The 57109-nt window shown below is 69.6% G+C and carries 52 protein-coding genes, 2 tRNA genes and 1 pseudogene (1 of these 55 cut by a window edge); 11 read left to right on the forward strand and 44 right to left on the reverse strand.

Annotated features, from left to right (window positions below):
• Positions 1–441 precede the first annotated feature (441 nt).
• From nusB to rpsD, 14 genes are all read right to left on the reverse strand, one after another.
• On the reverse strand, positions 442–873 hold the full coding sequence (nusB, locus tag ACNPQM_RS26420) for a transcription antitermination factor NusB (RefSeq protein ID WP_358860744.1): 432 nt from the start codon (positions 871–873) through the stop codon (positions 442–444).
• Positions 874–875: 2 nt separating this feature from the next.
• Positions 876–1442, reverse strand: coding sequence for an elongation factor P (gene efp / locus ACNPQM_RS26425; RefSeq protein WP_358860745.1), 567 nt, complete (start codon positions 1440–1442; stop codon positions 876–878).
• A 49-nt stretch (positions 1443–1491) separates the two neighbouring features.
• Positions 1492–2601, reverse strand: a complete 1110-nt coding sequence (locus tag ACNPQM_RS26430) for an aminopeptidase P family protein (RefSeq protein WP_358860746.1) — start codon at positions 2599–2601, stop codon at positions 1492–1494.
• A gap of 67 nt (positions 2602–2668) precedes the next feature.
• A complete protein-coding gene (locus tag ACNPQM_RS26435) occupies positions 2669–3490 on the reverse strand; it encodes a Pro-rich N-terminal domain-containing protein (RefSeq protein ID WP_358860747.1) in 822 nt (273 codons plus the stop codon).
• A gap of 128 nt (positions 3491–3618) precedes the next feature.
• Positions 3619–4059, reverse strand: a complete 441-nt coding sequence (aroQ, locus tag ACNPQM_RS26440; protein WP_266987952.1) for a type II 3-dehydroquinate dehydratase — start codon at positions 4057–4059, stop codon at positions 3619–3621.
• Positions 4056–5702: a 3-dehydroquinate synthase gene (aroB, locus tag ACNPQM_RS26445; RefSeq protein ID WP_418085988.1), complete on the reverse strand. Its 1647-nt coding sequence runs from the start codon at positions 5700–5702 to the stop codon at positions 4056–4058. The genes aroQ and aroB overlap by 4 nt, the downstream gene beginning before the upstream one ends.
• On the reverse strand, positions 5699–6883 hold the full coding sequence (gene aroC, locus ACNPQM_RS26450; protein ID WP_037695345.1) for a chorismate synthase: 1185 nt from the start codon (positions 6881–6883) through the stop codon (positions 5699–5701). The genes aroB and aroC overlap by 4 nt, the downstream gene beginning before the upstream one ends.
• Positions 6884–7771: 888 nt before the next feature.
• Positions 7772–8608 (reverse strand): shikimate dehydrogenase, encoded by an 837-nt coding sequence (locus ACNPQM_RS26455; protein WP_418085989.1) that lies wholly within the window; start codon positions 8606–8608, stop codon positions 7772–7774.
• Positions 8595–10373, reverse strand: coding sequence for an endolytic transglycosylase MltG (gene mltG / locus ACNPQM_RS26460; protein WP_418085990.1), 1779 nt, complete (start codon positions 10371–10373; stop codon positions 8595–8597). The genes ACNPQM_RS26455 and mltG overlap by 14 nt, the downstream gene beginning before the upstream one ends.
• 95 nt (positions 10374–10468) lie before the next feature.
• Positions 10469–10954 (reverse strand): Holliday junction resolvase RuvX, encoded by a 486-nt coding sequence (gene ruvX, locus ACNPQM_RS26465; protein ID WP_064744960.1) that lies wholly within the window; start codon positions 10952–10954, stop codon positions 10469–10471.
• Positions 10951–13620, reverse strand: a complete 2670-nt coding sequence (gene alaS, locus ACNPQM_RS26470; RefSeq protein ID WP_358860753.1) for an alanine--tRNA ligase — start codon at positions 13618–13620, stop codon at positions 10951–10953. The genes ruvX and alaS overlap by 4 nt, the downstream gene beginning before the upstream one ends.
• Positions 13620–13973 carry a DUF6167 family protein gene (locus ACNPQM_RS26475; protein WP_418085991.1) on the reverse strand — a complete coding sequence of 118 codons (354 nt, stop codon included), beginning with the start codon at positions 13971–13973 and terminating at the stop codon, positions 13620–13622. Before ACNPQM_RS26475 ends, alaS begins: the two co-directional genes overlap by 1 nt.
• A gap of 7 nt (positions 13974–13980) precedes the next feature.
• On the reverse strand, positions 13981–14430 hold the full coding sequence (locus ACNPQM_RS26480; RefSeq protein ID WP_358860755.1) for a DUF948 domain-containing protein: 450 nt from the start codon (positions 14428–14430) through the stop codon (positions 13981–13983).
• A 450-nt stretch (positions 14431–14880) separates the two neighbouring features.
• Positions 14881–15495 (reverse strand): 30S ribosomal protein S4, encoded by a 615-nt coding sequence (gene rpsD, locus ACNPQM_RS26485; protein WP_358860756.1) that lies wholly within the window; start codon positions 15493–15495, stop codon positions 14881–14883.
• 262 nt (positions 15496–15757) lie between these two features.
• On the opposite strand from rpsD, the gene ACNPQM_RS26490 reads away from it, so the two are divergent.
• Positions 15758–15886 (forward strand): hypothetical protein, encoded by a 129-nt coding sequence (locus tag ACNPQM_RS26490; protein WP_418085992.1) that lies wholly within the window; start codon positions 15758–15760, stop codon positions 15884–15886.
• A gap of 260 nt (positions 15887–16146) precedes the next feature.
• On the opposite strand, the gene ACNPQM_RS26495 is transcribed toward ACNPQM_RS26490, so the two are convergent.
• Together ACNPQM_RS26495 and ACNPQM_RS26500 are read right to left on the reverse strand one after the other, a co-directional pair.
• Positions 16147–17520, reverse strand: coding sequence for a replication-associated recombination protein A (locus ACNPQM_RS26495; protein ID WP_418085993.1), 1374 nt, complete (start codon positions 17518–17520; stop codon positions 16147–16149).
• Between the two features lie 66 nt (positions 17521–17586).
• Positions 17587–18222 carry a vitamin K epoxide reductase family protein gene (locus ACNPQM_RS26500; RefSeq protein WP_358860758.1) on the reverse strand — a complete coding sequence of 212 codons (636 nt, stop codon included), beginning with the start codon at positions 18220–18222 and terminating at the stop codon, positions 17587–17589.
• A gap of 275 nt (positions 18223–18497) precedes the next feature.
• On the opposite strand from ACNPQM_RS26500, the gene ACNPQM_RS26505 reads away from it, so the two are divergent.
• Positions 18498–18938 (forward strand): hypothetical protein, encoded by a 441-nt coding sequence (locus tag ACNPQM_RS26505; RefSeq protein ID WP_418085994.1) that lies wholly within the window; start codon positions 18498–18500, stop codon positions 18936–18938.
• Here ACNPQM_RS26505 and hisS read toward each other — a convergent pair.
• Entirely contained in the window at positions 18859–20121 is a 1263-nt protein-coding gene (gene hisS, locus ACNPQM_RS26510) for a histidine--tRNA ligase (RefSeq protein WP_366132970.1), read from the reverse strand. The two genes, ACNPQM_RS26505 and hisS, sit on opposite strands and share 80 nt — an antisense overlap.
• Before the next feature lie 13 nt (positions 20122–20134).
• Complete coding sequence (locus ACNPQM_RS26515; protein ID WP_266987922.1) at positions 20135–20821, reverse strand: MBL fold metallo-hydrolase; 687 nt, start codon at positions 20819–20821, stop codon at positions 20135–20137.
• 157 nt (positions 20822–20978) lie between these two features.
• On the opposite strand from ACNPQM_RS26515, the gene ACNPQM_RS26520 reads away from it, so the two are divergent.
• Together ACNPQM_RS26520 and ACNPQM_RS26525 are read left to right on the forward strand one after the other, a co-directional pair.
• Positions 20979–21770 carry a peptidylprolyl isomerase gene (locus ACNPQM_RS26520; RefSeq protein ID WP_418085995.1) on the forward strand — a complete coding sequence of 264 codons (792 nt, stop codon included), beginning with the start codon at positions 20979–20981 and terminating at the stop codon, positions 21768–21770.
• Positions 21771–21972: 202 nt separating this feature from the next.
• Positions 21973–23202, forward strand: coding sequence for a DUF349 domain-containing protein (locus tag ACNPQM_RS26525; RefSeq protein ID WP_418085996.1), 1230 nt, complete (start codon positions 21973–21975; stop codon positions 23200–23202).
• A gap of 195 nt (positions 23203–23397) precedes the next feature.
• Here ACNPQM_RS26525 and ACNPQM_RS26530 read toward each other — a convergent pair whose 3' ends face one another.
• The 15 genes from ACNPQM_RS26530 to pgsA form a co-directional block, all read right to left on the reverse strand.
• Complete coding sequence (locus ACNPQM_RS26530; protein WP_418085997.1) at positions 23398–25971, reverse strand: RelA/SpoT family protein; 2574 nt, start codon at positions 25969–25971, stop codon at positions 23398–23400.
• Positions 25972–26257: 286 nt separating this feature from the next.
• Positions 26258–26809, reverse strand: coding sequence for an adenine phosphoribosyltransferase (locus ACNPQM_RS26535; protein ID WP_266987914.1), 552 nt, complete (start codon positions 26807–26809; stop codon positions 26258–26260).
• Positions 26806–27918 carry a protein translocase subunit SecF gene (gene secF / locus ACNPQM_RS26540; protein WP_418085998.1) on the reverse strand — a complete coding sequence of 371 codons (1113 nt, stop codon included), beginning with the start codon at positions 27916–27918 and terminating at the stop codon, positions 26806–26808. Before secF ends, ACNPQM_RS26535 begins: the two co-directional genes overlap by 4 nt.
• A gap of 1 nt (position 27919) precedes the next feature.
• Positions 27920–29656, reverse strand: a complete 1737-nt coding sequence (gene secD / locus ACNPQM_RS26545) for a protein translocase subunit SecD (RefSeq protein ID WP_418085999.1) — start codon at positions 29654–29656, stop codon at positions 27920–27922.
• A gap of 146 nt (positions 29657–29802) precedes the next feature.
• Complete coding sequence (gene yajC, locus ACNPQM_RS26550) at positions 29803–30297, reverse strand: preprotein translocase subunit YajC (protein WP_418086000.1); 495 nt, start codon at positions 30295–30297, stop codon at positions 29803–29805.
• 164 nt (positions 30298–30461) lie between these two features.
• Complete coding sequence (gene ruvB, locus ACNPQM_RS26555; RefSeq protein WP_358860766.1) at positions 30462–31523, reverse strand: Holliday junction branch migration DNA helicase RuvB; 1062 nt, start codon at positions 31521–31523, stop codon at positions 30462–30464.
• 83 nt (positions 31524–31606) lie between these two features.
• The gene (gene ruvA / locus ACNPQM_RS26560) at positions 31607–32233 is read right to left on the reverse strand and encodes a Holliday junction branch migration protein RuvA (RefSeq protein WP_418086001.1); all 627 of its coding nucleotides are present in this window, start codon (positions 32231–32233) and stop codon (positions 31607–31609) included.
• On the reverse strand, positions 32230–32796 hold the full coding sequence (gene ruvC, locus ACNPQM_RS26565; protein ID WP_418086002.1) for a crossover junction endodeoxyribonuclease RuvC: 567 nt from the start codon (positions 32794–32796) through the stop codon (positions 32230–32232). The genes ruvA and ruvC overlap by 4 nt, the downstream gene beginning before the upstream one ends.
• 198 nt (positions 32797–32994) lie before the next feature.
• Entirely contained in the window at positions 32995–33747 is a 753-nt protein-coding gene (locus tag ACNPQM_RS26570; RefSeq protein ID WP_358860769.1) for a YebC/PmpR family DNA-binding transcriptional regulator, read from the reverse strand.
• Positions 33748–33809: 62 nt separating this feature from the next.
• Positions 33810–34403 carry a pyridoxal 5'-phosphate synthase glutaminase subunit PdxT gene (gene pdxT / locus ACNPQM_RS26575; RefSeq protein ID WP_358860770.1) on the reverse strand — a complete coding sequence of 198 codons (594 nt, stop codon included), beginning with the start codon at positions 34401–34403 and terminating at the stop codon, positions 33810–33812.
• 6 nt (positions 34404–34409) lie between these two features.
• Positions 34410–35330 carry a pyridoxal 5'-phosphate synthase lyase subunit PdxS gene (gene pdxS / locus ACNPQM_RS26580; RefSeq protein ID WP_266987900.1) on the reverse strand — a complete coding sequence of 307 codons (921 nt, stop codon included), beginning with the start codon at positions 35328–35330 and terminating at the stop codon, positions 34410–34412.
• 183 nt (positions 35331–35513) lie between these two features.
• Positions 35514–36059 (reverse strand): hypothetical protein, encoded by a 546-nt coding sequence (locus ACNPQM_RS26585; protein WP_358860771.1) that lies wholly within the window; start codon positions 36057–36059, stop codon positions 35514–35516.
• Between the two features lie 50 nt (positions 36060–36109).
• Complete coding sequence (locus ACNPQM_RS26590) at positions 36110–37270, reverse strand: glycosyltransferase family 4 protein (RefSeq protein ID WP_418086003.1); 1161 nt, start codon at positions 37268–37270, stop codon at positions 36110–36112.
• Positions 37267–38202, reverse strand: coding sequence for a phosphatidylinositol mannoside acyltransferase (locus ACNPQM_RS26595; RefSeq protein ID WP_418086004.1), 936 nt, complete (start codon positions 38200–38202; stop codon positions 37267–37269). Before ACNPQM_RS26595 ends, ACNPQM_RS26590 begins: the two co-directional genes overlap by 4 nt.
• Positions 38199–38867, reverse strand: coding sequence for a phosphatidylinositol phosphate synthase (pgsA, locus tag ACNPQM_RS26600; RefSeq protein WP_358860774.1), 669 nt, complete (start codon positions 38865–38867; stop codon positions 38199–38201). Before pgsA ends, ACNPQM_RS26595 begins: the two co-directional genes overlap by 4 nt.
• Before the next feature lie 265 nt (positions 38868–39132).
• On the opposite strand from pgsA, the gene ACNPQM_RS26605 reads away from it, so the two are divergent.
• Positions 39133–41358, forward strand: a complete 2226-nt coding sequence (locus ACNPQM_RS26605; protein WP_418086005.1) for an elongation factor G-like protein EF-G2 — start codon at positions 39133–39135, stop codon at positions 41356–41358.
• Positions 41359–41505: 147 nt separating this feature from the next.
• A complete protein-coding gene (locus ACNPQM_RS26610) occupies positions 41506–43176 on the forward strand; it encodes a hypothetical protein (RefSeq protein WP_418086006.1) in 1671 nt (556 codons plus the stop codon).
• A gap of 305 nt (positions 43177–43481) precedes the next feature.
• On the opposite strand, the gene ACNPQM_RS26615 is transcribed toward ACNPQM_RS26610, so the two are convergent.
• Positions 43482–44042: an HIT family protein gene (locus tag ACNPQM_RS26615; protein ID WP_366132952.1), complete on the reverse strand. Its 561-nt coding sequence runs from the start codon at positions 44040–44042 to the stop codon at positions 43482–43484.
• 66 nt (positions 44043–44108) lie between these two features.
• On the opposite strand from ACNPQM_RS26615, the gene ACNPQM_RS26620 reads away from it, so the two are divergent.
• Positions 44109–44789 carry a potassium channel family protein gene (locus ACNPQM_RS26620; protein ID WP_358860778.1) on the forward strand — a complete coding sequence of 227 codons (681 nt, stop codon included), beginning with the start codon at positions 44109–44111 and terminating at the stop codon, positions 44787–44789.
• Between the two features lie 28 nt (positions 44790–44817).
• On the opposite strand, the gene thrS is transcribed toward ACNPQM_RS26620, so the two are convergent.
• The 3 genes from thrS to ACNPQM_RS26635 all read right to left on the reverse strand — a co-directional run bounded on the left by thrS (position 44818) and on the right by ACNPQM_RS26635 (position 48770).
• Positions 44818–46794 carry a threonine--tRNA ligase gene (thrS, locus tag ACNPQM_RS26625; protein WP_358860779.1) on the reverse strand — a complete coding sequence of 659 codons (1977 nt, stop codon included), beginning with the start codon at positions 46792–46794 and terminating at the stop codon, positions 44818–44820.
• 138 nt (positions 46795–46932) lie between these two features.
• Positions 46933–48204, reverse strand: a complete 1272-nt coding sequence (locus tag ACNPQM_RS26630; RefSeq protein WP_418086007.1) for a hypothetical protein — start codon at positions 48202–48204, stop codon at positions 46933–46935.
• Positions 48204–48770, reverse strand: coding sequence for a DUF4365 domain-containing protein (locus tag ACNPQM_RS26635; RefSeq protein WP_418086008.1), 567 nt, complete (start codon positions 48768–48770; stop codon positions 48204–48206). Before ACNPQM_RS26635 ends, ACNPQM_RS26630 begins: the two co-directional genes overlap by 1 nt.
• Before the next feature lie 194 nt (positions 48771–48964).
• On the opposite strand from ACNPQM_RS26635, the gene ACNPQM_RS26640 reads away from it, so the two are divergent.
• Positions 48965–49690: a 3'-5' exonuclease gene (locus tag ACNPQM_RS26640; RefSeq protein WP_358860781.1), complete on the forward strand. Its 726-nt coding sequence runs from the start codon at positions 48965–48967 to the stop codon at positions 49688–49690.
• A 78-nt stretch (positions 49691–49768) separates the two neighbouring features.
• Here ACNPQM_RS26640 and ACNPQM_RS26645 read toward each other — a convergent pair.
• Positions 49769–49840 (reverse strand) — tRNA-Val (locus ACNPQM_RS26645).
• Positions 49841–49879: 39 nt separating this feature from the next.
• Positions 49880–50326 carry an SRPBCC family protein gene (locus ACNPQM_RS26650; RefSeq protein WP_358860782.1) on the reverse strand — a complete coding sequence of 149 codons (447 nt, stop codon included), beginning with the start codon at positions 50324–50326 and terminating at the stop codon, positions 49880–49882.
• Positions 50327–50411: 85 nt separating this feature from the next.
• Between ACNPQM_RS26650 and ACNPQM_RS26655 the strand changes: the two genes are divergently transcribed.
• Positions 50412–52919 carry an SCO7613 C-terminal domain-containing membrane protein gene (locus ACNPQM_RS26655; RefSeq protein WP_418086009.1) on the forward strand — a complete coding sequence of 836 codons (2508 nt, stop codon included), beginning with the start codon at positions 50412–50414 and terminating at the stop codon, positions 52917–52919.
• Positions 52920–52965: 46 nt separating this feature from the next.
• Here the strand turns inward: ACNPQM_RS26655 and ACNPQM_RS26660 are convergent, their stop codons facing one another.
• The 3 genes from ACNPQM_RS26660 to ACNPQM_RS26670 form a co-directional block, all read right to left on the reverse strand.
• A complete protein-coding gene (locus ACNPQM_RS26660; protein ID WP_418086010.1) occupies positions 52966–53214 on the reverse strand; it encodes a hypothetical protein in 249 nt (82 codons plus the stop codon).
• A gap of 536 nt (positions 53215–53750) precedes the next feature.
• Positions 53751–53822, reverse strand: a tRNA-Val gene (locus ACNPQM_RS26665).
• 54 nt (positions 53823–53876) lie between these two features.
• Positions 53877–54368 (reverse strand): TIGR02611 family protein, encoded by a 492-nt coding sequence (locus tag ACNPQM_RS26670; protein ID WP_418086011.1) that lies wholly within the window; start codon positions 54366–54368, stop codon positions 53877–53879.
• Positions 54369–54557: 189 nt separating this feature from the next.
• Between ACNPQM_RS26670 and ACNPQM_RS26675 the strand changes: the two genes are divergently transcribed.
• Together ACNPQM_RS26675 and ACNPQM_RS26680 are read left to right on the forward strand one after the other, a co-directional pair.
• Positions 54558–54971, forward strand: a complete 414-nt coding sequence (locus ACNPQM_RS26675) for an SsgA family sporulation/cell division regulator (RefSeq protein WP_003959770.1) — start codon at positions 54558–54560, stop codon at positions 54969–54971.
• Between the two features lie 348 nt (positions 54972–55319).
• Complete coding sequence (locus ACNPQM_RS26680; protein ID WP_418086012.1) at positions 55320–55892, forward strand: CGNR zinc finger domain-containing protein; 573 nt, start codon at positions 55320–55322, stop codon at positions 55890–55892.
• Positions 55893–55919: 27 nt separating this feature from the next.
• Here the strand turns inward: ACNPQM_RS26680 and ACNPQM_RS26685 are convergent, their stop codons facing one another.
• Together ACNPQM_RS26685 and ACNPQM_RS26690 are read right to left on the reverse strand one after the other, a co-directional pair.
• Positions 55920–56075, reverse strand: coding sequence for a hypothetical protein (locus tag ACNPQM_RS26685; RefSeq protein WP_358863114.1), 156 nt, complete (start codon positions 56073–56075; stop codon positions 55920–55922).
• A 646-nt stretch (positions 56076–56721) separates the two neighbouring features.
• Positions 56722–57109: pseudogene (locus tag ACNPQM_RS26690) on the reverse strand (substrate-binding domain-containing protein); its annotated part runs 81 nt beyond the window's last position; the annotation flags it as partial.

The following is a 57109-nucleotide window of genomic DNA, read 5'->3' on the forward strand; positions in this document are numbered from 1 at the left end:
CGGACGAACCCGGCACCTACGCCAGCCCCTGCGGGGACTCCCCTGCACGGCCCCACCCCCGTATCGTCCGCGTCCGCGACCCGGCGGCCGTGACAAGAAGGCACACCGGGCCGCTGACGCGAGACGGCCGGTCCGGGGCCGTGCAGGGGAGTCCCCGCAGGACGACGAACACAGACCCGGGCTCCCCTCGCATACCCGCCGAACGTTCGTCGCCCGAGGAGACACCCCGGAGGGGCCCCGGACCACCACCCAACGGGCAGGCGCGACGGTGCCACCAGGGGCCAGGCGGACACCCAAGCCCGTCCGGCGCTTGAGGACAAAATCCCCGCCCCGGACCGGGGCGCCGCACCACACAACGGACCCGCCCCGCCCAGGGGCCCCGCACGCCGAAGGGCCCACGGTCAGCTGACCGTGGGCCCTTCGTGGGCTGAGCGCCGCAGCCTACGCCTCGCGGCGAAGGTTCGGCTTGAGGTCCTTGAACCGGGCGAGCAACCCGTTCACAAAGGACGGGGAGTCATCCGTGGAGAACTCCTTGGCAAGCTGGACCGCCTCGTCGATGACTACCGCGTCCGGCGTCCCGTCCACCCAGATGAGCTCGTACGCACCGAGCCGCAGGATGTTCCGGTCGACGACCGGCATGCGGTCGATCTCCCAGTCCACGGCGTAGGTGATGATGAGGTCGTCGATCCGGTCCGCGTACTGCGCGTACCCCTCGACGAGCTCCATCGTGTACTCGGTGACCGGCGGCTGACGAGGGTCGGACCGCGAGAGCCGAACCCAGTCCGCGAGGACCGTCTGCACGGACTCACCGCGCTGGTCGGCCTCGAAGAGGATCTGGAAGGCGCGCTTGCGGGCCGTGTTCCGGGCAGCCACGGTTAGCTGTTCACCCGGCCGAGGTAGTCGCCCGTGCGGGTGTCGACCTTGATCTTCTCACCGGTGGTGATGAAGAGCGGAACGCCGATCTCGTAACCGGTCTCCAGCGTGGCGGGCTTGGTGCCACCGGTGGAACGGTCGCCCTGGACGCCCGGGTCGGTGTGCTGGATCGTCAGCTCGACGGCGGCCGGCAGCTCGACGTAGAGCACCTCGCCCTCGTGCTGGGCCACGGAGGCGGTGAAGCCCTCGATGAGGAAGTTGGCGGCGTTGCCGACAGCCTTGCGGTCGACCATGAGCTGGTCGTACGTGTCCATGTCCATGAAGACGAAGTACTCGCCGTCCATGTACGAGAACTGCATGTCGCGGCGGTCAATGGTGGCCGTCTCGACCTTCACGCCGGCGTTGAACGTCTTGTCGACGACCTTGCCGGAGAGCACGTTCTTGAGCTTGGTGCGCACGAAAGCCGGGCCCTTGCCGGGCTTGACGTGCTGGAACTCGACGACGGACCAGAGCTGGCCCCCGTCGAGCTTGAGCACCATGCCGTTCTTGAGGTCGTTCGTGGAAGCCACGGTTGCGGAATCTCCTGGACTGAAGCTGGTGGACGGCCAAGGATGCGCGCTAGAGCGCGAGCAGCTCCTTGGTCGTAATGGTGAGTAGCTCGGGTCCGCCGTCCGCCTCGGGGCGCACGACGAGCGTGTCATCGATCCGGACCCCGCCCCGGCCCGGGAGGTGGACTCCCGGTTCGACGGTGACCGGCACACAAGCGTCCAGTTTACCCATGGCCGCCGGTGTCAGCTGCGGGTCCTCGTCGATTTCGAGTCCCACACCGTGCCCGGTCCAGGGTGCGAGACCCTCTCCGTGGCCTGCGGAGTCCAGGAGATGCCGGGCCGCGCGGTCCACATCGCGGTACGCCGTGCCCGGCACGAGAGCCTCACGTCCGGCCCGCTGAGCGGCGAAAACCAGGTCGTACAGATCGATCTGCCAGGCGGCGGGCGCGGTCCCGATGACGAACGTGCGGCCGATCTCGCACCGGTAGCCGCGATAGTTGGCGCCGAGACAGACGGAGAGGAAATCTCCCTCCTCCACACGCCGGTCCGAGGGCCGGTGGCGGCCCTGACCCGAGTTGGGTCCGGTGGCGACCGAGGTGGCGAAGGCAGGGCCGTCGGCGCCGTGGTCCACCAGTCGCCGTTCCAGTTCCAGGGCGAGGTGCCGTTCGGTGCGGCCGACCAGAATCGATTCGAGAAGTTCACCGAGCGCCTGGTCGGTGATCTCGGCGGCGATCCGCAGGCAGGCGATCTCCTCCTCGTCCTTGACGAGGCGCAGCTGCTCGACCGTGGCGCCGAGATCGGTCAGCCGGAGCCGCGGGGCCACCGAGCCCATGGCCCGGTGACGGGAGACCGTCAGATCGTGTTCCTCGACGGCGAGCGATTCCGCGCCGGAGGTGGTGGCCAGGTCGGCTGCGGCGACCGCCGGGTCGTCGCCGCCGGAGGTCGGCAACAGGGCCAGCCGCAGCTGGTCGTCGGTGTGCTCGTGGTCGGGCTCGCCGGTCGGCGCGCGGGGGCACAGCAGAACGTCCTCGTCGGGGCCCAGCAGCAGCACGGCACCCGGGGGCGCTCCGCCCGCGAGATAGCGGACGTTGGCGGGGCGGGAGACCAGGGCGGCCGCGGATCCGACGGCGGCGCACCGGTCGCGGAGCAGCCCGCGGCGGACGGCGTACACCTCTGACATGCCACGAGCCTACGAGCGGGGGCGCCGGGCCGCCCGGTCAGCGCATCCGACCGGGGGCGGCCGGCCGTCACCAGGCCGGCGGGCTGGCGATCGAGCGGGCGAGTACGTCGTCGAGGACCCGGGCCGTGGTCTCCACGTCGTACGTCGAGTTGTCGATGATCGGCAGCCCTGAGCCGTACCAGCCCGCCATCCGGCCGTGGATCCGGGCAACCTCCTCGTCCGACAGGCGGCGGTTGCCACTGCGGGCGGCGTTGCGCTCCAGCACGATCTCCAGGCCGGGCAGGAGCACCACGGGCAGAAGCCCCGGGCCCACATGGCGCTTCCAGCCGCCCAGGCCCACGACGGGGCGGTCGGGGAAGACCGCGTCGTCGAGGATGCAGGAGATCCCGTTGGCCAGGAAATTACGGGCGGCGAAGCCGCAGGTGCGGCGGGCCAGGCGGTACTGGGCCTCCGAGTGGTCGTTCCACCCGGTCTGCGGGTCGGCGAAGCCGGAGCGGACCCATTCGCGGACGTCGTCGAGGCTGACGTGGGCGGTGGGAACGCGGCGGCGGCTGGCCCACAGTTTCGCCACGGTCGTCTTGCCCGCGCCCGCGGGGCCGATCAGGAGGACGGCGAGCGTCGCCGTGCCCGTGCCGGGATCGGCGGGTGGTGCGGGCAGCGGCACGGGGCCGCCGGGCGGCAGCTGGATGTGCCCGGTGGTCTCCCGGGAGACGGGGGCTGGGGCATGGTGCGGGGCGGGGCCCGTCCAGCCGGGGCCCCGGGGCGCGGGAGGGGGCGGCGGCCCCGGCGGACCGGGGTGGCCGGGGTGCTGGGCCTGGTGCGTCCAGCCGACAGGTCCGTTTCCGGATCCTTGGGGCGGCGGCAGCGGGGCCCCCACTGCGTGCTGCATCCGGTGCCACTCCGTCTCGTACAGGCAACTGGCGCTGGTGGAACGGCAACCGTACCGTCCCCGGTCGCCGCAGAGGCAACGGTCGGGGACGGTACGGAGTGCCCCGTCGGCCGGTGATCCGGCCGGTCTCAGTCCGTCAGTTCGTCGGCGAGAGCGCGCAGGGCGAGCCGGTAGGAGCCGATACCGAAGCCGGCGACGGTCCCCGTGGCGACCGGCGCGACAACCGAGGTGTGGCGGAATTCCTCCCGTGCGTACGGGTTCGAGATGTGCACTTCGATGAGCGGGGCGGTGCGCTGAGCGGCCGCGTCCCGCATTCCGTACGAGTAATGGGTGAAGGCTCCCGGGTTGAGAACGACCGGAATCGACCCGTCTGCGGCCTCGTGCAGCCAGCGGATCAGCTCGCCCTCGTCGTTGGTCTCCCGGACGTCGACGTCGAAGCCGAGTTCCTTGCCGAGCGTCCGGCAGGTCTCGACGAGTCCGGCGTACGACGTCGCGCCGTAGACATCGGGCTCACGGGAGCCGAGCCGGCCGAGGTTCGGTCCGTTGAGCACGAAGACCCGGCGGGTCACGCCGACACCTCCCCGTACGCGGCGAGCAGCACCGCCGGGTCGGGTCCTTCCAGGACGGTGGGCTTGCCCAGGCCGTCGAGGACGATGAAGCGCAGCAGGTCGCCGCGGGACTTCTTGTCGATCTTCATGTTCTCCAACAGCCTGGGCCACTGGTCGCCGCGGTAGGTGAGCGGCAGTCCGACGGACTCCAGGACTGCGCGGTGCCGGTCGGCCGTGGCGTCGTCCAGGCGCCCGGCCAGCCGGCCCAGCTCGGCGGCGAAGACCATGCCGACGGAGACGGCCGCGCCGTGGCGCCACTTGTAGCGCTCGTTCTTCTCGATGGCGTGGGCGAGGGTGTGCCCGTAGTTGAGGATCTCGCGCAGCCCGGACTCCTTGAGGTCGCTGGAGACGACCTCGGCCTTGACCCGGATGGAGCGCTCGATCAGCTCGGCGGTGTGCGGTCCGGCGGGCGTACGGGCGCCCTCCGGGTCCGACTCGATCAGGTCGAGGATCGCGGGGTCGGCGATGAAGCCGGCCTTGATGACCTCGGCCATGCCGCTGACGTAGTCGTGCACGGGCAGCGAGTCGAGGGCGGCGAGGTCGCAGAGCACCCCGGCCGGCGGGTGGAAGGCGCCGACGAGGTTCTTGCCCTCGGCGGTGTTGATGCCGGTCTTGCCGCCGACAGCCGCGTCGACCATGGCGAGCACGGTCGTCGGTACGGCGATCCAGCGCACCCCGCGCAGCCACGTCGCCGCGACGAACCCGGCCACGTCGGTGGTGGCGCCGCCGCCGACTCCGACGATGACGTCGGTGCGGGTGAATCCGGTCTGGCCGAGCGCCTTCCAGCAGTACGCCGCGACCTCGGCGGTCTTGGCCTCCTCGGCGTTCGGCAGCTGGATGGCGATGGCCTCGTACCCCTGGTCGGCGAGGTCCTGCCGGACTGCCTCTCCGGTCTCGGCGAGCGCCTCGGGGTGCAGGACCGCGACCCGCCGGGCGCGGTCGCCGATCAGCGAGGGCAGCTCACCGAGCAGCTGCCGGCCGACCAGCACCTCGTACGGGTCGGTGCCCGCAGTCCCGGCGATCTGGATGCGTGTGGGTCCCTGGTCCGTCATGCGTGTGTTCTCCCGGCCGGGCCCCGCGGGGTCGCCCGCGCGCTCCGGCAGTTCCAGTGCGTCGAGGACCGCCTGGGCGACCTCTTCGGGCGTGCGCTCGTCGGTGGCCACGGTCGCCCGGGCCACCTCGTCGTAGAGGTGGCGGCGTGCCTCCATCAGCTCGCGCCACTGCCGGCGCGGGTTGACGGCGAGCAGCGGGCGCGCGGTGTTCAGCCCGACCCGCCTGACGGCCTCCTCCACGTCCATCGAGAGATAGACGACGGCGTGGCCGGCGAGCAGGGCGCGGGTCGTGGCGTCGAGCACGGCGCCGCCGCCGAGCGCGAGGACGCCGGTGTGCTCGGCGACGGCGGTGCGTACCGCCTGCCGCTCCAGCTCGCGGAAGTGCTCCTCGCCCTCGTCGTAGAAGATCTCCGAGATCGGCTTGCCCGCCGTGGCCACGACATCCGCGTCGGTGTCCCGGTAGGTGGTGCCGAGCCGGTCGGCGAGCAGCTCACCGACCGTGGACTTGCCGACGCCCATCGGGCCGACGAGGACGATCAGCGGGCCGCTCATCGGATCTGGAGGTGGTCGAGGTACGACTGCACGTTGCGGTGGGTCTCGGGGACGCTGTCCCCGCCGAACTTCTCCGCCACCGCGTCGGCCAGGACCAGCGCGACCATCGCCTCGGCGACGATACCGGCGGCCGGCACCGCGCAGACATCGGAGCGCTGGTGGTGTGCCTTGGCCGGCTCACCGGTGACGACGTCGACGGTGGCGAGCGCGCGGGGCACGGTGGCGATGGGCTTCATCGCGGCACGGACCCGGAGCAGCTCGCCGGTGGTCAGACCGCCCTCGGTACCGCCGGAGCGGCCGGAGGCGCGCTTGATGCCGTCCTCGGTGACGAGGATCTCGTCGTGCGCCTTCGAGCCGGGGACCCGGGCCAGGTCGAAGCCGTCGCCGACCTCGACACCCTTGATCGCCTGAATGCCCATCAGTGCGGCGGCGAGGCGCGCGTCGAGGCGGCGGTCCCAGTGCACGTGCGAGCCGAGGCCGACCGGCACTCCGTACGCGAGCACCTCGACGACACCGCCCAGGGTGTCGCCGTCCTTGTGGGCCTGATCGATCTCGGCGACCATTTCCTTGCTCGCGGCGGCGTCGAGGCAGCGCACCGGGTCGGCGTCGAGCTTCTCGACGTCGGCAGGCGTGGGGTAGACGCCGTACGGCGCCTTGGCCGCGGCCAGCTCGACGACGTGGCTGACGATCTCGATGCCCGCGGTCTCCTTGAGGTACGAGCGCGCGACGGCGCCGAGCGCCACCCGGGCCGCGGTCTCCCGGGCGCTGGCGCGTTCCAGGATCGGCCGGGCCTCGTCGAAGCCGTACTTCTGCATGCCCGCGAGGTCGGCGTGGCCGGGCCGGGGGCGGGTCAGCGGGGCGTTACGGGCCAGGGTGGCGAGCTCGTCGGGGTCGACCGGGTCGGCCGACATGACCTGCTCCCACTTGGGCCATTCGGTGTTGCCCACCATCACGGCGACCGGGGACCCCATGGTCAGACCGTGGCGTACTCCACCCAGGAAGGTGACCTCGTCCTTCTCGAACTTCATCCGTGCGCCGCGGCCATATCCGAGCCGCCGCCGGGCGAGTGCGTCCGCCACCATCTCCGTGGTGATCGGGACGCCGGCGGGAAGACCCTCCAGCGTCGCCACCAGTGCGGGGCCGTGCGACTCCCCCGCGGTCAGCCAGCGCAACCTGCTCAACGGTGCTCCTCATACTCGCGCCTGGAACTGCAACGGCGCGACCGGGTGCGCGGCCCTGGCCCGCCGCCTTCGATCCTCCCATGGCCGGGGGCGTGAACCGGTCGCCGGTCCAGTAGGCGGACGATCGCAAAGCGGTCACGGTGAAGCAACCGAGACACCCAAAGCGTTAAAGATTAACAGATATGGAAAATTGAGAGCATAGAACGATATTTAACACAAAGCGCATTGGGAAATTCACCATCCATCAACCTGATAAATCAGATAGGATCAGCGACAGCCATCGCGAATCGGTGGAAAATTTCAGAGATGAGGAATTCATGCTGACAGCAGCCCGAAGAGCCGCCACAGTTGGAGCCGCCACAGCACTGTTCAGTTCAATACTCCTCGGGAGCCCAGCCCACGCCGCAAGTCTCGCAGACACGGCTGTCTCAATTTGCGGGTCAGGCTATTACGTCCAAAGATCCCATCAACTGTCCAGCAGTGAGACGCAGGGTGTCACCTCCTTCCAGCTCTACAACTCCGCCTCCAAGCGGAACTGCGCAGTCACCTTGAAGCACCCCAATGGGTCGTCTTTCTACGGAGGCCAGACCACTCTGGGCGCCGGGATCCGCGCCGAGGGCGGATCCTGGGTCAAGGACGAAGGCTCATACGGCTATTACGCCGGCCCAGTTTACGTCAATGCCGCCGCAAAATGCGTTCAATTTTGGGGCAAAACATTCCAGAGTGGCGCATCTAGCGGCTGGTACGAAACATACACAAGTCCACTTGGAAACTGCGGCTGAACGGCACCAGTAAAATTTCAATAACTCATGAATTCGCCTTGGCCGGAGTCGGTCAGGGCGAATTCAGTAGAGGCGCAGACAAAGCAAAGCACCGCGGACCTTCGATTTATCGGGATGAAAGCGCCGCCTCCCCTGCGGCACGCATAACGGCAAGCGGAAGCAGTGGGAGGTGTGTCATCTGCTCTACTTGAAGGGCAGCCTGGTGCACCAGCAGGTCGAGGCCACCGATCACGGCACCACCATTTGCCGACCAACCTGCCGCCAGGACAGTCGGCCACGGGTCGTAGAGCACGTCGAAGAGGACACCTAGCCGTCCGGGGATCGCAGTCGCGAGCGCGTCCGTGGCGCCAGCAGGTGTCGTCGCGATAACCAGTGGTGCCTGGAAAGCCTCAGCCGCGTCCGACCAATCAGCGGTGCGCATTTGGACACCAATCCGTTCCCCCCAGCCGCGCATCTCGTCGCCGCGTTCCCGGCTGCGTACGTAGGCAGTGACCGGACCCGTGCAAATCGCACCGAGGGCGGCAACGGCCGACGAGGCGGTGGCTCCGGCGCCGAGAACGGCGGCGGACTCCACCTTTTCCACACCTCGCTCGCGTAGAGCCGCAATCATGCCGGGGATGTCGGTGTTGTCGCCGACACGACGGCCGTCTTCGGTGAACACGACCGTGTTCACAGCTTCGACCGAGGAGGCGGTCTCACTGATGGAGTCCAGCAGCGGGATGATCGCACGCTTCAGCGGCATGGTCAGCGAGAGTCCGGCCCAGGAAGAGTCCAGGCCCTCGATGAAGCCGGGCAGCGCCTGCTCGTCGATCTCGAACCGGTCGTAGGTCCAGTCGGTGAGACCGAGCTCGGCGTACGCGGCCCGGTGCAAGACCGGGGAGAGCGAGTGCGCGATAGGTGAGCCGAGAACGGCCGCCCGTCGGCGCCCGTCAGTTGAGGGCATCAAACTTTTCCTTGAGCTTCAGGAATTCGTTGTAGTTCTTGGCAAACTCGGTCTTGCTGTTGCCGTCGGTCGCCACGAAGTAGATCCAGCCGTCCGTGGTCGGATGAAGCACGGCTGCCAATGCCTCGGCTCCTGGATTGCCGATCGGGCCAGGGGTGAGGCCCGTTCGCGTGTACGTGTTGTACGGATCGTGGTCCTGCTTTATCTCCTTCTCAGTGATCTTGATCTTGCTCTGACCCTTGAGATAGTTGTACGACGAGTCGAACTGAAGGTAGCGATTGGTCTCGGTGTTCGTCGCCTTGAGGCGGTTGTAGACGACTTCGGCCATCTTTCGGAAGTCGTCGTGCGTTTTACCTTCGGCCTGGACCAGGCTGGCCGTCGTGAGCAGTTCCCAGGCATTGTCCAGGTTGTGCTTCTTGGCGTTGGCCTCGAGATCGAGTTTGTCGTACTCGGAGTTGGCCCGCTCGACCATCTTCTTCAGGACGTCCTCCGGCTTCATCCCCTTGACCACGGGGTAGGCCGCAGGGAAGAGGAAGCCCTCCAGCGGATCCTTGAGTTCCGGGTGGTTCTTGGCCCATTGCGGGAGCCCCAGGCTGCCCGCTTGTTTCTTGGCGATGCCGTCGGTGGTGCCGTCCTTGAGGCCCAGCCTCTTGTCGATCTTCGCGTAGACCACGCTGTTGCGCGTGCCCTCCGGGATGATGAGCAGATTCTGGCTCTTCGGGTCGAGCATCATCTTCACGGCCTCGGCCGCGGACATCTGCCTGTTGAGGAGATAGACACCCGCCTGGATCGAGTTCCCCTTGGGGTTTGCGGCCTGCGCCGCGATGAAGGCATCGACGCTCTTGACGACGCCCTTCGACTTCAGGATGCTGCCGATCTCGTTGCCGAGCGCGTTTTTCGGGATCTCCACCTCGACGCTGCCGGAGCCCTGACCCGAGTAGTCGGGGGCCGCGCCGAATTTGTTCTGCCAGTACGTGTAGCCGACGTAGCCCGCCCCGCCGACACCTCCGGCGAGGACCACGGCGACGACGAGGCAGGCGCAACCGCTGCGGTTCTTCTTCTTGCCCTTGCCGCGGCGTTCGCCGCCGCCTCGGCCGTCCCTGCGACTGTCGCGCGGATCGTCGTCGTACTCGTCGTCGTCACGGGGGTCCGGGCCGTCACGGTCGTCGTCGGCGCCCGTGAAGAAGGGGTGCGTCTCCTCCTGGGGCACGTCCGGGTCCCAGTCGGGATTCTGCGGCGGGGCCTGTTCGGGAGCGGCCTCTCGTCGGCCCGGGGGCTGCGGCGGCGGGTACGCATGGGGCGTGCCGTAGTTGTCGTGCGATTCGCCGTAGCCGTTCGTTCCGTTTCCGTACGGATCGTTCGGAGGGGTGCCGTACGGCATCGCGGCCTGCTGGCCGGTGTCCCAGCCGCCGTTGTACTGCGGCTGCTGCGGATGCTGCGCGTACGGGTCGTGCTGCGGCCGCTGTGGCTGCTGCGCGTACGGGTCGTGCTGCGGCCGCTGTGGCTGCTGCGCGTACGGGTCGTGCTGCGGCTGCTGCTGTGGCTGCTGCGCGTACGGGTCCTGCGCGTACGGGTCCTGCGGAGCGCCGTACTGCTGGTGCTGCGGATAGGCCTGCTGCGGCGGCTGCTGGGCGTAGGGATCCTGCGGACCACCGTACTGGTTCTGGCCGTGGGCAGCCTGCTGGCCTCTCCATCCCTGGTCCCCGAACAAAGGGTCCTCGGGATGCCACGGTTCGGAGCCGGGGCCCCGGCCATACTCAGTCATCGATCCCCTAGAGCCGCGAGACGACGTTCCGCCTCTTTGCTGTGCGGTGTTTGTTCGAACACCGCCGCATCGCGCGGAACGTTACCGTATCGCGATCAGACAACCACTTCGACGCCCTCGCCCGGAGCTTTACCCGATGCTCGTTCGGACTCCAGAGCGTTCTGAAGGATCACCACAGCGGCAGCCTGATCGATGACAGACCGGCCCTTCTTGGACTTCACGCCTGAGGCGCGCAGTCCTTGACTCGCCGTTACTGTGGTCATCCTCTCGTCAACCAATCGCACTGGAATGGGTGCGACCGAGCGGGCAACCTCCTGGGCGAAGAGCCGGACCTTGGCCGCCGCGGGACCTTCACCGCCACCCAGAGACCTCGGCAGGCCGATGATGATCTCGATCGGCTCGTACTCCTCGACGATCTGTCCCAGCCGCCGGTGGGCGGCCGGGACGTCACGTCCCGGCACGGTCTCCACCGGCGTGGCGAGGATCCCGTCGGGGTCGCACGAGGCGACCCCGATCCGGGCGTCCCCGACGTCGATCGCGAGACGACGTCCGCGGCGCATCTGCGTCACTCCCGCCGTCACGCTGTCTCGGTGACGAGGCGTTCGACTGCGGCGATGGCCTCGCCGATGGCGGCCGGGTTCTGGCCGCCGCCCTGGGCGACGTCCGGCTTGCCGCCGCCTCCGCCGCCGAGGGTCTTGGCGGCCGTGCGGACCAGGTCACCGGCCTTGAGTCCGCGCTCGCGGGCGGCCTCGTTGGTGGCGATGACGGTCAGCGGGCGGCCATTGGCCGTGGTGAACAGGGCCACGACGGCAGCGCGGCCGCCCTGGATACGCCCGCGGACGTCGAGGACCAGCTTGCGCAGGTCGTCGGCCGAGGTGCCGTCCGGTACCTGACCGGTGACGACGGCGACACCGCGAACGTCCTTGGCGGACTCGACGAGCCCGGCGGCGGCCTGCAGGACCTTCTCCGCGCGGAACTTCTCGATCTCCTTCTCGGCGTCCTTCAGCTTGCCGAGCATGGCGGAGACCTTCTCCGGAAGCTCCTCGGGGCGGCCCTTGACCAGCTCCTGGAGCTGGGCGACGACCGTGTGCTCCTTGGCGAGGAAGTTGTACGCGTCGACGCCCACCAGGGCCTCGATGCGGCGCACACCGGAACCGATGGACGATTCGCCGAGCAGCTTCACCAGACCCAGCTGCGCGGTGTTGTGGACGTGCGTACCGCCGCACAGCTCCTTGGAGAAGTCACCGATGGTGACCACGCGGACCCGCTCGCCGTACTTCTCGCCGAACTCGGCGATGGCGCCCTGCTTCTTGGCCTCGTCGATGGACATGACTTCGGCCTGGACGTCGAGCTCCCGCGAGAGGACCTCGTTGATCTTCTGCTCGACGTCGGTGAGGACCGTGCCGGGGACGGCGGCGGGCGAACCGAAGTCGAAGCGGAAGCGGCCCGGCGAGTTCTCCGAACCGGCCTGGGCGGCCGTCGGGCCCAGCGCGTCGCGCAGCGCCTGGTGCGTGAGGTGCGTGGCGCTGTGGGCGCGGGCGATGGCGCGGCGGCGGGTGTTGTCGATGGCGGCGTAGGCGGAGGCGCCGACCGTCACCTCACCGACCTGGACCGTGCCCTTGTGGACGGAGACGCCCGGGACGGGCTGCTGGACGTCGCGCACCTGGATGACGGCGCCGGTGTCGAGCCGGATCCGGCCCTGGTCGGCGAGCTGGCCACCGCCCTCGGCGTAGAACGGGGTGCGGTCGAGGACGACCTCGACGTCGTCGCCCTCCGTGGCGGCGGGCGAGGGCACACCGTCGACCAGGAGGCCGACGATGGTCGACTCGCCCTCGGTCGACGTGTACCCGGTGAACTCGGTGGTGCCGGAGTGGTCGGCCACCTCGCGGTAGGCGGACAGGTCGGCGTGGCCGGTCTTCTTGGCCTTGGCATCGGCCTTGGCGCGGTCCCGCTGTTCCTTCATCAGGCGGCGGAAGCCGTCCTCGTCCACGGCGAGGCCCTGCTCGGCGGCCATCTCCAGGGTGAGGTCGATCGGGAAGCCCCAGGTGTCGTGGAGCAGGAACGCCTTGTCGCCGGCGAGGACCTTGCCACCGGCGGCCTTGGTCTCGGTGACGGCGGTGTCGAGGATGTTGGTGCCGCCCTTGAGGGCCTTCAGGAAGGCGGCCTCTTCAGCGAGGGCGACGGTCTCGATGCGCTTGCGGTCGGTGATCAGCTCCGGGTACTGCTGGCCCATCGACGCGATGACCGTGTCGACGAGCTCGGCGACGACCGGGCCGGTGGCGCCGAGGAGGCGCATGTTGCGAATGGCGCGGCGCATGATGCGGCGCAGCACGTAACCGCGGCCCTCATTGCCGGGGCTGACGCCGTCGCCGATGAGCATGACGGACGTACGCATGTGGTCGGTGACGACCCGGAGGGAGACGTCCGAGGTGTGGTTGTCGCCGTAGCGCACCCCGGTCAGCTCGGTGGCCTTCTCGATGACGGCCATCGAGGTGTCGATCTCATACAGGTTCTGCACGTCCTGCAGGATCATCGCGAGGCGCTCGAGGCCGAGGCCGGTGTCGATGTTCTTCGACGGCAGGTCGCCGAGGATCGGGAAGTCCTCCTTGCCGTCGCCCGCGCCCCGCTCGTACTGCATGAAGACCAGGTTCCAGATCTCCACGTACCGCTCGTCGTTGACGGCCGGGCCGCCCTCGACGCCGAACTCGGGGCCGCGGTCGTAGTTGATCTCGGAGCAGGGGCCGCACGGGCCGGGGACGCCCATGGACCAGAAGTTGTCCTTCTTGCCCAGGCGCTGAATGCGCTCGGCCGGGACGCCGATCTTGTCGCGCCAGATCTGCTCGGCCTCGTCGTCGTCGAGGTAGACCGTGATCCACAGCCGCTCGGGGTCGAGACCGAAGCCGCCGTCCGCCACGGAGCTGGTGAGAGCCTCCCAGGCGTAGCTGATGGCGCCTTCCTTGAAGTAGTCGCCGAAGGAGAAGTTGCCGCACATCTGGAAGAAGGTGCCGTGCCGGGTGGTCTTGCCGACCTCTTCGATGTCCGGCGTGCGTACACACTTCTGCACGCTGGTGACGCGCTGGGCAGGCGGCTTGACCTCGCCGAGGAAGTACGGCTTGAAGGGGACCATGCCCGCGGGGACCAACAGCAGAGTCGGGTCGTCCGCGATGAGCGACGCCGAAGGCACGACGGTGTGCCCGCGCTCCTCGAAGAAGCTCAGCCAGCGGCGACGAATTTCAGCCGACTCCATCAGTAGTCCTCATTCCGGTTGTACGAGTTGTAGGGGAGCTTGCGGTAGGCGGTGGCGTCGGCGGCCGGGGCGGGCTCGGCCGCCTCGACCGCGAAGCGACGCTGCAGGGGGAGTTCGGGGTCGACCGGCGCCTCAAGGCCCAGCGCCTCGCCCAGTTCGGCCTCGCGCCGGGCCATGCCGTCGCGGACGTCGAGGGCGAAGTCCTTGAGCTTGTGACCGCTCTCGATCGCCCTGTCGGCGGCGCGCGCCGCGAGGCTCTCGGGGGTCAACTGCCTGAGCTTCCGGTTGACCTTGGTGGTGGCCCAGACGCCGGCGGCTGCGCCGGCGGTGAACCAGAACGTACGGCGGAACATCGCTGCGTCAGTCCTTCGATCCGCGGGAACTTCTGCCGCCCTGCTTCTTGGCTCGCGCGGACGGCACCGTGCGGCCGACGATCACCGTGCGTCGGGGAGCCCGGCGGGCCGGCTCGGCTTCCGGAGCGGTCCGGCGGCCGATGGCCTGCCGCACTCCGTAACCGAAGGCGGCGACCTTGACCAGCGGCCCTCCGAACGTCGATGCGACCGTCGTGGAGAGCGCCGAGGCGTTGGAGGTGACCTCCTGGACATCCGTCGCGATCGCGTCGACCTTGTCGAGCTGCGTCTGCGCGGAGCGCACGGTCGCGGACGCGTCGGCGAGCAGCGGAACGGCCTGCTCGGTCACGTCCGCCACAAGTTTGGTGGTCGCCCTGAGCGTCTGGGCCAGCCTCACCAGAACGACGGCGAGGAACGAGACCAGGATCGCCCAGAAGACGGCCACCAGGATCCCGGCCACCTCTCCACCGGACACAATGCACCGCTCTCTGGCTTGTCGAATCGTCGTCTCCCGACCCTATCGCGCCGGGGGCCACGCCCCCTACCGCATTCCTGGTGGGAAGGGCCGTAGTTGCGCACAGGAGATTGTACGGAGAGCTTCCGTACAAGCACTCTGCGTGCTTCGTGCGACGCTCTCAGCACCCCTCTCCCACCCCCGACGGCCCTGGCCGCCGGCACGGCAGGAGCTCGGCGACGCGCCCTACGAGTCGGGGCGGCGGGCGGGCGGGCGGCTGGATCCGGACACGGCGGTGGCCAGGGCGCCGGCGGGCCGGCCCGTGGACCGGCCGGGCCCGGAGGGGCAGCGGCCGGGACCCGCGCCCGCACCGGGCTGCAGAACGCGGAGGCCCGCCGCCTCCCCGACATCGGGGAGGGGCGGGCCTGAGCGCTGGTGAGAGCGGCTACGCCTGGATCAGCGGGCGTAGTACTCGACGACGAGCTGCTCGTCGCAGATCACCGGGATCTCCTTGCGGTTCGGGTCCCGGTCCAGGCGGAAGGCCAGGGCCTTCAGGTTCACCTGCAGGTAGCGCGGGGTCTCGCCGTCGGGGGCGTAACCACCCTCGCGGGCCACCTGGAAGGGGTGCTTGTCGCGGCTGCGCTCGCGGACCATCACGATGTTGTCGGGACGGACGCGGAACGACGGCTTGTCGACCTTGCGGCCGTCGACCTCGATGTGGCCGTGCACGACCATCTGACGGGCCTGGTAGATCGTGCGGGCGATGCCCGAACGCAGGACCAGCGCGTCGAGACGGCGCTCGAGCTCGACGACGAGAGCCTCGCCCGTCTTGCCCTCGGCCTTCTTGGCGCGGTCGTACGCGCGCGCCATCTGGCGCTCGCTGATGTCGTACTGGGCGCGCAGACGCTGCTTCTCGAGCAGACGGACCTTGTAGTCCGAGTTCTGCTTGCGGCCACGGCCGTGCTCGCCCGGCGGGTAGGGGCGGGACTCGAAGTACTTGACGGCCTTCGGCGTCAGGGCAATGCCGAGCGCACGGGACTTCTTGACCTTGGGACGCGACTGGTTAGGCACGTTCTCCAGACCTCCGTTGTGGGTTAGGTTAGGCTCACCTTACTCATGGAGATCGCATGTCTCGCCCTGGGAACACCACACACACGTCACGGACAGCACAGACAGCGTCGACGCCACCGAGGGCGTCGATACGACGGAGGACCGATCAGATCGTGGTCAGCCGCGTCCCAGCGGGCTTGAAATCACTCGGATGCCGTCAGCAGCCGAGCGCACACGAACTCTCGTACAGAGTACCTGTTCGGCGGTACTGCTCATCCCCGGGATGAGTACTACGGGCTTCGACCAGCTGATCCCCCTGGACCGGAGCGTGGGCCCCGAAGGGGATCTGTTCCTCGAACTCCCTGCCGATTCCCCGGCCGTACGGGCCGCTGGACACGGGCCGAAGAGCTGACCGCTGTGCTGGAGATCACGGACGTCGCGTCGGCATCGATGGCGCACCGCATCCGCATCCGCGGCCGGGCCGCCGGCCGGCTCACGCCCGTCCCCGGGATGGCCGGGCCGGATGATGCTGCGGCTGGAGACGGGTTCCGTGAGGCTGACGGGCGGTGCTCCGACGCCCGCTTCCACTTCCCCGAACCGGTGCCTGACAGGGTCGGGCTGCACCGGGCCGTGCGCACGCTGTTCGGGGCGGCGGCGCACTGGGCGTGCGCCTCAGGCGTCCGCCGCGCCGTCGGAGCCTCCGCGGCCGAGCCGCTCGCGGACCCGGTCCACCACGTCCGCGTACCGCGCCTCCGCGCCGTACCGCGTGGGCTGGTAGTAGTGCCGGTCGCGGACGGCATCGGGAGCGTACTGCTGGGCGGCGATCCCGCCGGGGACATCGTGCGGATAGACATAGCCCTGTGCGTGCCCGAGCGCGGCGGCGCCCTTGTAGTGGCCGTCGCGCAGATGGGCCGGGACCGGGCCGGCCAGCCCCTTCCGTACGTCCTCCTGGGCCGCGAAGATCGCGAGCGTCGCCGCGTTGGACTTGGGGGCGAGCGCCAGCGCGATCGTGGCATGGCTGAGGGTGAGCGCCGCCTCCGGAAAACCGATCAACGCCACCGCCTGTGCGGCGGCGACCGCCGTGGGCAGGGCTGTCGGGTCGGCGAGGCCGATGTCCTCGCTGGCGGAGATCATCAGCCGCCGGGCGATGAACCGTGGGTCCTCCCCCGCCTCGATCATCCGGGCCAGATAGTGCAGCGCTGCATCCACGTCGGAGCCACGGATCGACTTGATGAGGGCGCTCGCCACGTCGTAGTGCTGGTCGCCGTCCCGGTCGTACTTCACCGCTGCCCGGTCGACGGTCGCCTCGACTGTCTGGAGAGTGATCTCCTTCTCCTGCATGGCGAGCGCCGCGCCGGCCGCTGCCTCCAGCGCCGTCAACGCGCGCCGCGCGTCTCCCCCGGCGATCCGCAGCAGATGCGCCTCCGCGTCCTCGGGCAGGGTGACCGCGCCGCCGAGTCCGCGCTCGTCGGTCAGGGCCCGGTGCATGAGCGCGCGCAGATCCTCGTCGGTGAGCGGTTCCAGGGTGAGGAGCAGCGAGCGCGACAGCAGCGGCGAAATGATCGAGAAGTACGGGTTCTCGGTCGTCGCAGCGATGAGCGTCACCCAGCGATTCTCCACGGCGGGGAGCAGGGAGTCCTGCTGGGCCTTGGAGAAGCGGTGGATCTCGTCGAGGAAGAGAACGGTCTCCTTGCCATAGCCGCCGGTGGCCCGGCGGGCGCCCTCGATGACGGCACGCACTTCCTTGACGCCCGCGGTGATCGCGGACAGCTCGACGAAACGCTTGTTGGTGGCCTTGCTGACCACGTACGCCAAGGTTGTCTTGCCGATGCCGGGCGGACCCCAGAGGATCACCGACGACGGGCCGGCCGGCCCCCCGCTCCCCTCGCCGACGAGGCGGCGCAGCGGCGAGCCCGGCTTCAGCAGATGCTGCTGGCCGACGACCTCATCGAGCGTCCGGGGACGCATCCGGACAGCCAGTGGGCTGCTGGACGGGTCCTTCTCCTGGCGGTCTTCGGCGGCTGCGGTAAAGAGGTCGGGCTCCACGGTTTGAAGCCTATGTCACGGCACCGACAGCGCCGCCGGGCCGGTCCCCGCCCGGGACCTGCCGGTTCAGCTGGTCCAGAAGTCCCACCAGCGGGTCAGGATCAGCATGCCGATGATGCCGACCCAGACGACCGGCGGAACCCAGTGGAACTCCGTCAGTCCGTTGCGCAGCCAGTTCGGCGCGGGAAGGATCCGGTGCTTGATGTTGTGCGTGGTGACGTAGCAGAACAGGAAGATCGTGGCGACCCACGCCAGGCAGCACCACAGGCAGAGCGAGTTGATGTTGTAGAGCGACTGGTACTGCAGCCAGGTGCAGAAGCCGACTCCGAACAGGGTGCCCGCGTTGAGTCCGAGCCAGTACCAGCTGCGGAACCGGGCCCCGGCGAGCAGCGCCATGCCGATGCCGATGACCACCGAGTACGTGGCGAGTCCGAGCATCGGATTCGGGAACCCGAAGGCGGACGCCTGATCGCTCTTCATGATGTTGCCGCACGAGACCACGGGGTTGAGGCTGCAGCCCGGGGTGAAGGAGGGATCTTCGAGCAGCTTGAACTTGTCGATCGTGATGACCCAGGCGGCGAGAAGCCCGGCAGCGCCTGCGATCACCAGCAGCAGTGCGAACGCGCGACTGCCGCCGAAGGTCGTCTTCCCGCCGTCCTCGTCCTGGTCGGATGAGGGATGGTCAACCGCTGCAGTCGTCATATCGCCGTTCCATCAGTGAGTGGCCTACTGAGCATGGTCATTGTGCCGCACCACCGCTCTGGTCAACCGTTCAGTGGACATAAAGATGTGCGGACGGCGGCACGGAACTCACGGCTCCGCGAGACGCTCCGCACCATGACCGAATTCACTGCGGCCGTACACGGTCTGCGCAAGCGCTGTGGCGAAGCGACCGCGCCGGACGGCCCCGACCTGGGAATCCGCCCGGGCGAGGGGCTCGGCATCCGCGGCCGAACGGGACCGGGAAGAGCATCGCGGTGGAGCTCCTCCAGGGGCAGCGCAGTCGCGACGCGGGAAGGGTCTCGGTGCTCGCGTCCGCCGGCCGTCGCCGGCGTTCCCGGGTCGGGGTCGTCCGGCAGGATGAATCGGCACCCGCCGAGTTGACGGTACGGGAGGCCATGGCGCACCTCGCCCGCTCCTGCCCACGGCCGGGCGACGCCACGGACGCCATCGCGATGGTGGGTCTGCAGCAGTATGCGGACACCCGGACCGGGCGGACATCCGGGTCAAGGCGTTCTCCGGCGGTCGGCGGCGCCGCCCGGACGCGGCACTCGGCGGCGCGATCACCGCGCTCTGTGCCCGCCCGGCGGACCGCGCGGGCACAGAGGAATCGGTGGATCAGGCCAGTTTCTGCTGGATCTCGGCGACCAGCGCGTCGAGCGCGACCGGCTGCTGCTCGCCCGACTCCATGTCCTTGAGCTGAACCACGCCATCGGCGAGATCGCGCTCACCGGCGACGACGGTCAGGCGCGCACCGGACCGGTTGGCGCTCTTCATCGCCCCCTTGAGACCGCGGCTGCCGAACGCGAAGTCGGCGGCCACGCCCAGCTTGCGGAGCTCCGTCACCTTGGCGAACAGCACCCTGCGGGCCTCCTCGCCGAGCGGCACCGCGAAGACGCTGGTGGACGCGGGCAGTTCGAGCTCGATGCCCTCCGCCTCCAGCGCGAGCACCGTACGGTCCACGCCGAGCGCCCAGCCGACCGACGGAAGCGCCGGGCCGCCGATCATCTCGGACAGGCCGTCGTAGCGGCCGCCGCCGCCCACCGCGGACTGGGAGCCGAGTCCGTCGTGGACGAACTCGAAGGTGGTGCGGGTGTAGTAGTCGAGGCCGCGGACGAGCTTCTCGTCGTCCTCGTACGCGACACCGGCGGCGGTCAGCAGGTCGCGGACCTCCTCGTGGTACGCCTTGCACGCGTCGCACAGGTAGTCGCGCAGCACCGGGGCGCCGACCAGCTGCTTCTGCACCTCGGGGCGCTTGTCGTCGAGGACCCGCAGCGGGTTGAGCTCGATGCGGCGGCGGGTGTCGTCGTCCAGGTCGAGCTCGCGCAGGAAGCCCTGGAGGGCATCCCGGTAGACGGGGCGGCACTCCTTGTCGCCCAGCGAGTTCAGCAGGATCCGGAAGTTCCGCAGGCCCAGGGAGCGGTAGGCCTGGTCGGCCAGGATGATCAGTTCGGCGTCCAGTGCCGGGTCCTCCGCACCGATCGCCTCGGCGCCGACCTGCGAAAAGTGCCGGTAGCGGCCCTTCTGCGGGCGCTCGTAGCGGTAGTACGAGCCGGAGTACCAGAGCTTGACCGGCAGATTGCCGAGCTTGTGGAGGTTGGCCTCCAGCGCGGCGCGCAGCACGGACGCAGTGCCCTCGGGGCGCAGCGCGAGCTCGGAGCCGCCCTTGGTGGTGAGGGTGTACATCTCCTTGGACACGATGTCGGTGGACTCACCGACACCGCGCGAGAAGAGCGCGACGTCCTCGAAACCGGGCGTCTCGATGTAGCCGTAGCCGGAGTTCTTCAGAGGGGCGGAGATCGCCTCGCGCACCGCGAGATACTTCGCGGAGTCGGGCGGGGTCAGGTCGTACGTGCCCTTGGGGGCTTTGAACGTGCTCACAGTCTGTCTCTCGTCACATTCCTCGTCGGGGCGCGTCCATACCGTGCAGATACGGGTTCGTGGCGCGCTCGCGGCCGATGGTCGTCTGGGGGCCGTGGCCGGACAGCACCACGGTCGAGTCGTCGAGCGGCAGGCACACACGTGCCAGCGACTCGAGCAGCTCGGCGTGGTCGCCGCCGGGCAGGTCGGTGCGTCCGACGGAGCCGGCGAAGAGCAGGTCGCCCGAGAAGAGCACCTGCGGAACGTCCGCGGCCTCGGGCATCCTGAACGTCACCGACCCCTTGGTATGGCCGGGCGCATGCGCGACACCGAACTCCAGACCGGCCAGCTTCAGGAGGGCGCCGTCGCTCAGCTCCTTGACGTCGTCCGGCTCCCCCACCGTCAGCTCGCCCATGAGCGGCATCCCGATGGAGCGGCCGAGGGCCTTCTCCGGGTCGCTCATCATGTACCGGTCCTGGGGGTGGATCCAGGCGGGGACGTCATGCGCGCCGCACACCGGGACGACGGAGGCGACATGGTCGATGTGGCCATGGGTGAGCACGACGGCGACAGGCTTCAGCCGATGCTTCTTCAGCGTCTCCTCGACTCCTTGCGTGGCCTGGTGGCCCGGGTCGATGATCACGCACTCCTCGCCTGCGGCAGGGGCGACCAGGTAGCAATTGGTCCCCCAGGCCCCGGCGGGGAACCCGGCAATGAGCACGATCGTCCTTAATGGTCGTCCGACGGAGGGCTGTGGTGACCGCGACCGAGGGGGCCGCAGCAGTTCAGAGCCTACCGGCGCTCCTCATTCCACAGCTAACCCATATACGGTACGGGCAACCCAGGCCCGATCAGACGACGTACAAGGAGATCACCCGGTGGTCAGCAGCGATCAGCGGCGGCGGCAGCTCGCCAGGGAGAAGTTCGAGCGGCAGCAGCAGCGCCGGGAGGAGGCCCGCCGGAGGACGAGGCGGCTCACCGTCGTCATCACATCGGCGCTGGCCGTGGTGGCGGTCGTCGGGGCTGCCGCGTACGTCTCCGTCGGCAACGACGACACCAAGGACAAGAAGACCGACGCGGCGGCGAGCGCGAGCCCGTCCGCGTCGCCCTCGGCGAGCGAGAAGAGTGCGCCCGAGCCTGCGATGAAGATCGACAAGAAGGCGAAGTACACGTTCTCGCTCAAGACGAGCCAGGGCGACATCGCGTTCACGATGGACGCGGCGAAGACCCCGCACACGACGAACTCGTTCAAGTCCCTCGCCGACAAGGGCTTCTTCGACGGCACGAAGTGTCACCGGCTCACCACGCAGGGCATCTTCGTCCTGCAGTGCGGCGACCCGAAGGGTGACGGCACGGGCGGCCCCGGCTACACGATCCCGGACGAGAACCTGACCGCGCTGGGCAAGGCGGGCAAGGACGGCACGGTGACGTTCCCGGCGGGCACGGTGGCGATGGCCAACACCGGACAGCCGCACACCGGCGGCAGCCAGTTCTTCCTGGTGTACAAGGACACCAAGCTGCCGCCGACCTACACGCCGTTCGGCACGATGGACGCCGCCTCGTTGAAGGCTGTGCAGAAGGTCGGCGCCGCAGGTGTCACGGGCGGTGCTGCCGACGGTGCTCCGAAGAAGGCCGTCACCATCTCCAAGGCGGCCGTCGACAAGGTCTGATCCGACGCCGAGGGCCTGACCGGCGGTGCCGGCCCGGCCCTCGGTGCGGGAGCCGAAGAATTTCGGCCGCGCGGAGTGCGGACAGCCGGGCGGCCGGTCGCCTAGATTGGCGTTGTGCAGGGCGGGCGCGGCCCGCCCCAGGAAACTGTGGACGATGCCGGGGGGACGAACCCTCTCACAGGCATCAGGTGGAGGAGGCGCTGTGAGCAGCGACCCGTGGGGCCGTGTCGACGAGACAGGCACCGTGTACGTGCGTACAGCCGATGGCGAGCAGGTCGTCGGATCGTGGCAGGCCGGTTCTCCCGAGGAGGCTCTGGCTTACTTCGAGCGCAAGTACGAGGGCATCGTGGTCGAGATCGGCCTCCTCGAACGGCGGGTGAAGACCACCGACCTGTCGGCGAAGGACGCGACGACCGCCATCGAGCATCTGCGTCAGCAGGTCGACGAGCATCACGCCGTCGGCGACCTCGACGCACTCCGGAGGCGGCTCGACGCGCTGGTCGCGACGGTCGACTCCCGTCGCGAGGAGCGCAAGGCCCAGAAGGCGAAGCAGACCGACGAGGCGAAGCACGCCAAGGAGGCGCTGGTCGTCGAGGCCGAGGAGCTGGCGCAGAGCGAGCAGTGGCGCTCCGCGGGCGAGCGGCTGCGGGCACTCGTCGACACGTGGAAGGGCCTGCCGCGGCTCGACCGCAAGTCGGACGACGAGCTGTGGCACCGCTTCTCGCACGCGCGCTCGGCGTTCTCCAAACGCCGCAAGGCGCACTTCGCCTCGCTGGACGCCCAGCGCGAGGAGGCCCGCAAGGCCAAGGAGAAGCTGGTCGCCGAGGCCGAGGCGCTCTCCGGTTCCACTGACTGGGGAACGACGGCCGCGCGTTACCGCGACCTGATGACGGAGTGGAAGGCGGCGGGCCGCGCCCAGCGCGAGGCCGAGGACGATCTGTGGAACCGTTTCCGCGGTGCGCAGGACGTCTTCTTCGCCGCCCGCAGCGAGGTCTTCGCCGAGCGGGACGCGGAGCAGGGCGAAAACCTCAAGCTGAAGGAGGAGCTCGCGGTCGAGGCCGAGAAGCTGGTGCCGGTGAAGGACCTGAAGGCGGCCAGGTCCGCGTTCCGTGCCCTCAACGAGCGCTGGGAGGCCATCGGCCACGTGCCGCGCGACGCCCGCCCGAAGGTCGAGGGGCGGATGCAGGCGGTGGAGCGGGCGCTCCAGGAGGCCGAGGAGTCGGAGTGGCGCCGGACGAACCCGGAGGCGCGTGCGCGCGCCGCGGGGCTGACCGGGCAGCTGCAGGCGGCCGTCGACAAGCTGCGTACGCAGATCGACGCGGCGCGCGCCGCGGGCAACAACGCCCGCGCCGACAAGCTGGCCCGTGAACTGGAGGGCCGTCAGGCCCTGCTGGACCAGGCGCTGAAGGGCCTGGAGGAGTTCGGCGGCTGACCCCTGTGGTCAGACAGTCCGAAGGGCCCTCCGTCGTCGGCGGAGGGCCCTTCGGCGTGTCTGCGGAGGGCCGCATCGGCGACGGACGACGACGGTGTCCGCAGCGCCGCCGAGTTCATCGGGGAGCCGGCCGCCGGTGCGACGACGCACCACAGCCCCCGCCCGGTCGGGCGGGGGCTGCCGGGGCGGTCGGGGTCAGGGCCTGCGGGCCGAGGTCACGCGGTAGACGTCGTAGACGCCCTCCACGCCCCGTACGGCCTTCAACACGTGTCCGAGGTGCTTCGGGTCACCCATCTCGAAAGTGAACCGCGAGGTGGCCACCCGGTCCCGTGAAGTCTGGACGGCGGCCGACAGGATGTTCACGTGCTGGTCGGACAGGACGCGAGTGACGTCCGAGAGCAGCCGCGACCGGTCGAGGGCCTCGACCTGGATGGCGACCAGGAAGACCGAGGACTGGGTCGGCGCCCATTCGACCTCGAGGATCCGCTCCGGCTGCTGGGACAGCGAGTCCACGTTGACGCAGTCGGCCCGGTGTACGGAGACGCCGCTGCCTCGGGTGACGAAGCCGATGATCGGGTCGCCGGGGACGGGCGTGCAGCAGCGGGCCAGTTTGACCCAGACGTCCTCGACGCCCCTGACGACCACACCCGGATCGGCGTTGGAGCGGCGCTTGCCGCGGCTGCGCGAGGGCGGCGCGCTCTCCGCCAGGTCCTCGTTGGCCGCGTCCTCGCCGCCGAGCGCCTGGACCAGCTTCTGCACGACACCCGCGGCCGCGACATGGCCCTCGCCGATGGCCGCGTACAGGGACGAGATGTCCGGGTAGCGCATCTCGTGGGCCAGGGTGACGAGCGAGTCGCCGGTCAGGATCCGCTGGATCGGCAGGTTCTGCTTGCGCATGGCGCGCGCGATGGCGTCCTTGCCCTGCTCGATCGCCTCGTCGCGGCGTTCCTTGGAGAACCAGGCGCGGATCTTGTTCCGGGCACGCGGCGACTTGACGAAGCCCAGCCAGTCCCGGGACGGTCCGGCGCCGGCCGCCTTGGAGGTGAAAACCTCCACGAGGTCGCCGTTGTCGAGGGTTGATTCGAGCGGTACGAGCCGCCCGTTGACCCGTGCTCCTATGGTCCGGTGGCCGACCTCCGTATGCACGGCGTACGCGAAGTCGACCGGGGTCGCGCCCGCGGGCAGCGCTATGACGTCGCCCTTGGGCGTGAAGACGAAGACCTCGTTGCGGGAGAGGTCGAAGCGCAGGGACTCGAGGAACTCGCTGGGGTCCTCGGTCTCCTTCTGCCAGTCGAGGAGCTGGCGCAGCCACGCCATGTCGTTGACGGTGTCCTGGCCGCGGCCGGTGTGCTTGGGTACGTCGGTGCGGACCTTGGAGGCGCCGGCGACGGCCTCCTGCTTGTACTTCCAGTGCGCGGCGATGCCGTACTCGGCGCGGCGGTGCATGTCGAACGTACGGATCTGCAGCTCGACGGGCTTGCCACTGGGACCGATCACCGTGGTGTGCAGTGACTGGTACATGTTGAACTTGGGCATCGCGATGTAGTCCTTGAACCGGCCGGGGACCGGATTCCATCGCGCGTGCACGGTGCCGAGCGCCGCGTAACAGTCACGGACGGTGTCGACGAGGACGCGGATTCCCACCAGGTCGTAGATTTCGGCGAAGTCCCGGCCTCGCACGATCATCTTCTGGTAGACGCTGTAGTAGTGCTTCGGCCGTCCGGTGACGGTGGCCTTGATCCGGGCTGCGCGCAGGTCGGCCTGGACCTCGTCGGTCACTATGGCGAGGTATTCGTCGCGCTTGGGGGCCCGCTCGGCGACGAGACGGACGATCTCGTCGTACATCTTGGGGTAGAGGATCGCGAACGCGAGGTCCTCAAGCTCCCACTTGATGGTGTTCATGCCCAGGCGGTGGGCCAGGGGCGCGTAGATCTCAAGCGTCTCGCGGGCCTTCTTCTCCTGCTTCTCCCGCTTGAGGTAGCGCATCGTGCGCATGTTGTGCAGCCGGTCGGCGAGCTTGATGACGAGGACCCTGGGGTCCTTGGCCATGGCGACGACCATCTTGCGTACGGTCTCGGCCTGCGCCGCCTCGCCGAACTTGACTTTGTCCAGCTTGGTGACGCCGTCGACGAGCAGGGCGACCTGGTCGCCGAAGTCCCGGCGCAGGGTGTCCAGGCCGTATTCGGTGTCCTCGACCGTGTCGTGCAGCAGGCCGGCCATCAGCGTCGCCGGGTCCATGCCGAGCTCGGCGAGGATCGTCGTGACGGCGAGCGGATGCGTGATGTACGGGTCGCCGCTCTTGCGCTTCTGACCGCGGTGCCAGCGCTCGGCGACCTGGTAGGCGCGCTCGATCTGGCGCAGCGTGGACGTCTCGATCTTGGGGTCGTTGCTGCGGACCGCCCGCAGGAGCGGTTCGAGGACCGGGTTGTACGGGCTGGAGCGCTGCACGCCGAGCCGGGCGAGCCTGGCCCGTACCCGGTTGGAGGAGCCGCTGGAGCGGGCCGGGCCGACCGGGGCCACGGGCTTGGCGGTCGGCTTGGCCGGGGGTTTCGGGGTGACCGGAGGAGGAAAGACGGGGGCAGGCTGGGCAGGGGCCACCGGCGCGGCCCCGTTCACGCTGGGGGGAGTCTGCGAGGCGCTGCTCGCCGGTTCGGGAGCCGGGGGCTTCGGCTTCTCCTTCGCCGCGGGCTGCTTCTTCCCGGGCGTGGCTGGGACCGCCGCGGGCTTGTCGGGCTGCGGGGCGGCGACTGGCTGGGCCTCGTCTGGCAAGAGCGCTCCTCGTGCGGATCCGGACTCCCGGAAAGGCCATCGTATCGAGACTGCGGCCCGGCCTCCCCCGGGGACCGTAGGACCCTCACAACGCAGGACGGGCACCCGGCTGTTCCCGGTGCCCGTTCTGTGTGTGCCGATGTGCCGATGTCCGAAGTGCCACAGGGGCTGAGCAGCGGCGCGATACGTGAGGCGGGGCCCGGCCCGGCTCCTTGGGGGAATGCCGCAGACACACCATCGGGTGCCCGGAAATTGTTCCGGGCACCCGATGCATGCGTGACAGTCGTCAGACGCGGATGAGCGCCTCCAGCGGAGCACCGGCCAGGCCGGACTCCAGACGGGCCCGGCCGTCGAGGAAGCCGAGCTCCATGAGGACCGCGACACCGGCGACCCGGGCGCCGGCCCGTCGGATCAGCTGCAGCGATGCCTCGGCGGTGCCGCCGGTGGCAAGGACGTCGTCGATGACCATGATCTGGTCCTCGGCCGTGAGGTCCTCCGCGTGTATCTCGATCTCCGCGGTGCCGTACTCCAGCTCGTACGCCTGGCTGAGCGTGGCACCGGGCAGCTTCCCCGCCTTGCGGACGGGTACGAAGCCGAGCCCGGCCCGGACCGCGACCGGGGCGGCCAGGATGAAGCCACGCGCCTCCAGCCCGACGACCTTCGTGGCGCCGTGCCGTACGCACAGCTCCGCGAGGGCGTCGGTGAGCGCCGTGAACGCGACCGGGTCCGCGAGCAGCGGGGTGATGTCCTTGAACATCACGCCCGGCTTCGGATAGTCCGCCACGTCACGGATACGGCTGAGAAGCAGTTCCCTGGTGCTCTCAGTGGTGCTGGTCATCGACGATTCCCCGAGGTCCGGCCGTGGCCCCGGGGGGGCTGCTGGCGCTGACCGACGACCGCGGCGGCGGGGGCGGGGTCCCCGACGACGTCGTCCTCGTACGGCTGCTCGTCCTCGGCGGACTCGCCCTTGGCGGCGGCTGCCGCGCGCTTGGCGAGGATCCGCTTCTTCAGGGCCTTCATCTGCGGGTCGCGTTCCTTGAGGTCGGCGACCAGCGGGGTGGCGATGAAGATCGAGGAGTACGCGCCGGCGGCGAGGCCGACGAACAGGGACAGCGAAATGTCGTTCAGCATGCCGGCGCCGAGGACACCGCCACCGATGAACAGCAGCCCGGCGACCGGCAACAGCGCCACGACAGTGGTGTTGATGGAACGGATCAGCGTGCCGTTGATCGATTGGTTGGCGATCTCGCTGTACGTCCAGCGAGTCTGCTTGGTGATCCCCTTCGTGCCCTCCTTGAGGCTGTCGAAGACGACGACCGTGTCGTACAGGGAGTAACCGAGGATGGTCAGCAGACCGATCACGGTACCCGGGGTGACCTCGAAGCCGACCAGGGCATAGATCCCGACCGTGATCGTGATGTCGTGGATCAGTGCGATCAGGGCCGCGATGGCCATGCGCCACTCGAACGCGATGGCCAGGTAGATCACCACGAGGACCATGAAGACGCCGAGGCCGGTCCAGGCCTTGTTGGCGATCTGCTCACCCCAGCTGGGGCCGACCAGGTCGGCGTTGATCTTCTCCTCGGGGACCTTGAGGTCCTTGGAGAGCTCCGCCTTGATCGCGTCGGCCTTCGCCAGGTCGACCTCGGTGATCTGAATACGCAGACTGCCGCCGTCGCCGCCGAGCTTCTGGACGATCGCCTGGTGGCCGGAGGCGGAGACCGCGGATTCCTCCGCCTGGGCGACCGTGGCACTGGTGTCCGGAGTGGTGAAGACCGCGCCGCCCTTGAACTCGATCCCCATGTTGAGGCCGCCGACCGCCAGGGCGACGACAGCCGTGATGGTGATCAGGATCGAGATGCCGTACCAGATCTTGCGGCTTCCGATGAAGTCGTAACCGACCTCGCCGCGGTAGAGCCGGGCGCCGAGGCTGCCGAGTCGCGACATCTCACGCCTCCTTCGGTTCGGTGGGGGCGTTGACACGGCGCGAGCGGCGCAGCGGCGGTTTGGCGCCGAGCCGCTTCGGGTCCAGGCCGGACCACGGGTGACCGCTGGCGAAGAACTTCGTACGGGCCATCAGCGTCATGACGGGCTTGGTGAAGAGGAACACCACGACCACGTCGAGCAGAGTGGTGAGACCCAGCGTGAAGGCGAAGCCCTGGACCTTGCCGACGGTGACGATGAAGAGCACCGCGGCGGCGAGGAACGACACGAAGTCGGAGACCAGGATGGTGCGACGGGCACGCGGCCAGGCACGCTCGACGGCCGGACGCAGGGTGCGGCCCTCGCGGATCTCGTCCCGGATGCGTTCGAAGTACACGATGAACGAGTCCGCGGTGATACCGATCGCCACGATGGCACCACAGACCGCGGGGAGGTTCAGCGCGAAGCCGATGGCCGGGCCGAGCAGTGCCATGAGCGTGTAGGTCAGGACGCCGGAGGCAGCGAGGCTCAGAAGCGCGATGAACGCCAGACCGCGGTAGTAGGCCACCAGGTAGATGATGACCAGGGCCAGGCCGATCGCACCGGCGATCAGGCCCGCCTGGAGCTGCTCACCGCCGAGCGCCGCGGTGACCGTGGTGACCGTGTCCTCCTTGAAGGACAGCGGGAGCGCGCCGTAGGACAGCACGTTCGCCAGGTCCTGGGCGGACTGCTGGGTGAAGCTGCCGGAGATCTCGGCGCTGCCGCTGAGCGTCTCGTTCACCTGGGGCGCGGAGACGACCTCACCGTCGAGCGCGATGGCGAACTGGTTCATCGGCGACTGCTGGGTGGACAGCTTGGAGGTGATCTGCTGGAACTTCTTCGAGCCCTTGTCGGTGAAGTCCATCTGCACGATCCACATGCCGCGCTGCTGGTCGATCGTGGCCCTGGCGCTGTCCACGTCCGTACCGGAGACCTCGGCCGGGCCGAGGACGTACTTGGCGTCGCCCTCGGAGCTGCACGCGACCGTGGTGTCGGTGGGCTTCACGTTGGCACCGGCATTCGCGCGGCCGGCCTTGGTGGAGCAGTCCAGCGCCGCGAACTTCTTCTGCAGCTCGGCGGCGGCCGGGTCGACCGAGGCCGACGGGCTCGCGGACGCGTTCGGCGTGCCGGAGGCGCTGGGACTGGGCGAGGTGTCCTTCGTCAGCGCGCCGGTGACCGCGCGGCCCTGGGTGGTGGCGCTCGCCGAGGGAGTGGCCTTGGCTCCGGAAGCCGACTCCTTGCTGCTGGGCGACGCGTTCGGCGTCGGCGAGCCGGAGGCCGAGGGGCTGGCGGTGCCGCTCGGCGTCGCCTTGCCCTCGGTGACGGCGAGCACGGGCCGGAAGTAGAGCTGGGCGGTCGTACCGACCTGTTCCCGCGCCTGCTTCGAGTTCGTTCCCTTGGGGATGTTGACGATGATGTTGTCCCGGCCCTGGGTCTGGACCTCGGCCTCGGAGACACCCAGACCATTGACACGGCGTTCGATGATGCTGACCGCGGTGTCCATGTTGGTCTGGTTGATCGCGTCCGGCTTACCGGGCTGACTCTTCGCCTTGAGCGTGATCGACGTCCCGCCCGCCAGGTCGATACCCAGCCGTGGCGTGGTATTACCGGACAAGAACATCCCGCCGGTGAGCGCGACCATGGCGATCAGGATCAGAGCCAGGGCGCGCCCCGGCCTGCCCTGACCGCCGGACGGCCCTCGGCCCTTCTTCGGTGCTGCCACCTTCTCGTTTCTCCCTGTCCTACCGCCCCGCGCCGGGTGTGCGCCCGAGCGGCCACGAAGTGTTGTGGGGACCTGCCCCCGCAGAAGATCGCACGTTCCCGGGGATGCCGAACGCCGGTGGGCTCACAGCATCCCCGGATCGTGAACTACTTCGCGTCGGCCTCGCCGTCGGCCTTGCCCTCGGACTTCTCGTCGGCCTTGGCGTCCTTCGGCTCGACGTCGTCGGCCTCGGCCTTCTTGCCCAGGTCGATTTTGGCATCGTCCGCGTCGTCCGCGTCGGTGTCGGCGTCCGTGTCGGCCTCGACGTGCTCGGTCAGCGAGGACACATCGTCCGGCACGACCGCACCGTCGATCTCGTCGTCACCGTGGACGATGCGGTTGTACTCCGCATCGTCCAGGACGGCACCGATGGCGTTCTTGGCATAGATGGCGTGGACGCCGGGCGCGACCTCGAGGAGAACCGTGTCGTCGTGAAGCTCCTTGACGGTGGCGTACATGCCCCCGATCGTCCGGACGCCGGTGCCGGGCTGCATCTCGTTGCGCATCTGCGCGGCGGCAGCCTGCTTCTTCTTGGCGGATCGAGTCATCAGGAACATGGCCCCGATGAGCACGATGAAGGGGAGGAGAGTCACGGGATTCACGGGACGAGTTTCCTTCGCACGACCGCGCTGGAATGCGGCCTGATCTACGGGGGTGGGTACACCGCCCTGTACGGGCGGCATCGGCGGAGTCTAAGCGAGTCCGCATCGATGGAACAACGCCCAGCATCGCACCCTGGTTCCAGTCCGGGCGAACCTGTGACGCATCACGCCCCGAACAGACCCTGTTGTCCCTTTCCGCCGTGCTGAGGGGGGACGAGACCGAGATGTGCCCAGGCCGCGGGGGTGGCGACCCGGCCCCGCGGCGTCCTGGCCAGGAGTCCTTCCCGTACCAGGAAGGGCTCCGCGACCTCCTCGACCGTCTCGCGTTCCTCCCCCACGGCGACCGCGAGGGTGGACAGACCGACCGGTCCGCCGCTGAAGAGCTTCAGGAGCGCGCCGAGCACCGCCCGGTCCAGGCGGTCGAGACCCCGCCCGTCGACCTCGTACACCCCGAGGGCGGTGGAGGCGACGCCGCGATCGATCCGGCCGTCCGCCTTGACCTGCGCGTAGTCGCGGACGCGGCGCAGCAGCCGGTTGGCGATACGCGGCGTGCCGCGGGAGCGCCCGGCGATCTCGGCTGCGCCCTCGGCGTCTATCGCGACGTCGAGGAGGCGGGCGGAGCGGTGGATGACGCGTTCCAGTTCGGCGGGGGCGTAGAACTCCATGTGTCCGGTGAAGCCGAAGCGGTCGCGCAGCGGAGGCGGCAGGAGTCCGGCCCGGGTGGTGGCGCCGACCAGGGTGAAGGGCGGCAGTTCCAACGGGATGGCGGTGGCACCGGGGCCCTTGCCGACGATGACGTCGACGCGGAAGTCCTCCATCGCCATGTAGAGCATCTCTTCGGCGGGCCGTGACATGCGGTGGATCTCGTCGAGGAAGAGGACCTCGCCCTCCTGGAGGGAGGAGAGGATCGCGGCGAGGTCGCCCGCGTGCTGGATGGCGGGGCCCGAGGTGATCCGGATCGGGGCGCCCATCTCGGCAGCGATGATCATGGAGAGGGTGGTCTTGCCGAGGCCGGGGGCGCCTGAGAGCAGGACGTGGTCGGCGGTGGCGCCGCGAGCCAGGGCGGCCTTGAGGACCAGGTCGAGCTGTTCGCGCACCTTCTCCTGGCCGACGAATTCGTCGAGGTCCTTCGGCCGCAGGGCGGCTTCGACGGCCGTGTCCTCGCCGTCCGCGCCGGCGTCGACGAGGCGCTCGTCGGTCTCGGGTCCGGTGTCGTCCCAGTTCATTCGGTCAGTCCCGCCTCGGGTGTTTCGGTGCCGGGCCGTGCGGTGCCCGGGCGTCGGGGGTGTCGCGTCCGGCCGGCGTGCGGTCAGCGTGCGCGGTTGAGGGTCTGCAGAGCGGCCCGCAGCAGCTGCGGTACGGGCGGCTGGGCGCCCTCCGCCAGCGCGGCCTCGGCCTGCGGGGCGACAGCGGTGACCGCGTCGTCGGCCTCGCGGGTCGCGTATCCGAGGCCGATCAGGGCGGCCTGCAGCTGGTCGCGCCACGAAGAGGTGACGGCGGTGCCGACCCCCTGGTGGCCGATGTGCGCGCCGACGGGCTCGCCCAGTCTGTCCTTCAGTTCGAGGAGGAGTTTCTGCGCGCCCTTCTTGCCGATGCCGGGGACGGCGGTGAGGGCCTTCTCGTCACCGGTGGAGACGGCAAGGCGCAGAGCGTCGGGGCTGTGCACGGCGAGCATCGCCTGGGCAAGCCGGGGACCGACGCCGCTGGCGGTCTGGAGCAGCTCGAAGACCTGCCGCTGGTCGTCGTCGGCGAAGCCGTAGAGAGTGAGCGAGTCCTCCCGTACGACGAGGGAGGTGGCCAGCCTGGCCTCCTGGCCGATCCGCAGGTCGGCGAGGGTGTGAGGGCTGCACTGGACGGCCATGCCGATGCCGCCGACCTCGATCACGGCCGTGGTCGGGGCGAGTGCGGCGACGGGGCCGCTGACGAAGGCGATCATCGGGAGACCTTCCGGACGGGAACTGCGGGTGTACGGGAAACGCGAGGACCGCGGGCGGCGGCCGCGTGCGCCTGCTGGAGGCGATTGACGGCCGGGCCCCGCCAGATGTGGCAGATGGCGAGGGCCAGGGCGTCGGCGGCGTCGGCGGGCTTCGGCGGTGCGTCGAGCCGAAGAAGCCGGGTGACCATCGCTCCGACCTGCGCCTTGTCGGCGCGGCCGCTGCCGGTGACGGCGGCCTTGACCTCGCTGGGGGTGTGCAGGGCGACGGGGATGCCGCGGCGGGACGCGCAGAGCATGGCGACCGCACTGGCCTGGGCGGTGCCCATCACCGTACGGACGTTGTGCTGGCTGAAGACCCGCTCCACGGCGACGAATTCGGGGCGATGCTCGTCGAGCCACTCCTCGATGCCGCGCTCGATCGCGACCAGCCGGTGGCCGAGCTCGGCATCGGCACCGGTGCGGACGACGCCGACCCCGAGCATCGTCAGGGGGCGCCCCGCCACTCCTTCGACGACACCGACGCCGCACCGGGTCAGTCCCGGGTCCACGCCCAGTACCCGCATGAAGCACCCCCTCTGCCGATCGGTCAACTGTTCCCGCAGGCTATCGGCTCGCACTGACAATGCGACGGGCCGACGGGGTGTGTCCCCGTCGGCCCGTCGGCTCCGCCCGCGCGGAGAGTGCCCCTGTACAGCGGCCGGACGCTGCCCGTCTCCGGGGCATCCCCACTCACGCGGGGATGCGATGCGTCGTCCGCCGTCTCAGGCGTCGACCTTCTCCATGACCTCGTCCGAGACGTCGAAGTTGGCGAAGACGTTCTGCACGTCGTCGCTGTCCTCCAGCGCGTCGATCAGCTTGAAGATCTTGCGCGCGCCTTCCTCGTCCAGGGCGACCTGCATGGTGGGCAGGAAGTTGGCCTCGGCCGAGTCGTAGTCGATGCCCGCCTGCTGAAGCGCGGTACGGACCGCGACCATGTCGGTGGCCTCGCTGACGACCTCGTAGGACTCACCGAGGTCATTGACCTCCTCGGCGCCCGCGTCGAGCACCGCACCGAGGACGTCGTCCTCGGTGAGCTCGCCCTTGGGGACGATGACGACGCCCTTGCGGTTGAAGAGGTACGAGACCGAACCCGGGTCGGCCATCGAACCGCCGTTGCGGGTCATCGCGACACGCACGTCGGAGGCGGCACGGTTGCGGTTGTCGGTGAGGCACTCGATGAGCACCGCGACACCGTTCGGGCCGTAACCCTCGTACATGATGGTCTGGTAATCGACGCCGCCCGCTTCGAGACCGCCACCGCGCTTGACCGCGGAGTCGATGTTCTTGTTCGGGACGGAGCTCTTCTTCGCCTTCTGGATCGCATCGACGAGGGTCGGGTTGCCCTCGGGGTCCACGCCGCCGGTGCGGGCCGCGACCTCGATGTTCTTGATCAGCTTGGCGAAGAGCTTGCCGCGCTTGGCATCAATCACGGCCTTCTTGTGCTTGGTGGTAGCCCACTTAGAGTGGCCGGACATCGCCAGCTCCTTACAACGCGTCGCCAGTAGAAATGAACAACGGAGATCCTACCGGGATCCGTTCACCCCTTGGCGCGCACCATGTCGACGAAGAGTGCGTGAACCCGATGGTCACCGGTCAGTTCCGGGTGGAATGACGTTGCCATGGCGTTTCCCTGACGTACGGCGACAATATGGCCGCCGTGCTCGGCGATCACCTCGGCCCGGGCCCCTACCGATTCCACCCAGGGGGCTCGGATGAAGACGCCCTCGACCGGGCCGCCCTCGATCCCGGCGACCTCGACAGCGGCCTCGAAGGACTCGTTCTGCCGCCCGAAGGCATTACGACGGACGATCATGTCGATGCCGCCGACGGTCTCCTGGCCCGAGCGCGGGTCGAGGATCTTGTCGGCCAGCAGGATCATTCCGGCGCACGTGCCGTAGACCGGCATGCCGGCCCGGACCCGCTCGCGCAGAGGTTCCAGCATGCCGAACAGGGTGGCGAGCTTGGACATCGTGGTGGATTCGCCGCCGGGTATGACCAGGCCGTCGACCTCGGCGAGCTCTTCGGGGCGCCGGACCGGCCTGGCCAGGGCGTCTGCCGAGGCCAGGGCGATCAGGTGCTCCCGTACGTCGCCCTGGAGAGCCAGGACTCCGATCACAGGGGTGTCGCTCATCTGTGACTACCAGCCGCGGTTGGCGTAGCGCTCGGCCTCGGGCAGGGTGTCGCAGTTGATGCCGACCATGGCCTCGCCCAGGTTGCGGGAGGCGTCCGCGATGATCTTCGGGTCGTCGTAGAAGGTGGTGGCCTTCACGATGGCGGCGGCGCGCTTGGCCGGGTCGCCGGACTTGAAGATGCCGGAGCCGACGAAGACGCCCTCGGCGCCGAGCTGGCGCATCAGCGCGGCGTCGGCCGGGGTGGCGACGCCACCGGCGGAGAACAGCACGACGGGCAGCTTGCCGAGCTCGGCGACCTCCTTGACCAGCTCGTACGGGGCGCGGAGCTCCTTGGCCGCGGCGTACAGCTCGTTGTTGTCGTAGCCGCGCAGCCGGGCGATCTCGTTCTTGATCTGGCGCAGGTGGCGGACCGCCTCGACGACGTTGCCGGTGCCGGCCTCGCCCTTGGAGCGGATCATGGCCGCGCCCTCGGCGATGCGGCGCAGCGCCTCGCCCAGGTTGGTGGCGCCGCAGACGAACGGCGTGGTGAAGGCGAACTTGTCGCTGTGGTTGACCTCGTCGGCCGGCGTGAGGACCTCGGACTCGTCGATGTAGTCGACACCGAGGGACTGAAGGACCTGCGCCTCGACGAAGTGGCCGATGCGGGACTTCGCCATCACCGGGATGGAGACGGCCTCGATGATCTCTTCGATCATGTTCGGGTCGGACATCCGGGCCACACCGCCGTCCTTGCGGATGTCGGCGGGCACCCGCTCCAGGGCCATGACGGCCACGGCGCCCGCGTCCTCGGCGATCTTCGCCTGCTCGGCGTTGACGACGTCCATGATCACGCCGCCCTTGAGCTGCTCGGCCATGCCGCGCTTCACGCGGGCGGTGCCGGTAGCCGGGGAGTCAGCGGACTGCGGGGTGCTGGGAAGCGTGGACACGGATCGACCTCACTCGGAGAAAAAAAGATGCTGAAAGTGCTGGGTGATGCACTGCAGAGCAAACTCTCCGGGACCAGTCCACGACAAGGGCCAATAAGAGGCCAGTGGATCGTTTTGGCCGTGTACGGCCGCGTACCGCCTCGTACGGCCCCGTACGGGGTGGGTGGCGGCGCCGCGTCCGGGTCAGCTGACCGGGCGGTCCGCCAAAGCCACAGGCGGCTCGTCGTCCATCTCGAAGGCCAGCGGGAACGGTGCGTGCCCGGCCAGCCGGAACCAGCGCACCGTGCGGTGGCGGCGCAGCGCCCGCGCCGCGCGCACCGCGTCGTTGTGGAACCGCCGCGCCATCGGCACCCGGCGCACGGCCGCGGCCAGTTCGGACGCCGCCTCCTCACCGCCGGGAATCTCCTTCACCGCCTCCACCTGCGCCGTCTCGCCGAACACTGCCCGCAGCGCGGTGCTGAGCTCGCTCTCCGCCACCTCGCGCTGTTCCTCCTCGGACTGCCGGGCGGCGTGCGCGGCCTCATACAACACGATGGACGCGGCCGGGTCGAGGACACCGGATGTGGCCAGTTCCTGGGTGACCGAGGCGCGGCGCAGCAATTGGGCGTCGAGGGCGGCGCGGGCGGCGTCGATCCGCGTGTGCAGCCGGTCCAGCCGTCCGGCGGTCCAGCTGAGGTACAGGCCGATCGCGACGAGCGCGACGGCGATCCAGATGAGGGTTTCGATCACGGGCCGCAAGGCTACCGTCGAGGGCGCCCTGTCCCGCCCTCCGGCCCGCCTCAGTCCCGGGCCAGCCCGAACCGGGCCCGCAGCCCCGTACGCTCGTCGGTCGCCACCGACGCGGCCCCGTCCGTCACCGTCTCGTACACCGCGAGGATGTCCGCCCCCACCGTCGACCAGTCGAACCGTCGCACATGCGCCCGGCCACGGTCGCTCAGCTCCGCGCGCCGCTCCGGGTCGCCGAGCAACCGGATCGCCGCCGACGCCAGCGCCTCCGCGTCCTCGTTGGCGAACAGTTCGCCGGCCGCACCCAGGTCCAGTACCTGGGCGAACGCGTCCAGATCGCTGGCGAGGACCGGCGCGCCCGCCGACATCGCCTCGACCAGGATGATCCCGAAGCTCTCGCCACCCGTATTCGGCGCGACATACACATCGACACTGCGCAGCAGCCGCGCCTTGTCCTCGTCGCTCACCATGCCGAGGAATTCGACGCGCTCGCGCATCGCCTCAGGCAGTGAGGCGACCGCCTCCTCCTCGTCGCCGCGCCCCGCCACCAGCAGCCTGGTCTCCGGGCGTGCGGCGAGGATCGCGGGCAGCGCCCGCATCAGGACGGGCAGGCCCTTGCGGGGCTCGTCGATACGCCCAATGAAGCCGATCGTCCCGCCCTGCCACTCGACCTTGGGCTCGGCCTTGTCGAAGAAGCCGACATCGACCCCGTTCGGGATGACGACCGCGTCGCCGCCGAGGTGCTCGACCAGCGTCCGGCGTGCGTACTCGCTCACCGCGATGCGCGCACTGATCTTCTCCAGCGCGGGCTGCAGGATCGGGTACGCGGCGATCATCGCGCGGGACCGCGGATTGGAGGTGTGGAACGTGGCGACGATCGGTCCCTGCGCGGCCCAGCAGGTGAGCAGGCCGAGTGACGGCGAGGTCGGCTCATGGATGTGGATCACATCGAAGGTGCCGTCGTGCAGCCAGCGGCGCACCCGCGCCGCGGACAGGAAGCCGAAATTCAGCCGGGCGACGGAGCCGTTGTACGGGACGGGCACGGCCCGGCCCGCCGACACCACGTATGGCGGCAACGGTGTCTCGTCGTCGGCGGGTGCCAGCACCGACACGCGGTGGCCCAGGCGGATCAGGTGTTCGGCGAGGTCGCGGATGTGGAACTGGACGCCGCCCGGCACGTCCCAGGAGTACGGGCAGACGATGCCGATCTTCATGGCTGCTCCCCGCGGGGTTCGAGGTCGGCGAGCCAGAGCCGCTGCAGCATGTGCCAGTCCTCCGGATGCTCGGCGATTCCGGCGGCGAAGGCATCGGCCAGCGCCTGCGTCATCACAGACGTCTTCTCCGTGCGCGTACCTGACTCGGGCACCTCGACGGCCGGGTGGATCAGGGCCTTCATCACGGGGGTCGCGTCGTACCGGAGCGTCACGGGCAGCAGCAGCGCGCCGGTCTGCTGGGCCAGCAGCGCCGGTCCGGCGGGCATCCGTGCCGTGTCACCGAAGAACTGCACCTCGACGCCGGAGGCGGAGAGGTCACGGTCGGCGACCAGGCAGACCAGTCCGCCGTCCCGCAGCCGCCGTGCCAGGGTGCCGAAGGCCGACCCGCCGGTGTGCGGCAGGACTTCCATGCCGAGCCCCTCGCGGTAGGCGACGAACCGGTCGTACAGCGACTCGGGCTTCAGCCGCTCGGCGACCGTGGTGAACGGCACCTTCAAGTCAGTGGTGACCCAGGCTCCCGCCAGGTCCCAGTTCCCCAGGTGCGGCAGCGCGAGGATCACACCGCGCCCCGCTTCCAGGCCCCCGGTCAGCCGGTGGGCGCCCGTGACGTCTATGCCGGCCTTGATCCGCTCCGGGCTCCAGGTGGGCAGCCGGAACGACTCCATCCAGTAGCGCATGTACGAGCGCATCCCGGCCTTGGACAGTGCGGCGAGCCGGGCCGGACTCGCGTCCGGCACCACCCTGGCCAGGTTCGACTCCAGCCGCAGCACGCTCTTGCCGCGCCGCTTCCAGACCTGGTCGGCGAGGGTACGGAAGAGCGCCTGGGCGGCCGGCTCCGGGAGCTTCTTGACCGCGCTCCAGCCGAGCCCGTACAGCCCGTCGGTCAGCCGGTCCTTCAGCCCGGTCCACGGTTCCCGCCCGGCGCCGCTCACTGCGTCGCCTCGCTCCCCCGGTCCGCCGCGGCGGCCGCGTCGGCCTCCGCGGCCTCACGGCGCACGGTCACCACCCGCTGCACCAGCGTCACCAGGCTGCCCACGGCGACGATCCACAGCGCGATCGGCAGCAGGACGTCGACCCCCGGCACACCGAACGCGTGGAGCCCGGCGAGCCCGGCCGCCACCAGCGAGATGACCAGCCGCTCCGCCCGCTCCACCAGACCGTTGACCGCGACCGGCAGCCCGATCGACTCGCCCCGGGCCTTCGTGTAGGAGACCACCTGGCCGCTGGCCAGGCAGAAGATCGCCACCGCGCACATCATGTTGTCGTCGCCGTTGCCCGCGTACCAGAGCGCGAACCCGCCGAAGATCGCTCCGTCGGCGACCCGGTCCAGGGTCGAGTCCAGGAAGGCGCCCCAGCGGCTGGAGATACCGGCCTGCCGGGCCATGTTGCCGTCGACGAGGTCGGAGAAGACGAAGATCGTGATGACGATCGTGCCCCAGAAAAACTCCCCCATGGGGAAGAAGACCAGCGCACCTGCCACCACTCCGGCTGTACCGATGAGCGTGACCGCGTCAGGGCTTACGCCGAGACGGAGCAGCAGCGCGGCGAACGGTGTGAGGACACGCGTAAAAAATGCACGCGCGTACTTGTTCAGCATGGCCTTCCCGAGGGTCGGTGGGCCGCGCGGCCCCTTCGGCCACCGGCTGGCCCATCGTAGTCACCAGTCGGACGCGTCCACTGTCCGGGCGTCCGTGCTCGTGCGTCGGCGTCCGACGTATGGACGCAGCCCGACCGGAGTGGAAAGCTCGAATTACCGCGGGCGTCGTCGTAGCCGCCGCGGCGGCTCTTCGCTCGCGCCCTCATCACTCCCTCACCGCGCCAGGCAATCTCCCCGCACAGCGCACCCCACCGGGAGGCACATCATGGGCGACAAGGCACATGCACACACCGGGGCCGCCGGCAGAGCAGCAACGGCCGACCGGCCCTCCTCCATACGGAACGTGGTGCTGGTCGGCCACAGCGGATCAGGCAAGACCACCCTCGTCGAAGCCCTCGCGCAGACCGCCGGAGCGGTCAACCGGGCCGGCCGGGTCGAGGACGGCGGCACGGTATCCGACTACGACGAGATCGAACACCGCCAGCAACGCTCCGTACAACTCTCCCTGGTCCCCGTCGAATGGGGCGGGTACAAGATCAATCTGTTGGACACCCCCGGATACGCCGACTTCGTCGGGGAACTCAGGGCCGGTCTGCGAGCAGCGGACGCGGCCCTTTTCGTCGTCTCGGCGGCCCAGGAGGCCGGCGCCGTAGCGGGCACCACCCGCGCCGCGTGGGAGGAGTGCGCCGCCGTCGGCATGCCACGCGCCATCGTCGTCACCCACCTCGACACCGCCCGCACGTCCTTCGACGAGATGACCCGCGTCTGCGGCGAGATCTTCGGGGGCGACGACCCCGACGCCGTACTGCCGCTCTATCTGCCCGTGCTCGGCCCCGAGGGACCGGACGGGCACGCCCCGCTGACCGGGCTCACCGGCCTGCTCACGCAGCGTATCTTCGACTACTCCTCCGGCGAACGGAAAGAGACCCGGCCCGCCGACGACCAGCACGCACCGCTCCAGGACGCCCGTAACCGGCTGATCGAAGGGATCATCGCCGAGAGCGAGGACGAGACCCTGATGGACCGGTACCTCGGCGGCGAGGACATCGACATCAAAACACTGATCGACGACCTGGAGCACGCCGTCGCCCGCGACGCCTTCCACCCCGTCCTCACGGCGGCGCCCGCCGGCGAGGACGCCCGCCAGGGCATCGGTACGGTCGAACTCCTGGATCTGATCACCGGGGGCTTCCCGACCCCGCTGGAGCACCCGCTGCCCGCTGTCACCACGCCGAGGGGCGCCCTCCGTCCCGCCCCGTCCTGCGACCCCGGCGGACCACTGGTGGCCGAAGTCGTCAAGACGGCCTCCGACCCGTACGTCGGCCGCGTCTCCCTGGTCCGCGTCTTCTCCGGCACGCTGCGGCCCGACGAAGCGGTCCACGTCCTCGGCCACGGACTCACCGATCCCGGCCACGAACCCCGTCCCTTCCACGAGGCAGATGTCCGCGTCGGCGCGCTGTCCGCCCCGTTCGGCAAGCAGCAGCGCGCCCTGACCAGCTGCATCGCCGGGGACCTGGCCTGCGTCGCCAAACTGGGCGGCGCCGAGACCGGGGACACCCTCTCCGCTCCGGAGGATCCGCTGCTGATGGAGCCCTGGTCCATGCCCGACCCGCTGCTGCCGCTGGCCATCGAGGCCCACAGCAAGGCGGACGAGGACAAGCTCTCCCAGGGGCTCGCACGGCTCGTCGCCGAGGACCCGACGATGCGCCTCGAACAGAACCAGGACACCCATCAGGTGGTTCTGTGGTGCCTCGGCGAGGCCCATCAGGACGTGGCACTGGACCGGCTGCGTACCCGGTACGGGGTACAGGTCGACACCGTCTCCCACAAGGTGTCCCTGCGCGAGACGTTCGCCGGGCCGTCGACCGGCCGCGGACGGCACGTCAAACAGTCCGGCGGCCACGGCCAGTACGCCATCTGCGAGATCGAGGTGGAGCCGCTGCCACCCGGTTCGGGCATCGAATTCGTCGACAAAGTGGTCGGCGGAGCCGTACCCCGCCAGTTCATCCCCTCCGTGGAGAAGGGGATACGCGCCCAGGCCGCCCGTGGAGTGGCGGCCGGCCACCCCCTCGTCGACGTGAGGATCACCCTGCGGGACGGAAAGGCCCACTCCGTGGACTCGTCCGACGCGGCGTTCCAGGCGGCGGGCGCGCTGGCCCTTCGGGAAGCGGCAGCGGAGACCCGGATCCAGCTCCTCGAACCTGTCTCCGAGGTCCAGGTCCTCGTGCCCGACGACTACGTGGGACCGGTCATGAGCGATCTGTCGGGGCGGCGCGGCCGGGTGGTCGGCACCGAGCAGTCAGGGGCGGGGCGCACGCTCGTGCGGGCCGAGGTGCCTGAGCTGGAGATCGGCCGGTACGCGATCGACCTGCGCTCCCTGTCGCACGGCACCGGCCGATTCGACCGGTCGTACGCCCGGCACGAACCGATGCCACCGCAGCTCGCCGACCGCTTCCGCGAACAGCAGGAAAACACCACAAACAGTGTGTAGGCGGTGGCTCCGTCCGCCCTTGTCCACAAGGGCGGACGGAGCTCCGATCCGGACGATACGCTGTGGTCCCTGCTCAGAAGGTGTGCCGGGCACGGCAGTTGGGAAACAGCCGCAGGAGCGGTTCCTTGGCGGCAAGTGGGGGCGACAGTGGCCAACGACGGATTCGATTTCTCTCCCGGAGCGCAGATCCCGCTCCAGGGGGCGGCCGGACAGGCGGTGGCGACGAACGCCCTTGCCTCCGCCGCGTACCGCGACAGCCCGGTGGAAGAGATCCTCAAGGCCGACAGCGAGTGGCACAAGTCCAAGGTCGAGGAAGGCCGGTCCAAGCTCTTCAAGAGCAAGTACTTCGCTCCCAATCTCGGCGAGGCATTCTCCCGTGCCGTCCAGGAGCGCATGCTGGGCGGCGCCCGCAAAGCCCTCATCCAGTCCTTCGGCACCGATCCGCAGACGGTCGTCGAGCACTGCCTGTCCGCGACCCGGCTCCGCAAGGCACGGGACACCAAACTGACCCTGGTGACCGCGTTCTTCGGCTTCCTCTTCCTGCCCGGACTGCTCCTGTGGGTCCTCGCGTTCCGCCTCCGCGACGGCCTGGGCTCCACCAAGGACAAGGCCCTCAGTGCCCTCGGCATCGCCCTGCTCCCCGTCATCGGCATCGTGGCCCTGATCTTCCTGATCAAGCTGCCGGTCGGCGGTCTCCTCGCGCTGTACCTGCGCGCGATGATCGTCGCCCCCGTCATCGGCTGGCTGATCGCCAAACGGATCGCCGAAACCTCCGCCAAGGACATGCGCGCCCGCTGGGAGGGGCTGCTCTCCGGCGGCGGGGTCATCGCCAAGATCCCCGAGGCCGTACCGAAGAATCCCAACGAGACCGCCCGCGAGGCGCTGCGCCAGGGCCTGGAGAAGCTGTCCGCCGAACAGCAGTCCAACTCTGTCTTCTATGCCGGCCCCAAGGGCATCCTCGGCATGGGCACCCGCTGGGGCAGCTGGCAGCTCGCCGAGGAGCTCGTCCCCAAGGAACCCGGCAAGGAGTTCCACCAGTTCCGCAGCTGGGACCTGATTCGCGTCATCCACGACCAGCTCAAGCAGCTGGAACGCGGACCGCTGCACACCGGCGGATTCACCACGCCCTCGGTCACCCACTGGATCGTCTCGCCCGTCGGTGAGAACGCCGACTCGGTCTCCCGCCCGGAGGGCGAGGACGTCTCCACCTTCCAGATCAAGCCGCACGAGATACAGCGCATCTGCAACCACCAGCAGTTCGGCAGCGGCGACCGCCACTACCTGGGTGTCCAGTTCACCCTCTGGGACGGCCAGCTGGTCATCACCATGATGATCACCGTCACGGTGCTTCACGAGACGCTCCGGATCGAGGTCACCGGACACGCCCTCGGCCCCGTCCACTCGCTCTTCACGAGCAAGCCCGAGGCCAAGACGAAGACAGTCAACAAGACCGTCAGATTCTGGGAGACCCGCAAGATCACCCTCCCGCTGGTGGAGTCCAAGGAGGTCGTCCGCCTGGCCCTGCGCGCCCCCTTCACCTGGTACCCGCCGCTCCTCGACTACCTGGGCGGCAAGATCACCCTCCCGGAGCCGTTCGGTCTGCGCCACGCCTGGGCGGAGAAACCGTGGCGCCACCGCTTCATGGCGGACGACGCGATGCGCGCCGCCACCCCCGTCCTGCGTGCCGTGCACAGTGCGGCCATGCGTGTCCTGGACGAGAACGGGGTCGACACGGAGCGCTTCGACAACCGGTCCATGATCCTCAGCGGACTGGTGCAGGACCCGATCCCCAAGAAGGCCGACCTGTACGACGCCTAGGGGGTGTCCGGCGGATCAGGGTCGGACAGGTCGCGGCGTCTGGTGCGGTGCATCGCAAGTCGCCGGAGCGTCCTGATAGCGGAGCTATCCGGGCGTTTCGGCAAAGCCGCGAGGTGCCGTGCCGGGCGTCGCGACCCCGGCCATGATCCGCCGGACACCCCCCAGGGCGTGTTTCGCAAGCCCCGTCTGCCAGGCGGCGTCCGGCACGCCCTACGGGTGGACGACGCTACTTTCGAAACCCGCCCTCGGGCAGACGGAAGAGGCGCCCGGGATGTCCCGGGCGCCTCGTGCTCGTACCGCTCGGCTCAGACCGCGGGCCAGGCGTCGGCCAGCATCTTCCGGGTGTCGGCGAGCAGCTGCGGCAGCACCTTCGTGTGACCGACGACCGGCATGAAGTTGGTGTCACCGCCCCAGCGCGGCACCAGGTGCTGATGCAGATGCGCGGCGATGCCGGCGCCCGCCACCGTCCCCTGATTCATCCCGATATTGAAACCGTGCGCCCCCGAGGCCGCCCGCAGCGCCGTCATCGCCCGCTTGGTGAAGTCGGCCAGCTCCAGGGTCTCCTGACCGTCCAGCTCCGTGTAGTCGGCGACATGCCGGTACGGCACCACCATCAGATGTCCGCCGTTGTACGGATACAGGTTCAGCACGGCATAGACCGTCTCGCCGCGCGCCACGATGAGCCCGTCCTCGTCCGACTTTGCCGGGATTGCACAGAACGGACAGCCGTCGCCGGCCTCCGGGCCGGTGGGCTTGTTCTCACCCTGGATGTATGCCATCCGGTGGGGCGTCCACAGGCGCTGGAACGCGTCGGGCGTTCCCACTCCGATCTGCTGCTCCGGCTCAGTCGTCATGCAGATCAGCATATTGCTTCACTCCTGCGGAGCGTGTCGCCGGGGCCGCCCCCATCGCCGGGCGACGATCCTGAGGCCATGAGCGACCAGCCCTCGGACTCCTCCACCCCTCTCCGGTTCAGGCGCTGGGAGCAGCGCACGGAGGTGCCGCTCTTCGTCGCGTCGCTGTTCTTCCTCCTCGGGTATGCGGTCCGCACCCTCGTTCCCGACCGCACCCAGCCGTGGCGTGAGGCCGGCACGATCCTGGTCGCCGCCACCTGGCTCCTCTTCGCGGCGGACTTTGCCGTACGGATCCGGCTCAGCGGCCAGGGTCTGCGTTACCTGCGTACCCACTGGCTGGACACGGTGGTGCTGATGCTCCCGCTGCTGAGGCCGTTGCGTCTGATCCGGGTCTACACAACGGTCCAGCGGCAGCGGGAGCGGCCGCGGCTGAGCCTGTACGCCCGGGTGATCAGCTACGCCGGTATGACCGCCCTGCTGCTCGGGTTCTCGGCCGCGCTCGCCGTGTACGACCAGGAGCACCTGGCTCCGGGCGCCACGATCCGGACGTTCGGCGACGCGGCGTGGTGGGCGTGCGCGACGCTCACCACGGTCGGCTACGGGGACGTCGCGCCGGTCACGCCGAGGGGCAGGACCGTCGCGGTGGGGCTGATGATCTGCGGTCTGGCGCTGCTGGGGGCCGTGACGGGTTCGTTCTCGTCGTGGCTGGTGCAGGTGTTCACCCGGGAGGACGAGAAGAGGCCCCCGGAGCGCGGTTAGCGCTCCGGGGGCCTCTCCGGCGGTCGGGTCAGACCTGGACGCGGTCCTCGACGGCCTTCTGGATCTTGGCGATGGCGTCCTCGACCGGGATGCCGTTCTCCTGCGATCCGTCGCGGTAGCGGAAGGAGACGGCGCCGTTGGCCATGTCCTCATCACCAGCGATGATCATGAAGGGCACCTTGGCCTTCTGCTGGTTGCGGATCTTCTTCTGCATCCGGTCCGAGGAGGCGTCCACCTCGACCCGCAGACCCTTCTTCCTGGCCTGCGCAGCGAACTCCTGGAGGTACGGGATGTGCGCGTCGCCGATCGGGATGCCGACCGCCTGGACCGGGGCCAGCCAGACCGGGAACGCACCCGCGTAGTGCTCCAGCAGCACCGCGAAGAAGCGCTCGATGGAACCGAACAGGGCGCGGTGGATCATGACCGGGCGCTGCTTGGTGCCGTCGGGGCCGGTGTACTCCAGGTCGAAGCGCTCCGGCAGGTTGAAGTCGAGCTGCACGGTCGACATCTGCCAGGTACGGCCGATGGCGTCCTTGCACTGGACCGAGATCTTCGGGCCGTAGAAGGCGGCGCCACCCGGGTCCGGGACCAGAGGCAGTCCCTGCTTCTCGGCGACCTGGCGCAGCGTCTCGGTCGCTTCTTCCCAGATCTCGTCGGATCCGACGAACTTCTCCGGGTCCTTGGTGGACAGCTCCAGATAGAAGTCGGTCAGACCGTAGTCGCGCAGCAGGTTCAGGACGAAGGTGAGCGTCCTGTCCAGCTCGTCCGCCATCTGCTCCTTGGTGCAGTAGATGTGCGCGTCGTCCTGCGTGAAGCCGCGCGAGCGGGTCAGGCCGTGCACCACACCCGACTTCTCGTACCGGTACACCGTGCCGAACTCGAAGAGACGCAAAGGCAGTTCACGGTACGAACGGCCGCGCGCGTCGAAGATCAGGTTGTGCATCGGGCAGTTCATCGGCTTGAGGTAGTAGTCCACCCCGTCGTCGAGCTGCATGGGCGGGTACATGCCCTCGGCGTACCAGTCCAGGTGACCGGACTTCTCGAAGAGCTTGCCCTTGGTGGCGTGCGGGGAGTAGACGAACTCGTAGCCCTCCTCCTCGTGCCGCCGGCGCGAGTAGTCCTCCATGGCCCGGCGGATGATGCCGCCCTTGGGGTGGAAGACCGCGAGGCCGGGGCCGATCTCGTCGGGGAAGGAGAAGAGGTCCAGCTCGTTGCCGAGCTTGCGGTGGTCCCGCTTGGCGGCCTCCTCCAGGAACTCCAGGTGCGCCTTGAGCTCGTCCTTGGTGGGCCACGCGGTGCCGTAGATGCGCTGGAGCATCGGGTTCTTCTCACTGCCCCGCCAGTACGCCGCGGCGTTCCGCATCAGCTTGAACGCCGGGATGTTCCGGGTGGTCGGCAGGTGCGGACCGCGGCAGAGGTCCTTCCAGCACAGGTCGCCGGTCTTCGGGTCGAGGTTGTCGTAGATGGTCAGCTCGCCGCCGCCCACCTCGACATTCGCGCCGTCCTCCGAGGAGGCCGAGCCCTTGATGCCGATGAGCTCGAGCTTGTACGGCTCGTCGGCCAGCTCCTCGCGGGCAGCCTCGTCGGTGACGACCCGGCGGGAGAACCGCTGTCCCCGCTTCTGGATCTCCTGCATCTTCTTCTCGATGGCCTTGAGGTCCTCGGGCGTGAACGGCTTCTCGACGTCGAAGTCGTAGTAGAAGCCGTCCTTGACCGGCGGGCCGATGCCGAGCTTGGCCTCCGGGAAGAGCTCCTGCACTGCCTGCGCCATGACGTGCGCGGTGGAGTGCCGGAGGATGTTCAGGCCGTCCTCGGAGGAGATCTCGACGGGCTCGACGACCTCGCCGTCGGCGACGACGTACGCGAGGTCCTTCAGCTCACCGGCAACCCTGGCGGCGACAACGGTGCGCTCGCCGGGGAAGAGCTCGGCAGCCGTAGTGCCCGTCGTCACCACGCGCTCTTCCCGCTCGGAATCGCGTTGGATGATCACACGGACGTCTGACACCGGTCTCTCCTGACTGAAGGGGGGTGCGCGCCATATTCCACTGCGCACGCAAGAGGAATCGTACCGAGCCGACGGCCCCCTTCGCGAAAGGGTTCGCTCCGGCAGTCGGCGGTCACCGCGCCCGGCCCCTCGCTCCGGCTATTCGCCCGTGCAGGCCTCCTCGAAGTAGTCGACGTTCTCCTGGAGCGATTTCATCAGCCGGTCCCGCTCCGCCTCGTCGACCTGTACGGGCACCACCTGCGAGGCCCGGGTCAGCCGCCGGAAGCCGCCCCGGCTCTCCAGTTGCCCCTCCACCCGGATCGGCAGTCCGACGAGGTGGGCGTGGCCCGCGATCCGGTACGCCTCCTCGTCGAGTTCCAGCCGCACGTGCGGCACCTCCGCGCCCGCCAGCACCCGCAGCCGCACGATTCCCGCGCCGCGCGGTCCCGAGCGGCGCAGCCGGACGACCGCACCGGTGATCCGGACCGCGACGGCGGGTTCGTCCTGCTGGTAGCGGGCTCCCGCCCGGCGCAGGGCGGGCAGGTCGCCCGGCGAGAACTCCACCGGTTCGGGCCGGGCAGGGCAGCCTTCTGGGGTTCCTGCGGCTGGTGCCCAGGCGAGCGAGATCCTGGTGCCCTCCGAGCCGCGGACCAGCGCGATCACGGCCTCGGTCAGCTCCCGGCTGACACCCGCCCCGACGGCACTGTCGAAGGCTTCCATGCCTTTGGTGGTGCGCTGGAAGTCGATGGCTTCACGGGTGGCGTGCAGGGCGTGGTAGAGCCGTACGGCGACGTCCCGGCCGGTTTCGACGGGGAGACAGGCAGTGAGGTCGCGGCCGCCCGGCGCGGGTCCGACGAGGATGCCTTCGAGCGCGGCGAGGGCCCTTCGGCGGTGGCGTGTGCCGTGGAACCCGGTACGGGCCCGTACAGCGAGCGCCCCGGCGAGCAGGATCTGCCGGGCCGCGTCGCGAAGCTGCTCCGCGGCGGTCCAGCCGGCCGCTCCGGCGACACCGGCGGCACCGTCGGGGACATCGCGCCACCAGCGGATCTCGTCGCTGGGCACGGCGAGGGAGACCAGCACGTCGCGGGCGGAGGGGACGGCGCTGCGGGCGAGCGCCGTGAGCGCTTCGCCGAGCAGGTCCTCGCTGTCGGGGAAGGCGGTGGTGTCGGGTACGAGGAGGCTCGTGCCGCCGGAGGGTGCCGCGGCCCCCGGTGGGGTCCATCGGCTGTACCGTCCGGCCGCACCGCCGCGGCGGTGCCAGCCGTGCCGGTCGAGCAGGACGCCGAGGACCGCGGGGTCGACGCGGGCGGGATCGGGGATGTCCCCGGAGGGTGGCAGGGCGGTGGGCCAGTGGGTCATGGTCTCGCTGGGGTGTGGTCGCGTGCCCGACGGGATCGTGCTGTCGGCGGGCTCGTCCATCGGCCGGTGCATCAGGGTCTCCCTCCCGCCCCGACCCGCGTCATGATCTCGCAGAGCGCGCGGTCGTCGAATATGCGCGTGGTCGGGATCCGCACAGTGGTCCTGTGCCGGCCTGTCACCGCGTGGCCGGCCAGGTTGGTCCAGTAGCAGCAGTGCCGCAGGTCGAGCCGTTCGTGCCCGGCGCGCAACCAGTCGTCCTGGCTGCGCGGTACGAGCATCACGACCAGGATCTTGTGCACCGACACGGGCGTCCGGGCGAGCTTCACGAGGTGGGCGTTGTCCAGCGTGAAGGCGAACGTCGGTCCGGGTGGGTGCGGCGATATCTGGTAGGTGCATTTGAGCTGCACCTTGATGGTCACCTCGTCGTCGACGGTGTGGCCCGGGGCTCCGTGGCTGACATGCCAGTCGATGCCGTTGTCGGGAAAGGGCTGCGACAGGGAGCACCCTGCCGCGGCCGCGACCGCGTGCAGGTAGCCCACCTGAAGGGTCTCCATGCAGGCGGTGGTGGCGAGTGTGCCGCGCAGCGGAACGATCCGCTGGGGCAACAGCCCGCTCGGGTCGGGCTGCGCGAGCGCCATGGCTCCGTATACCTTCCGGGCTGTGCCGATCGGTTGGTTCGGTCGGTGCGTCCTCAGGCAACTTCTCTGCCTGTCCTTTGTGTTGTCACCGCAGCGAGCGGTCCGCAAACGGCGTATCAGGCAAAGGGCGCGGGTATCACCGAATCGGGCAGGGGGATCACGCCATCTGCCGGTCAGGCACGAGGAGTTCGGGGATGACTCACTGGTATGAGGGGCCGCTGGCCGCTTTTGACACCGAGACAACGGGAGTGGACGTCGAGGAGGACCGGATCGTTTCGGCCTCCCTGGTCGTCCAGGACGCGGCGGGCGGGCGCATGCGCGTCACTCGCTGGCTGGTGAATCCGGGGGTTCCGGTGCCCGTGGAGGCCACCGAGATCCACGGTCTGACCGATGACCATCTGCAGCGCAACGGCCGGTGGCCCGCGCCCGTGGTGGAGGAGATAGCCCGGGCACTGGCCGAGCAGTGCGCGGCGGGACGCCCGCTCGTCGTGATGAACGCACCGTTCGATCTGACTCTGCTCGACCGGGAGCTGAAGCGGCACCGGGCGTCGTCACTGGCCGGCTATCTGGGGAGCACGCCGCTGTGCGTGCTGGATCCCCGGGTCCTGGACAAGCACCTGGACCGCTACCGCAAGGGGCGGCGCACGCTCACCGATCTCTGTGCGCTGTACGAGGTGGTGCTGGACGGCGCTCATGACGCGGCTGCCGATGCGGCGGCGTCGCTGGAGTTGGTACGGGCCGTGGGGCGGCGCTTTTCGTCGCGGCTGGAGCGGCTGTCCCCGGCGGAACTGCACGCGCTGCAGGCGGTGTGGCATGCGGCGCAGGCGCGCGGTCTGCAGGCATGGTTCGCGAAGAGCGGGACGCCGGAGGCGGTGGATCCGGCCTGGCCGCTGCGTCCGGAGCTGCCCACCGCTGCGTGATCCCGGACGCCTGGGGATGATTCCGGACATGAAGAGGCCGGTCCGTCGATGGTGCTGACGGACCGGCCTCTCCCGGGGTGGGCGATACTGGTTTCGAACCAGTGACCTCTTCGGTGTGAACGAAGCGCTCTCCCACTGAGCTAATCGCCCGGGAACGCACTGAACCATACAGGTCTCGGCGGGTGTGGTTCAAACTGCTTCGAGTCGGGCCGCCAGTCCGCGGCGTCCCGCCCGCATCATCAGGGCGTGGTTCGCCCGGAACACCGCACGTCCGGGCACCGCGAGCAGCCGCATGATCCGCCGCCGCACCTCGACCTCCTGCTCGTACCTGGCACGGCTGCCGGTGCCGTGCGCGGTGACGGTCCAGCGGGCCCAACCGTCGAGGTCGCCGCCGAGGGTCACTTCGAGGATCCCGGCCGCCGGGTCGCGGCGGCTCGCGCGGACGGTCAGGACCAGGTCGTACGGGAGGGCGGAGCGGACACGCACGGTTCCGGTGGCGTCATCGACCGAGGTGACCTCGCGAACCTGCGGCCACCACTGCGGGTATTCCTCGGCGCGCTCCAGGATTCCGTACACGGCATCGGGAGGGGAGGAAACGTCCCAGATGCTCACAAAGCGGTAGCGGCTCCAGTCCATGGGTCCCAGTCTGCGCGTACTCAGTCCCGTACCTGAGTACCCGAGCGCATGTCCGGATCTGTGGGCCGCGCCACACTCCCGGATTATGGAACATGTGCCGCCGCCCGCCGAGGAATTGGCGCTCCTCGACCGAGAACTGGTCCGGCTGGACGCCCGCCGGATGCAGCTGCTGACCCGTCGTGCCTGGCTGGTGAGTGTGCTGCAGCCGCAGGCCGCGCCGCCCGCCGCTTCTCCGGGACCGGCGTCCGCGGCGCCTTCCGGGCCGGCGCAGCCGTATCCGCAGTGGCCCGCGCCCCCGTTCGGCTCTCCCGGTGCGCCGGTCCCGCCGCGCAACGCCCAGAACGTGCTGCTGAGTCTCGGCGGGCTGCTGCTGACGATCGCGGCGATCGCGTTCACCCTGGTCAGCTGGGGTCAGATGGGGATAGGCGGCCGCTCGGCGGTGCTCGCCCTGGTGACGGTCGCGGCGTCGGCCGCGCCCGCGCTCCTGCTGCGCCGCGGTCTGTCGTCGACGGCCGAGTCGCTCGGTGCGCTGGCTCTGGTGCTGATGGTGCTGGATGCGTACGCGCTGCACACGGTGGCGGCGCCGGACACGGACGGTCTCGGGTTCACCGCGGTCGCGTCGGCGGTCCTCGCCGTGGTGTGGACGGCGTACGGTCTGGCACTCGGCAAGCTTCGTCTGCCGCTGCCGGTGGCCGTGGTGAGTGCGCAGTTCACGTTGGTGCTGTGGGCGTGGTCGGCAGATGCGTCGGCCTCGGTCTTCGGTTGGGCGCTGGTGCTGACGGCGATGCTGGACTCTGCGATCGCCCGGTGGGGCAAGGGTGTTGGGGTCCGGGTGACCGCGTCCGTCTGCGGATGCTTGACGGGGCTCTCCGGGGTGCTGGTGGCGCTGGCGCAGTCGGTGACGGCTGGTTCACTCCTCTCCGCCGTTGTCCCGGGGGCACTGTTGCTGGCGGGAGCGGCGGTCGCGCTGTTCGCGGTGTGGCGGGCACCGAAGGAGATCGCGGTGACCGGTGGAGTGGTGGCCGGGCTGGCGGTGGTCGCGGCTGTGGGTGGCGTGCTGCGCGCGGGGGTTGCCGAGGACTGGTCGGTTCCGGTGTATCTGCTGTGCGGTCTGGTGCTGTGTGCGGCGGTACGGGCTCCGCTGCCCCGGCCGGCCGGGCAGGGTGTGCTGTGGGCGTCGGCCGCGGTGGTTTCGGGCGCGGTACTGGCGGCGGCACCGGCGGCCGCCATGACGCTGGCGGGTCCGCTGTCGCGGTCGGCCCCGGTGTGGTCGGGCGCACCGGACGGCAGTGCGCGCGGTGCGCTGGGGCTGGAGGGCGCGGAGTGGCCGCAGCTGTACACGGCGCCGGTGATGCTGCTGGTGGTGGCCGGTCTGCTGGGGGCGGCACACCACTGGTGGCCCTCATGGGTGCGAGTGGCCGGTGCGGTGATCTCCCCGGGCGAATCGTGGCGGGGTGCGGCGGGGGCCGGTGCGCTGGTGACCGGGTGGGCGGGGCTGCTGGTGGTGCCGGTTGCGCTGGACGCTCCGTACGCGGCCGCGGTGGTGGTGGAGTTGGCGCTGATCGCGGCGCTTCTCGCCGGGGCGGTACGGGTGTTGCGTCGCGGGGCGGGCCCCGTCGCACCGGTGGCGCTGGTGTGCGGTGCGGTCGGGACGATGAGCGTGGGAGCGCTGTCACTGGCCGCGGAGCCCGCCACCTATGCGGTCTTCGGGGCGCTGCTGGTGCTGTTCGCAGCGGCCGCGGCGGGGGCGCGTGCGGAGGGGTCGCCGACGGCCCGGGTGGCGCAGGGAGTTCTGGCCTGTGCGGCGGTGGTGTGCGGGACGGTGCTCGCCGGAGCCGTAGGGGTGTCGTTGGAGCTCACGACGTACCGGGCCGCGCCGATCATGCTGGTCGTCCCCACGCTGACGGTGCTGATCGGGGCCCGGCTGCGGGGCGGCCCACCGGCGCTGCCGATTGAGCTGACCGGCGCCGTGGCGGGTGCGGTGGCGATCGCGATGGCCGCACCGGACAGGCCGTACCTGGCGCTGGTGCTCGCGCTGTGCGGGGTGCTGGCGGCGGGTACGGCGGTGCGTGCGCAGCGGCGGTCGGCGGCCGGGTACGTGGCGGCGGTCCTGTTCGTCCTGGCGACGTGGGTGCGGTTGTCGGCTTCCGGGGTGTCGACTCCGGAGGCGTACTCCCTGCCGGTGACGGTGCCCGCGCTGGTGGTCGGTGTGATGCGGCGGCGCCGCGATCCGGCGGCATCCTCCTGGACGGCGTACGGGGCGGGTCTGGCGGCGACGCTGGTGCCGAGTCTCGTCGCGGCCTGGACCGACCCGTCGTGGGTGCGGCCGCTGCTGCTCGGCGTGGTGGCTCTCGCGCTCACACTCGCCGGGGCCCGGCTGCGGCTGCAGGCTCTGCTGCTGCTCGGCGGCGCGGTGCTGGCGTTGGACGCCCTGCACGAACTCGCGCCCTATGTCGTTCAGGTGGTCGGTGCGCTGCCGCGCTGGCTGCCGCCTGCGCTCGCGGGTGTGCTGCTGCTGCTGGTCGGGGCGACGTACGAGCAGCGGCTGCGGGATGCGCGGCGGCTGAAGGACGCCGTGGGCCGCATGCGCTGAGGGAACACGTGATCGGCGGGCCGGCCCCGGGCGTGCTTCACCTGCCTCAGGCCGGCACCCGGTGCCCCTCCCGGCAATGTTTGCCGGTCACAGCACCGGTCGCCGACGCGTGCGAGGTACTCGATGGCGGCGAGTCCGTCCAGCGCGGTGCCATGGGGCAGACACGGGCGAAGGCGTTGCCGCCGACCGGGACACCGTGCAGTTTCCCGTTGACGTCACCCGCCTTCTCCAGTCCGGCCCGGAAGTTCTCCATGCCGAGATTTCCGGCCTTCACCTTGGAATTGAGATCGAGCACAACCCGCTTGTCGTCGAACGTGCGCGGGAATGCGACGGAGCTCTGGAAGACATCGGAGACATTGCCCGCGGAGGCCCGGGTATTGAACTTCTGTCAGAAATTCTCGTAGTCCTGGAAGTCCGTCTTGACCTTGATGTTCGGATACTCCTTCTCGAACAGCGCGATCGTCTTGTTGATCAGCACGGCCCGCTCCTGGCCATCTCTGCCTCTCCGGCGGCTCCGGCTCACCCGCCGCCCCGCCGCAGCCGCAGGCCATCAGCCCCGGAGCCGCCACACCCATGCCTGCCGCACGCAGCCCCTGGGCACTCCGCCACGTCCTCATGACACACCTCGGACAGGCAGCGTCAACCGTTGGGATGGAATCCACCGAAGCGCTTGAACCTCGCGTCGCACGGCAGGGACCCGCAGCGGGCGGGTCGGCGGCAGCGTACGGACGGCCTCGTACCGCTGCGGAAACGGGCGGGAGGGCGCCCGATCGGTGCGGGAAACGCAGAGGGCCCGCGAGACTGTGCAGTCTCGCGGGCCCTCTGTCCCGGTGGGCGATACTGGTTTCGAACCAGTGACCTCTTCGGTGTGAACGAAGCGCTCTCCCACTGAGCTAATCGCCCGGGCACACCGCAAACATTACCCCATGTCAGCGGCGTTCTCCGACCACCCCCGGGTCACTCGTGGATCTTCCACGGCATCACGATTCCGAACTTCCAGACATAGATCCCGACCAGCACGGCGATGATCACGAGCCCGGTCACGGTGAGGATGATGTTCCGCCGCCGAACCTTCGGATCGAGCGCCTTCTGGGCGGCCTCGGTGACCTTCCGGCGCGTCCAGTGCAGCACCAGTTGCGCCCAGACGAACTCGGTCGCCCAGATCGCCATGCCGCCGAAGATCACCAGCCAGCCGGGCCCGGGCAGGGGCAGCATGATGATGCCCCCCACGACCACGGCGAGACCGACCACGAAGACGCCGACCTGCCAGCTCACATGCAGGGTCCTGGACGCCTTGACGAACCCCGGCGCCCGGGAGCCGAACGCCCGCCCCTCCTTGACCACACCCTCGGTGACGTCCGGCGCCACTTTCCCCGTCACGCCCCCCGCAGCGGTCGCCGGGGCCGCCGCTCCGCCGATCCCGTCCCGCGCGTCACTCTCCGCATTCATGGGCCCAATCTACCGGAACGGCCTTTGTCACCGGAATGGCCGCATAACCCAAAGTTACACACCGCTTCATGAGCGACCCGAAGGACCACAAAAGGGTCAGAGGGGTTTACAACGCCACCGTAGGTGGCATGTCGATTTCGCCGACGTGCGAATCCCCGAGCGCACACTGAGCGAAAGGCCCTGGCGCTTATGAACACCACGGTCAGCTGCGAGCTGCACCTGCGCCTCGTTGTGTCGAGCGAGTCATCACTGCCTGTACCCGCGGGCCTGCGGTATGACACGGCCGATCCGTATGCCGTGCACGCCACCTTCCACACCGGAGCGGAGGAGACGGTCGAATGGGTATTCGCCCGCGACCTCCTTGCCGAGGGGCTGCACAGGCCCACCGGCACCGGAGACGTCCGCGTCTGGCCATCCCGTAGTCACGGCCAGGGCGTCGTCTGCATCGCGCTGAGCTCCCCAGAGGGCGAAGCCCTGCTCGAGGCCCCGGCCAGGGCCCTGGAGTCGTTCCTGAAGCGGACCGACGCCGCGGTTCCACCCGGCACCGAGCATCGTCACTTCGACCTCGATACGGAGCTCTCACACATCCTGGCCGAGAGCTGAGCCAGGTCGAGAGCTGCACGGCGCCGTCCGACTCGGGGCGACGGCGCCGCGCGGACAACCACATAGGGCAGACACCAGCGCCGTCATCACGGAATCCACTGTGGTGACGGCGTCGGCGCGTGTTCCACCGGGGGGGCACGACAGGCGCACACCCCGGCCCTCCCGTACGCGCTGGGCGGGCTCTGTGCGCCCTCAGCGCCCCCGAGCGCCCCGCTGGCCCCTGGTCGGCCGGTATGCGCTCCTTACCGGCCCCAGGGGCCCTCTCGGGCCACTCTGCGCCCTCGCCGAACCAGTAGAGTCAGCCGCCATCGGCGGGAGCCCGCCCGCCGGAGGCCAGGGAGCGAAAGCGTGCTGATCCCCCACGACACCCGGATCGCCCTCGACATCGTGGTCGAGCTGGTGAACACCGCACCGGCGACAGATCAGCCGGAGGGCGGACCGAGCGACGGTCTCGCCGGCATCGAAGCGCTTTACCGATTCGCCCGGCGCCACCGCATCAGCGGCGTTGCCGAACTCGGCGAGAAGGATCTTCGGTCCGTACGCGAGGTACGGAGCCGGTTCGCCGAGATCTTCGCGGCACCGGACGCCGAGACCGCCGCCGGTCTCGTCAACAGCCTCGTGGCCTCAGCGGGCACCACGCCGCAGCTGAGCAACCACGACGGCTACGAGTGGCACGTGCACTACTTCGCGCCGGACGCATCGATCGCCGACCACCTCGCGGCCGACTGCGGCATGGCGCTCGCCTTCATCGTGGTGGCGGGCGAACAGGAACGACTGCGGCGCTGCGAGGCACCGGACTGCCGGGACGCGTTCGTGGACCTGTCCCGCAACCGCTCCCGCAGGTACTGCTCCAGCCGCACCTGCGGTAATCGGCTGCATGTCGCCGCGTACCGGGCACGCCGCAAGGAAGCGTCCGGCTGACAGCTCGCCGCCCGTTTCATGGCCCGCTCACAGCAGGAAGAGATCGTGCAACGCGGCCATCAGCAGCAGGCCGCCGACCACCGTGAGGAAGATCATCAAAGGGGGCTGGGACAACGCGAAGAGGCAGCCACGCGGCTCTTCGGCAGGGGGTGCGGGGGCATCGCCCGGGGAGGTTTCCACCATCTCGAGACGATCATGGCGCAGACCGGACCCCGTTGGCGATCAACACGCCTCTTTGTGAGGGGAGTTCACTCCCGCCGGGGCCGGATGGATTCGCTCCGGCGTCCGGTCCGCTGTCACATATTCGGGCTCACAGCCGGTTCGCCCGCACCTCCCCCGCCCCGGCCGGGTCGGCCGAGGTCGCGCAGCATCCGCAGCTGGGCGGCCCGGTGGACCGAACAGCCGCGCTCGTGACCGTTCCATGGGTGGACCTCGATCTCCTTCGGTCCCGCTCAGTGGTTGTACGCGGCGAAGACCGTGGCGCGTATGCGGTGTCCGCCTCAGCCGGAGAAGGTCACGTCGTATACCTCGACGGCGCTCAACGCGGATTCGTACGACTGGAATTCGGGGTCGATCGGCATATGGCCGACTCGTTGGAGATGCGCTTCCAGAAGGCGTCGAAGTCGGCGGCTTCACCGGTACTCCGGTCGGCAGCCGCGAAGTTGATGCAGCGACAGACCGAACAGGGCCACCCGGTCTCCGTTTCGGGCATGCGGCAAGGAAGAAACGGAAGGAAACGTGTGGCGGAGCAGCGCCGGGTGGCTCAGTACGGCGTCGCGCTGGAGGCGCGCACGACCAGGGCGTGTTTCGAAAGTAGCGTCGTCCGCCCCTAGGGCGGGCCGGGCGGCGTCTGGTGCGTGCGATCGCAAGGCGGAGGGCCGCCCCGATACTGGGCGTATCGGGACGAGCCCGACAACGCAGCGAGCGTGCGTGCCGGACGCCGCCCGGCAGGCGGGACTTCCGAAACACGCCCTAGCTCCGGCTGCAGCACCACGCTGCGGTGCTCGTGCGTGCCGTCCTCGTCGTCCGCCTCCTGCAGCAGGAGATCCGTGGCCATCCGGCCCATCACGGCGGCCGGCCGGCGGACCGAGGTGAGCGGTACGGCAGCGGCGGCGGCGAATTCGATGTCGTCGTAGCCGACGATGGCGATGTTCTGCGGCACTCGGATTCCCGCCGCGTACAGCGACTGCGGCGTCGCCGCCCGCAGCCACGTCCAG

The sequence above is a fragment of the Streptomyces sp. NPDC056231 genome, assembly GCF_048270745.1.
Taxonomy (GTDB): Bacteria; Actinomycetota; Actinomycetes; order Streptomycetales; family Streptomycetaceae; genus Streptomyces.

Coding starts and splice junctions, on each gene's coding strand:
- ACNPQM_RS26430 (WP_358860746.1), bottom strand. CDS start 2,601: ATGTCAGAGGTGTACGCCGTCCGCCGCGGGCTGCTCCGCGACCGGTGC.
- ACNPQM_RS26435 (WP_358860747.1), bottom strand. CDS start 3,490: ATGCAGCACGCAGTGGGGGCCCCGCTGCCGCCGCCCCAAGGATCCGGA.
- aroB (WP_418085988.1), bottom strand. CDS start 5,702: ATGAGCGGCCCGCTGATCGTCCTCGTCGGCCCGATGGGCGTCGGCAAG.
- ACNPQM_RS26455 (WP_418085989.1), bottom strand. CDS start 8,608: ATGCCCTCAACTGACGGGCGCCGACGGGCGGCCGTTCTCGGCTCACCT.
- mltG (WP_418085990.1), bottom strand. CDS start 10,373: ATGACTGAGTATGGCCGGGGCCCCGGCTCCGAACCGTGGCATCCCGAG.
- alaS (WP_358860753.1), bottom strand. CDS start 13,620: ATGGAGTCGGCTGAAATTCGTCGCCGCTGGCTGAGCTTCTTCGAGGAG.
- ACNPQM_RS26475 (WP_418085991.1), bottom strand. CDS start 13,973: ATGTTCCGCCGTACGTTCTGGTTCACCGCCGGCGCAGCCGCCGGCGTC.
- ACNPQM_RS26490 (WP_418085992.1), top strand. CDS start 15,758: ATGAGTACTACGGGCTTCGACCAGCTGATCCCCCTGGACCGGAGCGTG.
- ACNPQM_RS26500 (WP_358860758.1), bottom strand. CDS start 18,222: ATGACGACTGCAGCGGTTGACCATCCCTCATCCGACCAGGACGAGGAC.
- ACNPQM_RS26535 (WP_266987914.1), bottom strand. CDS start 26,809: ATGACCAGCACCACTGAGAGCACCAGGGAACTGCTTCTCAGCCGTATC.
- secF (WP_418085998.1), bottom strand. CDS start 27,918: ATGTCGCGACTCGGCAGCCTCGGCGCCCGGCTCTACCGCGGCGAGGTC.
- ruvB (WP_358860766.1), bottom strand. CDS start 31,523: ATGAACTGGGACGACACCGGACCCGAGACCGACGAGCGCCTCGTCGAC.
- ruvA (WP_418086001.1), bottom strand. CDS start 32,233: ATGATCGCCTTCGTCAGCGGCCCCGTCGCCGCACTCGCCCCGACCACG.
- ruvC (WP_418086002.1), bottom strand. CDS start 32,796: ATGCGGGTACTGGGCGTGGACCCGGGACTGACCCGGTGCGGCGTCGGT.
- ACNPQM_RS26570 (WP_358860769.1), bottom strand. CDS start 33,747: ATGTCCGGCCACTCTAAGTGGGCTACCACCAAGCACAAGAAGGCCGTG.
- pdxT (WP_358860770.1), bottom strand. CDS start 34,403: ATGAGCGACACCCCTGTGATCGGAGTCCTGGCTCTCCAGGGCGACGTA.
- ACNPQM_RS26590 (WP_418086003.1), bottom strand. CDS start 37,270: ATGAAGATCGGCATCGTCTGCCCGTACTCCTGGGACGTGCCGGGCGGC.
- pgsA (WP_358860774.1), bottom strand. CDS start 38,867: ATGCTGAACAAGTACGCGCGTGCATTTTTTACGCGTGTCCTCACACCG.
- ACNPQM_RS26605 (WP_418086005.1), top strand. CDS start 39,133: ATGGGCGACAAGGCACATGCACACACCGGGGCCGCCGGCAGAGCAGCA.
- ACNPQM_RS26615 (WP_366132952.1), bottom strand. CDS start 44,042: ATGCTGATCTGCATGACGACTGAGCCGGAGCAGCAGATCGGAGTGGGA.
- ACNPQM_RS26620 (WP_358860778.1), top strand. CDS start 44,109: ATGAGCGACCAGCCCTCGGACTCCTCCACCCCTCTCCGGTTCAGGCGC.
- ACNPQM_RS26630 (WP_418086007.1), bottom strand. CDS start 48,204: ATGCACCGGCCGATGGACGAGCCCGCCGACAGCACGATCCCGTCGGGC.
- ACNPQM_RS26635 (WP_418086008.1), bottom strand. CDS start 48,770: ATGGCGCTCGCGCAGCCCGACCCGAGCGGGCTGTTGCCCCAGCGGATC.
- ACNPQM_RS26640 (WP_358860781.1), top strand. CDS start 48,965: ATGACTCACTGGTATGAGGGGCCGCTGGCCGCTTTTGACACCGAGACA.
- ACNPQM_RS26650 (WP_358860782.1), bottom strand. CDS start 50,326: ATGGACTGGAGCCGCTACCGCTTTGTGAGCATCTGGGACGTTTCCTCC.
- ACNPQM_RS26655 (WP_418086009.1), top strand. CDS start 50,412: ATGGAACATGTGCCGCCGCCCGCCGAGGAATTGGCGCTCCTCGACCGA.
- ACNPQM_RS26670 (WP_418086011.1), bottom strand. CDS start 54,368: ATGAATGCGGAGAGTGACGCGCGGGACGGGATCGGCGGAGCGGCGGCC.
- ACNPQM_RS26675 (WP_003959770.1), top strand. CDS start 54,558: ATGAACACCACGGTCAGCTGCGAGCTGCACCTGCGCCTCGTTGTGTCG.
- ACNPQM_RS26685 (WP_358863114.1), bottom strand. CDS start 56,075: ATGGTGGAAACCTCCCCGGGCGATGCCCCCGCACCCCCTGCCGAAGAG.